Origin of the sequence: Vibrio profundi (genome assembly GCF_005281835.1) — a bacterium.
GTDB classification, from domain to species: domain Bacteria; phylum Pseudomonadota; class Gammaproteobacteria; order Enterobacterales; family Vibrionaceae; genus Vibrio; species Vibrio profundi.
This window is the reverse complement of record NZ_RZIS01000017.1, coordinates 1-56,939: the sequence shown is the minus strand read 5'-3', so window position 1 is coordinate 56,939 and position 56,939 is coordinate 1. Positions and strand designations below refer to the sequence as shown.

55 protein-coding genes, 2 tRNA genes and 1 riboswitch are annotated in these 56,939 nt (G+C 44.1%); of the genes, 17 read left to right on the top strand and 40 right to left on the bottom strand.

The window, feature by feature from the left end; genetic code table 11:
- Window positions 1–585: 585 nt before the first annotated feature.
- Complete coding sequence (locus tag ELZ11_RS23230; RefSeq protein WP_137359762.1) at window positions 586–1,038, top strand: RNA recognition motif domain-containing protein; 453 nt, start codon at window positions 586–588, stop codon at window positions 1,036–1,038.
- On the opposite strand, the gene murI is transcribed toward ELZ11_RS23230, so the two are convergent.
- From murI to ELZ11_RS23215, 3 genes are all read right to left on the bottom strand, one after another.
- On the bottom strand, window positions 1,001–1,801 hold the full coding sequence (murI, locus tag ELZ11_RS23225; protein WP_137359761.1) for a glutamate racemase: 801 nt from the start codon (window positions 1,799–1,801) through the stop codon (window positions 1,001–1,003). The genes ELZ11_RS23230 and murI overlap by 38 nt on opposite strands.
- Before the next feature lie 70 nt (window positions 1,802–1,871).
- Window positions 1,872–2,537, bottom strand: coding sequence for an adenine nucleotide alpha hydrolase (locus ELZ11_RS23220; RefSeq protein WP_137359760.1), 666 nt, complete (start codon window positions 2,535–2,537; stop codon window positions 1,872–1,874).
- Between the two features lie 44 nt (window positions 2,538–2,581).
- Window positions 2,582–4,507: a TonB-dependent receptor gene (locus tag ELZ11_RS23215; protein ID WP_137359759.1), complete on the bottom strand. Its 1,926-nt coding sequence runs from the start codon at window positions 4,505–4,507 to the stop codon at window positions 2,582–2,584.
- 41 nt (window positions 4,508–4,548) lie between these two features.
- Window positions 4,549–4,754, bottom strand: a riboswitch (cobalamin riboswitch).
- 154 nt (window positions 4,755–4,908) lie between these two features.
- Here ELZ11_RS23215 and trmA point away from each other — a divergent pair.
- Entirely contained in the window at window positions 4,909–6,018 is a 1,110-nt protein-coding gene (gene trmA / locus ELZ11_RS23210; RefSeq protein ID WP_137359758.1) for a tRNA (uridine(54)-C5)-methyltransferase TrmA, read from the top strand.
- Between the two features lie 65 nt (window positions 6,019–6,083).
- Here trmA and ELZ11_RS23205 read toward each other — a convergent pair whose 3' ends face one another.
- Window positions 6,084–6,455 (bottom strand): YijD family membrane protein, encoded by a 372-nt coding sequence (locus tag ELZ11_RS23205; protein ID WP_137359757.1) that lies wholly within the window; start codon window positions 6,453–6,455, stop codon window positions 6,084–6,086.
- Window positions 6,455–7,096 carry an HTH-type transcriptional repressor FabR gene (gene fabR, locus ELZ11_RS23200; protein ID WP_137359756.1) on the bottom strand — a complete coding sequence of 214 codons (642 nt, stop codon included), beginning with the start codon at window positions 7,094–7,096 and terminating at the stop codon, window positions 6,455–6,457. Before fabR ends, ELZ11_RS23205 begins: the two co-directional genes overlap by 1 nt.
- Before the next feature lie 310 nt (window positions 7,097–7,406).
- Between fabR and sthA the strand changes: the two genes are divergently transcribed.
- The gene (gene sthA / locus ELZ11_RS23195) at window positions 7,407–8,807 is read left to right on the top strand and encodes a Si-specific NAD(P)(+) transhydrogenase (RefSeq protein WP_137359755.1); all 1,401 of its coding nucleotides are present in this window, start codon (window positions 7,407–7,409) and stop codon (window positions 8,805–8,807) included.
- A 76-nt stretch (window positions 8,808–8,883) separates the two neighbouring features.
- Here the strand turns inward: sthA and dinF are convergent, their stop codons facing one another.
- The 4 genes from dinF to ELZ11_RS23175 form a co-directional block, all read right to left on the bottom strand.
- The gene (gene dinF, locus ELZ11_RS23190) at window positions 8,884–10,188 is read right to left on the bottom strand and encodes an MATE family efflux transporter DinF (RefSeq protein ID WP_137359763.1); all 1,305 of its coding nucleotides are present in this window, start codon (window positions 10,186–10,188) and stop codon (window positions 8,884–8,886) included.
- A gap of 104 nt (window positions 10,189–10,292) precedes the next feature.
- Entirely contained in the window at window positions 10,293–11,141 is an 849-nt protein-coding gene (locus tag ELZ11_RS23185) for a class I SAM-dependent methyltransferase (protein WP_137359754.1), read from the bottom strand.
- 94 nt (window positions 11,142–11,235) lie between these two features.
- Window positions 11,236–11,856: a transcriptional repressor LexA gene (lexA, locus tag ELZ11_RS23180; protein WP_137359753.1), complete on the bottom strand. Its 621-nt coding sequence runs from the start codon at window positions 11,854–11,856 to the stop codon at window positions 11,236–11,238.
- Between the two features lie 95 nt (window positions 11,857–11,951).
- Window positions 11,952–12,314 (bottom strand): diacylglycerol kinase, encoded by a 363-nt coding sequence (locus ELZ11_RS23175; protein ID WP_137359752.1) that lies wholly within the window; start codon window positions 12,312–12,314, stop codon window positions 11,952–11,954.
- 220 nt (window positions 12,315–12,534) lie between these two features.
- Between ELZ11_RS23175 and plsB the strand changes: the two genes are divergently transcribed.
- Window positions 12,535–14,958, top strand: a complete 2,424-nt coding sequence (gene plsB / locus ELZ11_RS23170; protein ID WP_137359751.1) for a glycerol-3-phosphate 1-O-acyltransferase PlsB — start codon at window positions 12,535–12,537, stop codon at window positions 14,956–14,958.
- A gap of 67 nt (window positions 14,959–15,025) precedes the next feature.
- Here plsB and ubiA read toward each other — a convergent pair whose 3' ends face one another.
- A complete protein-coding gene (gene ubiA / locus ELZ11_RS23165; protein WP_137359750.1) occupies window positions 15,026–15,880 on the bottom strand; it encodes a 4-hydroxybenzoate octaprenyltransferase in 855 nt (284 codons plus the stop codon).
- On the bottom strand, window positions 15,881–16,420 hold the full coding sequence (locus ELZ11_RS23160; RefSeq protein ID WP_167494742.1) for a chorismate lyase: 540 nt from the start codon (window positions 16,418–16,420) through the stop codon (window positions 15,881–15,883).
- 161 nt (window positions 16,421–16,581) lie between these two features.
- Here ELZ11_RS23160 and ELZ11_RS23155 point away from each other — a divergent pair, with 161 nt between their 5' ends.
- Window positions 16,582–16,992 (top strand): flagellar basal body-associated protein FliL, encoded by a 411-nt coding sequence (locus tag ELZ11_RS23155; RefSeq protein ID WP_137359748.1) that lies wholly within the window; start codon window positions 16,582–16,584, stop codon window positions 16,990–16,992.
- 74 nt (window positions 16,993–17,066) lie between these two features.
- Here the strand turns inward: ELZ11_RS23155 and glpG are convergent, their stop codons facing one another.
- The 6 genes from glpG to ftsY all read right to left on the bottom strand — a co-directional run bounded on the left by glpG (window position 17,067) and on the right by ftsY (window position 22,565).
- Window positions 17,067–17,903 carry a rhomboid family intramembrane serine protease GlpG gene (gene glpG / locus ELZ11_RS23150; RefSeq protein ID WP_137359747.1) on the bottom strand — a complete coding sequence of 279 codons (837 nt, stop codon included), beginning with the start codon at window positions 17,901–17,903 and terminating at the stop codon, window positions 17,067–17,069.
- 8 nt (window positions 17,904–17,911) lie between these two features.
- Window positions 17,912–18,232 (bottom strand): thiosulfate sulfurtransferase GlpE, encoded by a 321-nt coding sequence (gene glpE, locus ELZ11_RS23145; protein WP_137359746.1) that lies wholly within the window; start codon window positions 18,230–18,232, stop codon window positions 17,912–17,914.
- A gap of 407 nt (window positions 18,233–18,639) precedes the next feature.
- A complete protein-coding gene (gene rpoH, locus ELZ11_RS23140; RefSeq protein WP_137359745.1) occupies window positions 18,640–19,497 on the bottom strand; it encodes an RNA polymerase sigma factor RpoH in 858 nt (285 codons plus the stop codon).
- Window positions 19,498–19,674: 177 nt separating this feature from the next.
- Window positions 19,675–20,643: a permease-like cell division protein FtsX gene (gene ftsX / locus ELZ11_RS23135; RefSeq protein WP_137359744.1), complete on the bottom strand. Its 969-nt coding sequence runs from the start codon at window positions 20,641–20,643 to the stop codon at window positions 19,675–19,677.
- Complete coding sequence (gene ftsE, locus ELZ11_RS23130) at window positions 20,633–21,307, bottom strand: cell division ATP-binding protein FtsE (protein ID WP_137359743.1); 675 nt, start codon at window positions 21,305–21,307, stop codon at window positions 20,633–20,635. Before ftsE ends, ftsX begins: the two co-directional genes overlap by 11 nt.
- A gap of 64 nt (window positions 21,308–21,371) precedes the next feature.
- Window positions 21,372–22,565: a signal recognition particle-docking protein FtsY gene (gene ftsY, locus ELZ11_RS23125; protein WP_137359742.1), complete on the bottom strand. Its 1,194-nt coding sequence runs from the start codon at window positions 22,563–22,565 to the stop codon at window positions 21,372–21,374.
- Between the two features lie 214 nt (window positions 22,566–22,779).
- Here ftsY and rsmD point away from each other — a divergent pair, with 214 nt between their 5' ends.
- Window positions 22,780–23,379: a 16S rRNA (guanine(966)-N(2))-methyltransferase RsmD gene (gene rsmD / locus ELZ11_RS23120; protein WP_137359741.1), complete on the top strand. Its 600-nt coding sequence runs from the start codon at window positions 22,780–22,782 to the stop codon at window positions 23,377–23,379.
- Window positions 23,376–23,642, top strand: a complete 267-nt coding sequence (locus ELZ11_RS23115) for a DUF1145 domain-containing protein (protein WP_137359740.1) — start codon at window positions 23,376–23,378, stop codon at window positions 23,640–23,642. Before rsmD ends, ELZ11_RS23115 begins: the two co-directional genes overlap by 4 nt.
- A gap of 64 nt (window positions 23,643–23,706) precedes the next feature.
- Here ELZ11_RS23115 and ELZ11_RS23110 read toward each other — a convergent pair whose 3' ends face one another.
- From ELZ11_RS23110 to ELZ11_RS23090, 4 genes are all read right to left on the bottom strand, one after another.
- Window positions 23,707–24,291: a YhgN family NAAT transporter gene (locus ELZ11_RS23110; RefSeq protein WP_137359739.1), complete on the bottom strand. Its 585-nt coding sequence runs from the start codon at window positions 24,289–24,291 to the stop codon at window positions 23,707–23,709.
- Between the two features lie 84 nt (window positions 24,292–24,375).
- Window positions 24,376–24,612 (bottom strand): YecH family metal-binding protein, encoded by a 237-nt coding sequence (locus ELZ11_RS23105; protein ID WP_137359738.1) that lies wholly within the window; start codon window positions 24,610–24,612, stop codon window positions 24,376–24,378.
- A 78-nt stretch (window positions 24,613–24,690) separates the two neighbouring features.
- Window positions 24,691–25,311, bottom strand: a complete 621-nt coding sequence (locus ELZ11_RS23100; protein ID WP_137359737.1) for a lysoplasmalogenase — start codon at window positions 25,309–25,311, stop codon at window positions 24,691–24,693.
- A 927-nt stretch (window positions 25,312–26,238) separates the two neighbouring features.
- The gene (locus tag ELZ11_RS23090) at window positions 26,239–26,613 is read right to left on the bottom strand and encodes a DUF4145 domain-containing protein (RefSeq protein ID WP_137359736.1); all 375 of its coding nucleotides are present in this window, start codon (window positions 26,611–26,613) and stop codon (window positions 26,239–26,241) included.
- 243 nt (window positions 26,614–26,856) lie between these two features.
- Here ELZ11_RS23090 and ELZ11_RS23085 point away from each other — a divergent pair, with 243 nt between their 5' ends.
- Window positions 26,857–27,186: a DUF2500 domain-containing protein gene (locus ELZ11_RS23085; protein ID WP_137359735.1), complete on the top strand. Its 330-nt coding sequence runs from the start codon at window positions 26,857–26,859 to the stop codon at window positions 27,184–27,186.
- Window positions 27,187–27,202: 16 nt separating this feature from the next.
- On the opposite strand, the gene ELZ11_RS23080 is transcribed toward ELZ11_RS23085, so the two are convergent.
- The 7 genes from ELZ11_RS23080 to rhtB all read right to left on the bottom strand — a co-directional run bounded on the left by ELZ11_RS23080 (window position 27,203) and on the right by rhtB (window position 33,471).
- Window positions 27,203–28,216: an acyltransferase gene (locus ELZ11_RS23080; protein ID WP_137359734.1), complete on the bottom strand. Its 1,014-nt coding sequence runs from the start codon at window positions 28,214–28,216 to the stop codon at window positions 27,203–27,205.
- Between the two features lie 106 nt (window positions 28,217–28,322).
- Window positions 28,323–29,543 carry an organoarsenical effux MFS transporter ArsJ gene (gene arsJ, locus ELZ11_RS23075; protein ID WP_137359733.1) on the bottom strand — a complete coding sequence of 407 codons (1,221 nt, stop codon included), beginning with the start codon at window positions 29,541–29,543 and terminating at the stop codon, window positions 28,323–28,325.
- Between the two features lie 81 nt (window positions 29,544–29,624).
- Window positions 29,625–30,128 carry a cyclin-dependent kinase inhibitor 3 family protein gene (locus ELZ11_RS23070; protein ID WP_137359732.1) on the bottom strand — a complete coding sequence of 168 codons (504 nt, stop codon included), beginning with the start codon at window positions 30,126–30,128 and terminating at the stop codon, window positions 29,625–29,627.
- A 10-nt stretch (window positions 30,129–30,138) separates the two neighbouring features.
- Window positions 30,139–31,140: an ArsJ-associated glyceraldehyde-3-phosphate dehydrogenase gene (locus ELZ11_RS23065; protein WP_137359731.1), complete on the bottom strand. Its 1,002-nt coding sequence runs from the start codon at window positions 31,138–31,140 to the stop codon at window positions 30,139–30,141.
- 18 nt (window positions 31,141–31,158) lie between these two features.
- Window positions 31,159–31,500 (bottom strand): metalloregulator ArsR/SmtB family transcription factor, encoded by a 342-nt coding sequence (locus ELZ11_RS23060; protein WP_137359730.1) that lies wholly within the window; start codon window positions 31,498–31,500, stop codon window positions 31,159–31,161.
- Between the two features lie 96 nt (window positions 31,501–31,596).
- On the bottom strand, window positions 31,597–32,817 hold the full coding sequence (locus ELZ11_RS23055) for an EAL and HDOD domain-containing protein (protein ID WP_137359729.1): 1,221 nt from the start codon (window positions 32,815–32,817) through the stop codon (window positions 31,597–31,599).
- A 36-nt stretch (window positions 32,818–32,853) separates the two neighbouring features.
- Window positions 32,854–33,471 carry a homoserine/homoserine lactone efflux protein gene (gene rhtB, locus ELZ11_RS23050; protein WP_137359728.1) on the bottom strand — a complete coding sequence of 206 codons (618 nt, stop codon included), beginning with the start codon at window positions 33,469–33,471 and terminating at the stop codon, window positions 32,854–32,856.
- Window positions 33,472–33,556: 85 nt separating this feature from the next.
- Here rhtB and ELZ11_RS23045 point away from each other — a divergent pair, with 85 nt between their 5' ends.
- Window positions 33,557–34,552: an alpha/beta fold hydrolase gene (locus ELZ11_RS23045; RefSeq protein ID WP_137359727.1), complete on the top strand. Its 996-nt coding sequence runs from the start codon at window positions 33,557–33,559 to the stop codon at window positions 34,550–34,552.
- 91 nt (window positions 34,553–34,643) lie between these two features.
- Window positions 34,644–35,474 carry a Cof-type HAD-IIB family hydrolase gene (locus tag ELZ11_RS23040; RefSeq protein WP_137359726.1) on the top strand — a complete coding sequence of 277 codons (831 nt, stop codon included), beginning with the start codon at window positions 34,644–34,646 and terminating at the stop codon, window positions 35,472–35,474.
- Between the two features lie 57 nt (window positions 35,475–35,531).
- Here the strand turns inward: ELZ11_RS23040 and ELZ11_RS23035 are convergent, their stop codons facing one another.
- Window positions 35,532–35,990, bottom strand: coding sequence for an EVE domain-containing protein (locus tag ELZ11_RS23035; RefSeq protein ID WP_137359725.1), 459 nt, complete (start codon window positions 35,988–35,990; stop codon window positions 35,532–35,534).
- 39 nt (window positions 35,991–36,029) lie between these two features.
- On the opposite strand from ELZ11_RS23035, the gene ELZ11_RS23030 reads away from it, so the two are divergent.
- Together ELZ11_RS23030 and ELZ11_RS23025 are read left to right on the top strand one after the other, a co-directional pair.
- Window positions 36,030–37,577, top strand: coding sequence for a COG3650 family protein (locus ELZ11_RS23030; RefSeq protein WP_137359724.1), 1,548 nt, complete (start codon window positions 36,030–36,032; stop codon window positions 37,575–37,577).
- On the top strand, window positions 37,578–38,183 hold the full coding sequence (locus tag ELZ11_RS23025; protein ID WP_137359723.1) for a tRNA-uridine aminocarboxypropyltransferase: 606 nt from the start codon (window positions 37,578–37,580) through the stop codon (window positions 38,181–38,183).
- 123 nt (window positions 38,184–38,306) lie between these two features.
- On the opposite strand, the gene ELZ11_RS23020 is transcribed toward ELZ11_RS23025, so the two are convergent.
- The 8 genes from ELZ11_RS23020 to lptM form a co-directional block, all read right to left on the bottom strand.
- Complete coding sequence (locus ELZ11_RS23020; protein WP_137359722.1) at window positions 38,307–40,790, bottom strand: bifunctional diguanylate cyclase/phosphodiesterase; 2,484 nt, start codon at window positions 40,788–40,790, stop codon at window positions 38,307–38,309.
- Window positions 40,791–40,925: 135 nt separating this feature from the next.
- The gene (locus ELZ11_RS23015) at window positions 40,926–43,418 is read right to left on the bottom strand and encodes a bifunctional diguanylate cyclase/phosphodiesterase (protein WP_137359721.1); all 2,493 of its coding nucleotides are present in this window, start codon (window positions 43,416–43,418) and stop codon (window positions 40,926–40,928) included.
- 142 nt (window positions 43,419–43,560) lie between these two features.
- Entirely contained in the window at window positions 43,561–44,277 is a 717-nt protein-coding gene (gene yigB, locus ELZ11_RS23010) for a 5-amino-6-(5-phospho-D-ribitylamino)uracil phosphatase YigB (RefSeq protein ID WP_137359720.1), read from the bottom strand.
- Window positions 44,278–44,285: 8 nt separating this feature from the next.
- Window positions 44,286–45,221 (bottom strand): tyrosine recombinase XerC, encoded by a 936-nt coding sequence (xerC, locus tag ELZ11_RS23005; protein WP_137359719.1) that lies wholly within the window; start codon window positions 45,219–45,221, stop codon window positions 44,286–44,288.
- Complete coding sequence (locus tag ELZ11_RS23000; protein ID WP_137359718.1) at window positions 45,187–45,891, bottom strand: DUF484 family protein; 705 nt, start codon at window positions 45,889–45,891, stop codon at window positions 45,187–45,189. The genes xerC and ELZ11_RS23000 overlap by 35 nt, the downstream gene beginning before the upstream one ends.
- Before the next feature lie 28 nt (window positions 45,892–45,919).
- Window positions 45,920–46,750, bottom strand: a complete 831-nt coding sequence (dapF, locus tag ELZ11_RS22995; protein WP_137359717.1) for a diaminopimelate epimerase — start codon at window positions 46,748–46,750, stop codon at window positions 45,920–45,922.
- 11 nt (window positions 46,751–46,761) lie between these two features.
- The gene (gene lysA / locus ELZ11_RS22990; protein WP_137359716.1) at window positions 46,762–48,015 is read right to left on the bottom strand and encodes a diaminopimelate decarboxylase; all 1,254 of its coding nucleotides are present in this window, start codon (window positions 48,013–48,015) and stop codon (window positions 46,762–46,764) included.
- Between the two features lie 47 nt (window positions 48,016–48,062).
- On the bottom strand, window positions 48,063–48,179 hold the full coding sequence (gene lptM, locus ELZ11_RS24135; RefSeq protein WP_425275718.1) for an LPS translocon maturation chaperone LptM: 117 nt from the start codon (window positions 48,177–48,179) through the stop codon (window positions 48,063–48,065).
- 75 nt (window positions 48,180–48,254) lie between these two features.
- Between lptM and cyaY the strand changes: the two genes are divergently transcribed.
- Window positions 48,255–48,569, top strand: a complete 315-nt coding sequence (gene cyaY / locus ELZ11_RS22980) for an iron donor protein CyaY (protein WP_137359714.1) — start codon at window positions 48,255–48,257, stop codon at window positions 48,567–48,569.
- 71 nt (window positions 48,570–48,640) lie between these two features.
- On the opposite strand, the gene ELZ11_RS22975 is transcribed toward cyaY, so the two are convergent.
- Window positions 48,641–51,169 (bottom strand): class I adenylate cyclase, encoded by a 2,529-nt coding sequence (locus ELZ11_RS22975; RefSeq protein WP_137359713.1) that lies wholly within the window; start codon window positions 51,167–51,169, stop codon window positions 48,641–48,643.
- Between the two features lie 346 nt (window positions 51,170–51,515).
- Between ELZ11_RS22975 and hemC the strand changes: the two genes are divergently transcribed.
- Genes hemC through ELZ11_RS22955 form a run of 4 tightly spaced genes read left to right on the top strand, consistent with a single transcriptional unit; the run spans window position 51,516 to window position 55,580 of the window.
- The gene (hemC, locus tag ELZ11_RS22970) at window positions 51,516–52,454 is read left to right on the top strand and encodes a hydroxymethylbilane synthase (RefSeq protein ID WP_137359712.1); all 939 of its coding nucleotides are present in this window, start codon (window positions 51,516–51,518) and stop codon (window positions 52,452–52,454) included.
- 2 nt (window positions 52,455–52,456) lie between these two features.
- The gene (locus ELZ11_RS22965; protein WP_137359711.1) at window positions 52,457–53,185 is read left to right on the top strand and encodes a uroporphyrinogen-III synthase; all 729 of its coding nucleotides are present in this window, start codon (window positions 52,457–52,459) and stop codon (window positions 53,183–53,185) included.
- Window positions 53,186–53,202: 17 nt separating this feature from the next.
- A complete protein-coding gene (locus tag ELZ11_RS22960) occupies window positions 53,203–54,399 on the top strand; it encodes a uroporphyrinogen-III C-methyltransferase (protein ID WP_137359710.1) in 1,197 nt (398 codons plus the stop codon).
- Window positions 54,399–55,580, top strand: coding sequence for a heme biosynthesis protein HemY (locus ELZ11_RS22955; protein WP_137359709.1), 1,182 nt, complete (start codon window positions 54,399–54,401; stop codon window positions 55,578–55,580). Before ELZ11_RS22960 ends, ELZ11_RS22955 begins: the two co-directional genes overlap by 1 nt.
- A 1,099-nt stretch (window positions 55,581–56,679) precedes the next feature.
- Here ELZ11_RS22955 and ELZ11_RS22950 read toward each other — a convergent pair.
- Both ELZ11_RS22950 and ELZ11_RS22945 read right to left on the bottom strand, forming a co-directional pair.
- Window positions 56,680–56,756, bottom strand: a tRNA-Trp gene (locus ELZ11_RS22950).
- Between the two features lie 62 nt (window positions 56,757–56,818).
- A tRNA-Asp gene (locus ELZ11_RS22945) sits at window positions 56,819–56,895 on the bottom strand.
- Between the last annotated feature and the right edge of the window lie 44 nt (window positions 56,896–56,939).

Sequence of the window (56,939 nt, the reverse complement as noted above, 5' to 3'; positions counted from 1 at the left end):
TAAGATTTTGTCGGCTCAATGAATACTGACTTCAAAACTACTAATGTAATTCTAAAGCTTATTATCGTTCCAACAGAACGATAATGAATTGACTGTGCCAAGACCGAAGTCTTGATTGGTCACTCAGCTCATTGAAACCAAAGTGATTCCTAAGAATCAATTTTTGATATTCATCAACGAGTGCCCACACAGATTGATAGGTTTAAATTGTTAAAGAGCTTCTAGCGTTTTGTGATTTACTTCTCACTCGCTAGGGGTGCGTACTATACTCGCACCGTTTTGAGAGTCAAGCGTTGTTTTCAACTTCTTTTCTCTCTACCGATTTGACTGTGTGACTTTCGTCTCACTCCGTGTCGGTGAGGCGGCATTATAGAGAGATCAGACCTAAGCGCAAGAGCTTTTTTGAAATAAGTTTTTGTTCGCTTAAAATGCCATCAAATCGGCATTTTTCGAATAAAAACTAAACATTTGAAACATATCACAGCAATATGTTGGAAAATTGCAAACCATAAACGTAAGATTCATGTGTCTATTTTGTTAATGGTAGATGCGTCTATTTCGTTTATTAATATGTAGTATTCAAATATGAACTCTAAAAAATCGATGTTACTAATCGTCGCAGTAGCTGTATTGGGCGGCATAGTATTCTCACAGGTGGAAATATCACCTGCTATTACCTTTATTATCGGTGTCTTGGCTTCCGCTTTTATCGCAAACCTTTCAAGCACTAATACAAAGACAGATTCTGAACCTAAAGCTTCAACTAAAACGCTTTATGTTGGCAACTTACCTTATAAAGCAAATGAGTCACACGTACGTGAGTTGTTCTCTGAACATGGTGAAGTGTTTGCTGTACGTTTAATGAAAGATAAACGCACAGGGAAAAGAAGAGGATTTGGTTTTGTTGTTATGGCGAGCGATGATGTTCAAACTGCTATATCAGCACTGAATGATAAAGACTACATGCAGCGTACTTTAAAAGTCCGTGTTGCTAATGATCCTAAACACCCTGAATCGGATGAATCTGGACAGGCGTAAAACCTAATTGCTTCAAGCTATGATTTAGTGCGCTTTCTTTATTAGGAAGCGCACTACAAAAAATCTGACACTTCCCTTCCTTTCTATTCTTTCCTTCTATTGGCAGTAAATATTCAACGCGATTAGCAATCGCTAAGCCTGAATCCACCAAAGACACCTCACATCCTAATACTTGCTGGATTTCTGCTTTGATCAACGGAAAGTGCGTACACCCCAAAACAGCCACATCGACATTACCAATCAATGGCGACAATATTTCTTCAAGCTCAGATAAACAGATCGCTTCACCACGTAGTTTATCTTCGGCCATATCCACCAGCCGGGTTGAACCTAACAGTTCGACGTTTTTGTCACTGGAAAAGTTTTTAATGAGCTCATGAGTATATTCACGTGTCACTGTCGCAGGTGTTGCGATCAAACCCACCGCCTTATTCGCAAGAATAGACGCGGGCTTTATTGCTGGGACAACACCAACGATAGGAATGGAATGCTGCTGACGAAGAACAGGTAAGACAATTGTACTGGCTGTATTACAAGCGATTACGACCAAATCGATTCGATGGGCCTCAATGAAATCAGCAACAATCATAGAGACGCGCGTTATCAACGTATCTTGTTTCAACTCCCCGTAAGGGTAAGCCTCATTATCGAACACGTAGGTATAGTCAAAATGTGGGAGTCGTTTCTTGATTTCCTGAAAGACGGATAAGCCGCCAACCCCTGAATCAAATACTAAGACATGTTTTTTTTGACTATCTAACACTATGAATACCCATTATCTAAAACAAAGCAATCATACTCCCTCATTTACCATTCGCCAACGCTTGTCCAATTTACGCAATTACAGCACTATATCGTTGATGGGTAAATCGTTCGCCAGTTTCAATGGCAGTACGCTCAATTGAAAGCTTTCCTCTAAAAGAGGGGGCCGAAGTGACTAGGGTATGAAACTCCCCATCCTCTCCACATGGATCTACACCTTCTGGCAAGCGATCAAGCATGTCATAAGAGTAAAGCTCACCGCAAAAACTTGAAGGTAACTGCTGCCTATCCACAGTTACCAAAATCGTCTCGATACCTCGGCTCAAAATTTCGTGAGCCAATTGCTGGCTGTTTTCCCCTAACAGTGGAAAAACACACTCCCACCCTGCTGGTTCTATGTAGCTTCTTCGGTAATCCGCTATCCCGTTACAAAACATATCACCGAACGCTACAGCATCGATATTGAGTCCTGAAGTTTGCAATGCTTTTACGATGGTCGATTGATAAACATCGTTTGATGGAAAAACTTCTGGGAGCTCTATAGTGATTAGCGGTAAGCCAATCAACTCCGCTTGCATTTTGACAACCTTTAAGGGGGTTACCTGAAATGGCACTTCATCACCTACGTAAGTGGTATAAAGCCCCACCACTTCATAATCCTTACTTTCAAGTAAACGTTCTAAGGTTAACGTAGAGTCTTTGCCTGAAGACCAGCTTATAATAACGTTCTTTTTCATCGATAAACCTGATAATAAAAAACCGCCCGAAGGCGGTTTAGTGTCTAGAATTCGTAGTTAGCCGTTAGGTAATAAGCCCGCTCATTGCCCGAGTACCAGCCATTATAGAAAACATAGCTTGCATACTTTTCATTAAATAGATTTTCAGTACGCAACGTTAACGTTAAATCATCATAATTATAGTTAACAGCCAAGTTTACTAACCAATAAGCATCTAGTTTATCTAAACTATTAGCATTATCGCCATCTTGATACTTCTCTCCGGTATAAACTGCATCTGAATATAAACCGATGTTGTCTGTTATCGAATAATCTAGAGCTACTTTACCAGTATGATTAGCAACCCATGCAACGTCTTTTCCATCATTCACTCCTTCAGTAAACTCAGCATCGACGTAGCTATATTCAGCACTAATCAATAGATCATCGAACACGTAATAATCACCCGATAGAGTCATACCATTACGTGTCGACGCATCCGCATTCGCATTACGCCCCATCCCTGAACTAGGATCGGTGACATATACAATTTCGTCTTCTAACTTCAGATTAAAAAAGTCGGCACGAACAGAGAATATGTCATCATTCCAATGCCAGCCGAACTCATTTGACACACCTGTTTGAGGTTTTAAACCAACAACGCCAGGAAAGGTATAAGACTGTTCAGATACTTTCGCGAATCTGAAGTTACTTTCAGTACGGATATAGACTCGAGAATTATTAGTGATTCGATAGTTAGCAGATAACTCATATGCTGTTGCATCGTCTTTCAGATCTTGGCCATCAGGGTATTGGGTCATATCTGTAACATGATCATCCACTTTTGCATATCGACCACCAACATTAACAGTTAAGTCGCTTGTTATCGGATGGCTGTAACGAGTATAAACATTCACTGACTTCTGTTCATTATCTCTATCAGTCCAAGGGCTCGCATAGTCGTAATGACTTTTCAACAAATCTAAACCAACAATAAAGTTACTAAAACCACTTTCAGTTTCAAAAGCACCTTCAAATTGCCCAGCATAAAAGAGCTGTCCACTTTCTGTTTTCTTATCCGTACCATATGCCAACCCATGACCGCTCATATCATCAAACATCAGCTCATTTTTGAATGTCCAAATTTGATTTAACTCTTGGTCATACCCCAACCTTACTGTTCTCGTAATTTCATGGTTGAAGTCATCAGGATAGGATGTATTGGCTTGCGAAGGATCTTGCTTAAACTGCTCTTCAGTCAGACTGCCTGCGTATTGCCTTTCTGTATCATAGTAACCCACTTCCAAAAACAGTTTTTTAGTCGTGTCTTTATATTCAAGCAACCCCAAAATAGAGCCATTTTTACTCTCATTATGATCTCGGAAGTTATCTGAGTTATTTTGAGTCGCTGAAAAGCGATAACTCACTTCATCAGTTGCAAGTCCAGAAGTGCTTACACTGAGAGCTTTAGTATTGAAACTACCGTATGTCGCACTAACTGAGGTTGCAGTATCTGAAGGAGATCGCGTCACGATATTAATAACACCACCTACCGCTTGATCACCATATAATACACCTGCACTTCCTGATAATACCTCAATGCTTTCAATATCTTGTAGCTGAATAAAATTCAGATTTGGGGCAACTAAATCTTGGGAATTTAAGCGACGCCCATCTAGAAGTATTAGCGTGTTGCTTGACGCCTGTTCACCACTAAATCCACGTAAGGAAAAAGCAGCACCACTATTTGAGTCCGATACTTGAATACCTGCGCGTCCTCGCAATAGTGACTCAAGTGAATTAGCGCCGCTATTCTCAATTTCATCACGGTCGATCACGACAATATTTGAAGGGATATCAGATATCGTATTAACGTTATCACTGCGAGCAATAACCACCATAGTTTCATCAGCGGATGCTTCTTGGGCGTGTAAATAAGAGACAGGGGTAAGCAGCGATGCAACAGCGATCGCTAAAAGGGATTTGTTCATGTTGTGATCCTAAATCGCGTAAATTCCTTACCAAGCCATACTGTATGGCTCAGCTGCTGGCAGGTATTCGGACTCAAGAGCACAACCTTATGGCTACCTTATATTCGACTTCCCATCCAATACTATGAACAGTGTCTTCTGAATACTCGTTCTCTTTTACCGCTGCGCGTCAGTTCTGGATTCACACCAGATTCCCTATTCAGCCATCTATACATCTAAAATGGCACCAGCTTGGCGAGGATAGTATTAAGCTATTGATACTTTGTCTAGTTAAAGATTGGTATAAGCTATAGTTTTTAGTGCGTGATTTAATCGGATTACACGACAGCACTGGACAAGCGCTTAGGATTGAATAAAATCTGCGCTCTTGATTTGAACGCATGACAGCAAAAGGCATAACCATGGCGACTCTAGATGTAAACCCACAACGCTACCAAGAGCAACTTTCCGAAAAGACGGCCCGTCTAACGGAGATGTTTGCACAATACAATGTGCCTGAACTGGAAGTATACGAATCTCCTGAGCAGAACTACCGCATGCGCGCTGAATTTCGTGTATGGCATGAAGGTGACGACATGTACTACGTGATGTTCAATCAAGAAACCAAAGAAAAGTATCGCGTTGATCAATTCCCTGCTGCAAGCCGTTTGATTAATGACTTAATGCCTTTATTGACTGAGTCGATGAAGAACAACCCATCGCTACGCCACAAGTTGTTCCAAGTCGATTTCTTATCAACATTAAGCGGCGAGATCTTGGTGTCTCTTCTTTACCATCGTCAACTAGACGAAGAATGGATTGAAAACGCTAAAGCGCTTAAACAGCAGCTCAACGATGAAGGCTTCAATCTGAACATCATTGGCCGTGCTCGTAAGATGAAGATCGTTCTCGACCAAGATTACGTTATTGAAAAGCTCAACGTAAATGGTGATAGCTACATCTACCAACAGGTTGAGAATAGCTTTACGCAGCCAAACGGTAAGGTAGCTGAAAAAATGTTGGAGTGGGCCGTTGACTGCACTCAGGATAGCCAAGGTGATCTATTAGAGCTTTACTGTGGTAACGGTAACTTCTCATTAGCACTGGCTCAAAACTTCGAGCGCGTTCTTGCGACTGAGCTAGCGAAACCATCAGTTGAATCAGCGCAATACAACATTGCAGCCAACAACATTGAAAACGTACAGATCATTCGTATGTCTGCGGAGGATTTTACAGAAGCAATGGAAGGCAAGCGTGAGTTCCGCCGATTGAAGCAAGCGAATATCGATCTGAAGAGCTACAACTGCAATACTATTTTTGTCGATCCGCCTCGTTCAGGCATGGATGAAGACACTTGTAAAATGGTCCAAGGCTACGAGCGTATTATGTATATCTCTTGTAACCCAGAAACCTTAAAAGAGAACTTAGATATTCTGAGCGAAACCCACAAAGTAACACGCTTTGCATTGTTCGATCAGTTCCCTTACACGCACCATATGGAAGCGGGTGTTTTCTTAGAAAGAAAAGCGTAAGTACTCTTTGTGATAGATACAAAAAAACGAGCCAATTGGCTCGTTTTTTTATTTGTACATTGGGCTTAAGCTGTCTTGCCAATAAAGCCTAACTTCTTACCTACCCACGCGAGCAGTAACATTGCGACGATAATCGCAAAGAAGTTTGAGCCAGCATCTGGATGCTGTGCTTTCACAAACGCTGAGTGGCCAAATGCCCCCACGAAGAAACACGCTAAACCAACCAGTGGAATATCTTCAGATACTGGGTTGTTTAAGTATTCTTGGTAAAGCGCCTGCACTGAAAGAACCAGTGCAATCAATGGGAAGATAGAAAAAGAGACTTCACTCATTGTTACCCATGACAACAGTGCATCACCACATACACCTGCAATCAGTGCCAGTACTAACGTTTTTCTTTCTGAGCCACGGTTCAATGTATTATTTTCATTCGACATTATTCAATCCCGCCTTTTAATCGGTTACGTTCACGTTCTTTGCGATACCAATAAGCCCCTTTGGCCATCATTCGCAATTGCATGATCAGCCGCTCTGCAAGTTCATCTCGCTCACGACGATCTAAATCTAATGCTTCTGCCCCTGAGTTAAATACCAACGTGACTGATGCTTCCGCTTGGGTAAACGCTTCTTCGCGTGTCATCCCTGTCGTGATTAAGTATTCAGCCAGTTCGGCAGAAAAGTGCTGTATTTCTCGAACAACCGCGGTACGAAATTCAAATGACGTACCGGAGCGCTCTCTTAATAACAGTCTAAATACGTTTGGGCTGCTTTCAATGAACTCCATGAAGGTTTCAACGGAGGTACGAATCACACTGCCTTCTTTGACAATGCGCTGCCGAGCTTGTCTCATTAGTTGACGCAGCAACAAACCGCCCTCGTCAACCATGGTCAAACCGAGCTCATCCATATCTTTGAAGTGTCGATAGAAAGAAGTCGGTGCAATACCGGCTTCGCGGGCAACTTCTCTTAAGCTTAAATTCGAAAAACTGCGGTCTGCACTGAGTTGGCTAAATGCCGCATCAATCAAACTTCGACGTGTTTTTTCTTTCTGCTGTGCGCGAATTCCCATCGGTTTCATACTTGTTCATTTCTTCTTTTGGTACAGCCTAAAAAGGTGCGTTTAAGTCTGTTTTAAATATAACGCGAATCTCTCGCTTATATAAGACATTCCAACGCCCTCTTTGTTCACGCCACGCAGTAAATACGTTCAGGGCTGCAATTTCAATCACCTGTCTGTAAATTGGAGACATATAGCATACCAAATACTTATTTTGCGCAATTCTGCGTGATCCCATCCACTCTATAGTGTGCTTATGATGTACCGACCTTTAGAATCAGTTAAAATCTCGCTAAAGCAATGTTAAACAAATATAACAAGGAAGATGACTATGCCACATTCTAATCACTTTGATGTGATCGTAATTGGTAGTGGCCCCGGAGGTGAAGGGGCAGCGATGGGATTAACCAAAGCCGGATTGAATGTCGCCATTATTGAAAAAGAAGCCAGCGTAGGTGGCGGTTGTACTCACTGGGGTACCATTCCATCAAAAGCACTTCGCCACGCAGTTAGCCGCATCATCGAATTCAATAATAACCCTCTCTTCTGTAACAACAACACTAGCCTACACTCCACGTTCTCAAATATTCTTGGCCACGCAAAATCAGTGATCGATAAACAGACTCGACTGCGCCAAGGCTTTTATGACCGTAACTCATGTACGCTTATTTTCGGTACCGCTCAATTCACAGACACCCACACAGTTTCAGTGATGCAAAGTGACGGCACTGAAGAAATCTACACCGCCGACAAGTTTGTTATTGCAACTGGTTCACGTCCTTACCAGCCAGATAACGTCGATTTCTTGCATGAACGTATCTATGACAGCGACTCCATCTTATCGCTAAAACACGACCCGCAGCACATCATCATCTACGGTGCTGGGGTAATCGGTTGTGAGTATGCATCGATCTTCCGTGGCTTAGGCGTTAAAACAGATCTGATTAATACGCGAGACCGCCTACTGTCCTTCTTAGATAACGAAACATCAGATGCACTTTCTTATCACTTCTGGAACAGTGGCGTTGTTATCCGTAACGATGAAACTTTCGAGAAGATTGAAGGCACCGATGATGGCGTGGTGATTCACTTAGAGTCGGGTAAAAAGATGAAAGCCGACTGCATTCTTTATGCGAATGGCCGTACAGGTAACACTGACAAGCTAAACCTTGATGCAGTGGGGCTTAACGCCGATTCTCGCGGACAGGTTGCTGTAAATACCAACTACCAAACCTCAGTAGAGCACGTTTATGCGGTAGGAGACGTAATTGGTTACCCTAGTCTAGCAAGTGCGGCCTATGACCAAGGACGTTTCGTTGCTCAAGCGATTGTTCACGGTAAAGCGGAAGGCTACTTAATTGAAGATATCCCGACAGGGATTTACACCATTCCAGAAATCAGCTCTGTCGGTAAAACAGAACAAGAATTAACGGCAGCAAAAGTGCCCTATGAGGTAGGTCGAGCATCTTTCAAACACTTAGCTCGAGCACAAATTGCTGGCAAAGATATCGGTAGCCTTAAAATCCTTTTCCATCGTGAAACCAAGGAAATTTTAGGTATCCATGTGTTTGGTGAACGTGCCGCTGAAATCATTCACATCGGCCAAGCGATCATGGAACAGAAAGGTGAAGCCAATACCATCGAATATTTCGTCAATACCACCTTCAACTACCCAACCATGGCAGAAGCCTACCGCGTTGCCGCACTGAATGGACTTAACCGTTTATTCTAAACATCGTTGAGGTGAACTCGATACAAAAACAGCAAGCTACTACGCTTGCTGTTTTTATTTGCACGGTATCTGCCCGCTACGCTAGGAATTCGCCTTTTCGCCACTGAGAAATAAACACCACTCCTAAACCAATACCTCTCATCGCCATAAAACTCAACATTGCCAGCCATAGCGCATGATTTTCCAAGCTCATCGACAGATAAAAAATCACGAAGAATGAACAGGTCGCGACAAACATGCTATTACGCATGTCTTTACCTTTGGTTGCTCCAACAAAAATTCCATCCAATAAAAAGCACCACATAGAAACCAGCGGCATTGCCACCAGCCAAGGCATGTAGACCGAAGCTTGCTGCTGCACCGACGGGATAGAAGTGATCATCTGGATCAAATTCGATCCAAAAATATAGAAAACGGCAGTGAGCAAAAGGCAAATAATCAAACTCCAGAAAAACGTCCCAATCAATGACTGGTTCAACTCTTGCCTATCTTTAGCACCAATGGCCTTACCGACCATCGCTTCCATTGCATACGCAAAACCATCCATTCCATAAGAAATAATCATCAAGAAGCTCATCAATACCGCATTCGCGGCAACCACTTCATCACCAAAGCTCGCTCCTTGGAAAGTCATGAAGGTAAAAGTAGCCTGTAAGCATAGGGAACGGAGAAATATGTCTCGATTGAGCTTAACGAAACGAGTTAAGCCATGAGTGGTTTGCTTTAACAGTGACAAAGGAGAAGGTAGGTTTTTCTTCACCCAAATGCGCCAAACACAAACCAAACCGAAACTCATTCCTGTGTAATCAGCGATCACCGATGCCAGCGCTGCCCCTTCTACCTGCCAACCCAAGCCAATCACGAATACGACATCTAACACGATATTCATGATATTGGTGATGATCACCATCCACATTGGCGCTTTCGCGTTTTGGGTACCCAGCAGCCAGCCTAAAATGACGAAGTTAGCGAGCGATGCTGGCGCACTCCATGCTCGAATAGAAAAGTACTGTTCTCCGTATTTTTTAACTTGGTCACTAGCGTCACTTAACGCAAAAATGCTGTCAGCGACCACACCGTGCAACAGTAAAAAGACCACTGCAAAGCCAAACGCCATCGCAATCCCTTGTACAAAAACTAAGCCAAGCTGCTTATGGTTTTCAGCCCCATAAGATTGAGCAGCAAGGCCTGTCGTCGACATGCGTAAAAAACCTAACAGCCAAAAGGTCACACTGATCATCGTGCTACCTAGTGCTACGCCACCTAAATACCACGCATGTTCTAAATGGCCAATTACCGCCGCATCAACTAAGCCCAATAACGGAACAGTAATGTTGGATAACACCATAGGGATAGCAAGCAACAGCACTTTTTTGTGCATTGCTTGATTAGATAAGGTTTGAAGAATTGATTGGCTCACAGACACCTCTTTAGTCGAGGCGACAGTTTAACCTAGGGAAAATAACTCCACTACCACTTCACTCATTACCATTTTATTTGGACGAGCTGAGGTGTTAAGCGTCTTTTGAACTGAGACAGTTTACAGAGCCAGCGCTGCCAAAGCTTCCAGCGGCTGCATTGCTGATCTAACGGAGAGAAAGATTTGACCCACTGCGCCCACGGTAACCAATTCAAAATACTTTCCGAAGGCGAAGCCAATCCATGTTGGTATTCACCTGAACCCAACTTTTGGCCAACATATGTCGCACTCTTATCTCCGGCGAGCACCAAACACGCTTCTGCATGAACGAAATGACGACTGAGGTTTTGTATAAAGTGCGCAACCTGCTGTTCAGTGCAATCCAATAGAGCATGTTCACATACGATCATCACAGGCGCTTGCTCAGGGATATGCAAAGAATCGAGCCAATCGATGTCTTCGACCGAGCCACACTGAAGCTGGTAGCGTTCATTCTTATGGAAAAGTCTCTGACGCCATAAAAGGTTCTCGGTGACATCCAATTCAACCCAGTGACAGCGTCCATTATCAATGCGATAAAAACGCGTATCCAGGCCTGCGCCAACATTAATGATCCAAGCATCAGGATGTAATGAAAGGAACAAGCGAATTTGCGAGTCGCACAGTTGAGTCAAAGTGGCATGAAGTAATTGTTGCTGGTCGACATCACCAGACAAGCATTCCGGAGCAAGTTTACAGCGGGTGCACGCTTGTGCAGCGATGGGATCGTACACCAAACCATTATCAACTAAGCTTTCACGGCTACGGAACCAGAGAGGCTGTACCAAGTTGGCAGGAACCTGGAATTCTTGCTGAGCTTTATGAGAATTGGCTCGTGGTTGTTGATTGGATTGAGTTCGGCGGGGCATCATCATCTTCCTTATGTCACCATAGGAAAGATGATAATGAATATCAATTACAACTTCAAGTTATTGAGAATGAATATCAATCACTAGTTTAGTGTGGACATTACATCCAGTCAGTATTGCGAATGATACCAACAGCAATACCTTCAATCGCAAGATGTTGTGATTGCAGGTCAACTTGAATTGGTGAAAACTCTTCATTTTCAGCATGAAGCAGAACCGTCGCACCTTTGCGCTCTAGCCTTTTCACCGTTACATCGTCGTCTACGCGAGCAACAACCACTTGGCCGTCTCTTACGTCTTGCGTTTTATGTACCGCGAGCAAGTCGCCATCCATAATCCCGATGTCTTTCATACTTTCGCCATTAACGCGCAGTAAAAAGTCAGCCTGAGGCTTAAACATTCCAGGATCCACTTGATAGTGAGCTTCCACGTGCTCTTGAGCTAAGATAGGTTCACCTGCAGCGACCTGACCAATTAATGGTAAGCCTTCTTCATCGTTTGCCGCATCTTCAAGTAAGATACGAATACCGCGAGATGCACCCGGTATGATTTCAATCGCTTCTTTACGAGCAAGCGCTTTTAAGTGTTCTTCTGCAGCATTTGCAGATCGGAAACCCAATTCACGAGCGATTTCTGCGCGAGTCGGTGGCATTCCTGATTCATCAATCTTACGCTTAATAAGATCAAAGACCTGTTGCTGGCGGGGCGTTAACGGCTTCATGTGTCACCTGTCTTTTTATACAGTTAACTGTGAGTATATCCAGTAATAGGACAAAAGCAAAGCAATTGGTTGTTTTTTAATTCATTTTGCCTTGTCTATAGAAAGAGAACTTCCAACCACACATAACCAGCCAGCAACATACATACGAACACCGCCGCTGAACCCGTATCTTTCGCCACTCCTGCCAGTTCATGGCGCTCACTACCGATTCGGTCAACAACGGCTTCGATTGCGGTATTGATGAGCTCCACCACCATGATCAAAACAATCGCAGCAATCATCAATATGCGCTCCACTTGGCTCACATCCAAATAGAAAGCCAACGGGATCAATACCGCCGCCAGACATAACTCCTGACGAAATGCCGCTTCGTTTTTAAACGCGGCGGTCAGCCCTTGCCATGAAAAGCCCGCTGCCTTATATAGCCGTTTGAATCCGGTGTTTGGTTTTTTTGTCATTTTTCACCCTATACTCAATCAGTCGATGAATGCTTCATTAGAAACTTAACTCTAATATGACTAAATCCATTAAAAGGTTAGACCAGTTTCTGGTATTCTTGCATCGCTTAAAATTTACGCCTAGGCCTATCTCTATTTTATATCTGGGTTTTCCCTGTGATCGTGGGAAATAGAGATACGCTTGAGCCCATTGAAATTACTATTGAGGCTGTGAACCTTTATGTCTTCTGGACAAGCTTTTTCACGTTCATTACTAAAACTTCCGTTATCTGTATTGGTAAAAGGAACAGCGATTCCTTCTAACCCAATTGAAGATCATAGTATTGATATCAACAAACCGATTGTCTATGCACTCCCGTTTCGCTCAAGTGTGGATTTACTCACACTGCAGAAACACGCATTAGAACTAGGCCTGCCTGATCCTCTCAGCCCATTGGAAATCAATGGCAGCCAATTTCAACGTTACGTGTTCATTTCCTCTCGACCAACTTTGGTGCAAGACGACCAACACGTTCCTAGCTCTTCGATTGCCGTCTTTACCGATCTGCTGCAATTGCACAATCAAGATTCAGAATTAGACGTACAAATAATTCCTGCAACCGTTTTATGGGGTCGTCAGCCAGGTAAAGAATCGAATCAAAAGCCTTATCTACAGCCAATGAACGGTTTGCAAAAAGCTCAAGCCGTGTTCGTTTCAGGCCGTGACTGCCTAGTACGGTTTAGCCCGGTGGTATCACTTCGCTACATGGCTGATTCACATGGCACCGATAGCTCAATCGCTCATAAGTTAGCGCGCGTGGCTCGCATTCACTTTTCTCGTCAAAAGCTAGCAGCATCAGGCCCTAGCCTACCAAGTCGCCAAGCTCTATTTGATCGCCTATTGAAATCGGAAGCGATCAAAAAAGCGATTGAAGATGAAGCAAAAGCGAAAGACATTTCGATAGAGAAAGCCAACAAAGAAGCGCAAGCGATCATGGATGAAATCGCGGCAGATTTCTCTTACTCGCTGATTAAACGTGGTGAGAAAATATTAGGTTGGCTATGGAATAAACTGTACCAAGGCCTACATATTAACAACGCGTCTACCGTTCGACGCCTAGCGCAAGACGGCCATGAAATCGTGTATGTGCCTTGCCACCGCAGCCACATGGACTACTTACTCCTGTCATATGTGCTTTACCATGAAGGTATGGTACCTCCGCACATCGCAGCAGGTATTAACCTAAACTTCTTCCCAGCGGGACCTATCTTCCGTCGTGGAGGCGCTTTCTTTATTCGCCGCAGTTTCAAAGGCAATAAGCTCTACTCCACTATTTTTAGAGAGTACCTTGCTGAGCTATTTGCCAAAGGTTATTCGGTAGAGTACTTCAGTGAAGGCGGCCGCTCTCGTACTGGCCGTTTACTGCAAGCCAAAACCGGCATGCTCGCCATGACCATTCAAGCCATGTTGCGCGGCTTAAACCGCCCAGTAACATTGGTGCCAGTGTACATTGGCTATGAGCACGTTATGGAAGTGAGCACTTACGCTAAAGAACTACGTGGCCAGCGTAAAGAGAAAGAAAACGCAGGCCTGGTGATTCGCACCATTCGTAAGCTTCGTAACTTTGGACAAGGCTATGTGAACTTTGGTGAGCCTATTCCACTGAACCAATACCTCAATGAACACGCACCTGAGTGGACACAAGATATTGACCCAATGGGTACCACTAAACCGCAATGGATGAACCCTGTGGTGAATGAACTTGCGACGAAGATGATGACTCACATTAATGATGCTGCTGCAACCAACGCGCTGACGTTATGTGCGACAGCATTATTGGCTTCTCGCCAACGCGCTTTGTCTCGTGATTCACTGGTGTCACTAATTGAGAGCTACCTGTCGATTCTTAAGAATGTTCCTTACTCTGAAACGTCAACCGTACCTCAAGACAGCGCTGAAGAATTAGTGAAGCACGCAGAAGCGCTAGATAAGTTCATCATTGAATCCGACACAATGGGAGACATTATTTCTCTCGACCGCCACCAATCGATTCTGATGACGTACTACCGTAACAATATTATCCATTTATTTGCGCTACCTTCTTTAGTGGCACAGATGTTAGTACGTAATCGTGAGCTGACACTAGAGCAAATCCAGAAGTACGTCGCGACCATTTACCCATTCCTGAAAACGGAGCTTTTCCTAAGCTACCAAGAAGATGAGTTAAATAATGTGGTTGAAAAGATCATTGCAGAGCTCACTGCTCAAGAAATGATTGTGACAGAAGGCGAAGTGATTTCGATGAACCAATCGAACAGCCAAGCACTGATGCTCCTCGGCCGCACCATTTCTGAAACGCTGCAACGCTATTCGATTGCCCTGAACTTGTTAGCGGAAAACCCAGAGCTAGATAAGAGTGAATTGGAAAAGAAAAGCCAAGATATTGCTCAGCGTTTAGGCCGACTACATGGCATCAACGCCCCTGAGTTCTTCGATAAAGGCGTATTCTCAGCATTATTCAGCACGCTAAAACAGCAAGAATATTTGGATAACGATGGTAATTGTGATTTGGAAAAAACCCAGCAATTTGCCAACATGCTGTATTCAATGCTTTACCCTGAAGTGCGCTTAACCATTCAAGAAAGTATCCATCAAGCGGATTAAGTTTGGTGATTGACCGATAGCAAAAAGGCATCCATTAGGATGCCTTTTTATTTCACTCTATATGTCGTTACCAGAATGCGACAAGTAAGCCTGCGGTAATCGCCATTCCAACATAATTATTGTTAAGGAAGGCTTGGAAACATAAGTCTCTATCTCGGTGGCGAATCAGATGCTGCTGGTAAACAAACAAACTACCTACGATGAGTAAGCCCCAATAAAAGCTATCGCCAAGCTGATACTCCATCCCGAGTACAATTAGCATCGCTAAGGTGATTAACTGCAGCACACCAATAATCAATTTATCAAAACGACCAAATAGAATCGCAGTCGACTTAATGCCGATTTTTAAATCATCATCACGATCGACCATTGCATACTGAGTATCGTAAGCAACCGTCCACAGAGCATTAATCGCAAAGATAAACCATACGATAGTCGGAAGCTCATTAGTCTGAGCGGCCCAAGCCATAGGAATCGCCCAGCTAAACGCTAGCCCTAAGAACAACTGAGGAAGATGAGTAAAGCGCTTCATGAAAGGGTAAATAAACGCTAACGCCATTCCAGCGAAAGACAGCTTAATCGTTAAGGGGTTCATGGTAAGAACCAACAGGAACGACACCACACCCAATACCAAAAACAGCACAATCGCTTCTTTGCTCGTCACGGCACCAGATGGAAGAGGACGTTGTTTGGTTCGCTTTACATGTCCATCAACCTTTCTATCGGCAAAATCGTTAATGACGCAGCCCGCGGCACGCATCAAAATCACACCCAAAATAAAGACAACGAGAACATTAAGATCCGGCATTCCTTCAGCAGCCACGACCAATGCCCATAATGTTGGCCACAATAATAACAGTGTCCCAATTGGGCGGTCCATCCGCATGAGTTGCCAATAAGCTTTTGCTTTAGCCGCAGACATTTACACTCTCTCCTTAGAGTAAATTGGCGATGTAGATAAAAACAGTTCAGCGACCAGCATCGGCTTGTGATTCATCCATAAACGAGAACGACGAGCCAGCAACAAACCATGCTCGGTTTCCGCCCAGCCCACTTGCAATGCATCGCGCTTTACATTGTTTGCACTAAAGACGGTCAGCCCAAGCGGGATCTCACCTTGCTGAGACAAATCATAGTGTTGGTCTTGTAGCGTTTCACGTGGGATCAAAGTACGCCCGACTACCCACGGTTGGTTATCTCCTTGGAGAACAACTTCACGTAATAAGCAATCAAATGAGGAAAGTAACGCTTTCTCATCGTTTTTCAGGCTTTCTTGTTCTACAGTCTGATTATGTAACAGCTCAACAGATAAGTGTTGGCAGCATTCACCTAGACGACGAGACAAAGAACCTTGCTCCAATAGCCACTGCTTCGCAGACTCACTTGGAAAGGTAAAATTTTCGGTGTTTTGCCAATCTACATTCATTAATGAATTAAGATAAAGCGATATTGACTGATTCATACTAGTATTCAATAAGTGGCTTTACACGTACAATAAAGCTTCAACTTTCGGTCCTACTTAACCGCAAGTCATGTTATATCTGTAATTAGATTTAGACCGTTCATTGTATCAAGACAAACGCGTTTCGAATATCGCGATTAAACTAAAGAAAAGTCAAAAATATGCACAAACGTTATGTAGCCCAAGTATTTCTAGCGATTAGCCTTCTTTTTTCGCTACCAAGTTTTGCTGAAGAAGAAAACGCAGCCCCTCAGTTGGCTTACTTTACTCTAGAGCCAGATCTGACAACTAACTTTTTCACGAAAGGGAAAAAGCTCGGCTACATTCAGGTGCGTATCGATATCATGGTTGCTAATAGTGTGGATTTAGCGGTCATTGAACTACACCAACCACTGATTCGTGATGCGGTTATCGAACTCTTAGGAAAACAGAATGAAGACACCATCAAGTCACTTTCTGGACGTGAAGATTTACGCAAAACCTTGGTCGATCATTTGAATCAAATCCTGCTACCAGAAACCGGTAAAACCATCATTGCTGATTTACTGTTTACCAAATACCTTTATCAATAAAGCAGTACAAAATTCCTAATAAAAAAGCGGTCCACTTGGCCGCTTTTTTCAATCTTGATTTGCCACTATCCAGTTTATGAACGCGAGTTGAACTTAGCTGAATCCAGCAGCGCTAATGCCACACCTGACACCAACCCAGCCAAATGCGCGGTGTTAGCGATCGCCATAAAGGGCTGAACGTAACCTAATACGAGCCACACTAACATAAAGCCAACGATAGGCTTTTGGATCGACAATCCTAACTGAGGCGATTTGCTGCCAATGACCCACAAATAGCCAACTAAGGCGTATACCACACCAGACAAGCCACCAAAGTTCGCCCCTTCAATCCAATACTGACCAGCACCAGATAAAGCTGAAGATACGACGAAGATTTGCAGTAACTTGACCCCACCTAAGCGCTTTTCAATATCACCGCCCAATTGCCACCACCACAGAATATTGAAGGCAATGTGCATAGCAGAAAAATGCAACACGGCATGGCTGAGCCAACGCCATAATTGCCACTGTTGACCATCTACAGCAGGAAAATGTAATGCAGCGAAAATCGCTTGCCCGAATCCAACTTGTTGTAACAGAAAGATCACCACACATATCAGCATTAACCCTAACGTCACAGGGCCAGCTTTGGCTTTCAGCATCGATAAAAAGCTTGGAGTCTGATAACTAAAGTGGTTTTGGCGCGTTTCCGCCATCTCCCAAGACGCAGCTTGGTATCGTGGGTGTAACGGCTCAGCTAAGAAACGTTTCAGCTCCGCTTCTACATCGACTTGATTCTGGCTGTCCGTTAACCACAAAGCAAACTGCCCAGCACCTTCAGGTGTCATCTGAACATTGATCTGACGTGACGCCATGTAATCGATGAATGCTTGCCCTAGCCTCGGGTTGTCTAACGAAATCAGCCGAATCATAATCTTTCCTATCCAGTAATAACCGGTAACGAAGCGCGATGCCATGCTTCGAAGCCGCCATCGACACTGTATACTTCTTCAAAACCTTGATTCACCAAATATTGTGCCGCACCTTGGCTACTGATGCCATGGTAACACATCACCAATACTGGCTGTTCAAATTCAACTTCATCCATAAAGGACACCATAGTGTCATTCGTTAGGTGATACGCCGACTCTGGATGCGCGACCGCAAATGACTGCGGGTCACGGATATCGACTAATCTCGCATTTTTTTGTTCGATTAAGGCTTGAGCACCTTGAACATCAATGTGTTTAAACTGGTCCATTACTTTCTCATTTTATCGCTATTGTCATTTGCTGCCATTGTAACCTATCCCAAGACCAACAATCACATCCAGTTACTAAGGTTATCCACCAGCGATCACTTTTGCACCATTTGTGGATAAGTTTGTGGATTGCGTGAATAAAGTGCTTTATGAATTATTGATCCACTACATATAGTAATGATCCTGATCTAACTGTGGGTTAATGGAAAAGTATCCCCATAGTAAAAAAGCTCTGATAGCCTTGCTGCACCCTGCTTTTAGACAACTGGTGAATAAATACCTCACAGAGTTACCCACAGGGAAACGTGTTATTTTGCGATCGCTTTTCGGTTGTTTTCGATCCAAATAAAAAAAGCCGAGATCTCTCGATCTCGGCTTTTCCAATTCTAATTCAATTTTAAGGAGTGTTAGAACTCACCTACCGCTGCTTTGAGCTTTTTCATAGCATTCTTTTCTAACTGTCGAACACGCTCAGCAGAAATGCCGTATGTCTCCGCTAGCTCTTGCAGCGTCGCTTTTTGGTCATCTAACCAACGAGAGCGAACAATGTGCTGGCTACGTTCATCTAGGCTCTTCAATGCTAACCCTAAACGGTTGTTAGTATGAGACTCCCAGTTAGACGCTTCGACTGTTTCAGCTACATCAGATGCTTTGTCTTCTAAGTAGTAAACAGGAGCGGTATACGCTGAACCAGACTCATCATCGTCCATAGGTGCTTCGAACGTCGCATCTTGTGCCGCTAAACGCGATTCCATTTCTCGTACTTCTGAAGGTTCAACCCCCAACTCACGAGCTACAGTTTCAACTTCACCGTTATTAAACCAACCTAAACGCTTTTTAGACTTACGTAGGTTAAAGAAAAGTTTGCGCTGTGCTTTCGTTGTCGCGATCTTAACGATGCGCCAGTTACGCAGTACGTACTCGTGAATCTCAGCTTTAATCCAGTGTACTGCGAAAGACACTAGCCTTACGCCCACTTCAGGGTTAAAACGTTTCACAGCTTTCATCAGGCCGATATTACCTTCCTGAACTAAATCTGCCATTGGTAAGCCGTAGCCAGAGTAACCTCTTGCTACATGAACAACGAATCGAAGGTGTGAAAGGATCAAGCCTTTCGCTGCATCGATCTCACCTTTGTAGTGTAATCGCTCTGCTAGCCCACGTTCCTCTTCAGGCGTCAGCATTGGGTAGCTGTTCGCTGAGCGGATATAGCTGTCTAAACTATCTTGTGTGACTAAAGCCATTTGATACGCTTGGTTTGCCATTCATTTCCTCATCAATCTCTGATCTGGAGTAATACTTGTATTAAAACCCGTCAATCTTGAACCTAAAATGAACAAGTTTCAAGAAGGGGGAAGTAATTATGCATAATCATTTCGTCTATACAAGGTAAAGACTGGATTACATCTGTCTATTTGTGCCGTAAATATGACCGCATTCAACTAAACAGGTTCAATTTCTTTTAAATGACGCTGTGCCGACAAGCGAGCCGCAACACTTCCCAGTAAAGTACCAAGGATCAAAAGCAGTAACGACTCATCCCAACTTAAGCCAATTAGGCGAAAATGGCTGTCATACAGCTGAGCCAAATCTTCTACCGCGCTGTTAAGCAAAACCGTAATCAGCGCCGTCAGTACCCAAGCACTGATACCACCAATAACACCAAACCACATACCTGAGTACAAATAAGGACGAAGAATATAGCTGTCCGTTGCACCAATCAGTTTCATGGTTTGGATTTCGTCTTTATGCGCGAGCACGTTAAACCTCAACGTGTTGCCGATAATCAAGAAAACCGCACCTAGCATGAGTAAAGTCAGTGTAATCACGATCACGCTGGCTAGGGCTTTAATCGCATCGAGTCGCGCTAACCAATCTTCATCCAGGCGAACATCGGTCACTTCTTCTTCTTTCTTTATATCCGCAGCGATATTTTTGATTAGCTGGTTATCTTCGATACTTGGCGTAATAATCAGAACGCCCGGTAATGCATAGTCATCAAGCAGCGATAGAGCTTGGTCAAACCCAGAATACTGGCTTAGATCTTCCAAACCCTGTTGCGGTGAAATGTATTCTACAACCGCTACTTGCTCCCAACTCTCAATCTGGTCTTTCAATACCATTACACGTGAGTCGGGGGTACTTTCTTTTACATAAGCGCTAATTTGAGATGGGCTCGCCACATCCTGAGCAATCTCAGTAATGTTCTTGCCTAACAGATAAAGGCTGGCTGGCATCGCTAGTGCCATCGAAATAACGGCGAGCGTTAAAATATTGCCCAGTGGGCGCAGCCACAATTCAGCAAAAGATGCTTTGGCTTGCTTAAGATGAACAGTGAAGAAGCCATCCGTATTTGGTCGCTTGGTATCGCGCGCTTGCTTCACTTTTTTATTGCGTTTATTAACGGCCATAATCTTCAACCTCACTTAAAAAGCCTTGGTTGAGCTCTAAATGACGATATTGTGGGCGAGTATTCACTAACCCCAAATCATGCGTTGCTAATAAGATAGTTACGCCAGCACGATTAAATTCTTCAAATAAGCGAAGCACGCGGTTAGATAACTCAGGGTCTAAGTTACCGGTTGGCTCATCAGCCAATAACAGCGTTGGTCGATTAACCACAGCTCGGGCAATCCCAACACGTTGCTGTTCACCACCAGATAATTGGCTTGGCAAGCAACGGGCTTTATCTAATAAACCGGTTTTATCGAGTGCCGCGCTCACGCGTCGTTTGATTTCATTTTCAGAAATCGATTCTATACGCATAGGCAGCGCAACATTGTCGAATATCGAACGGTCCATGAGTAAACGATGATCTTGAAAGACAATACCGATGTTACGTCGCAGAAACGGAATGTCTTTCGCTGGAATACGCGTGATATCGTGATCGTTGAAGCGGATTTTCCCGTCCGTTGGGCGTTCAATCGCACAGATCAATTTCAACAAGGTACTTTTCCCTGCGCCTGAATGTCCGCCTAAAAAAGCCATCTCTCCACGACGGAGATGAAAGTCCACTTTTTGTAATGCCTGGCGTCCACCTCGATAGGCTTTGCTGACTTGCTGAAATTTAATCACCGAAAAATCCTCTTACCGATAACTTTTATCACGCTAATTCACAGTCGATATCTCTCAGATATCGTTACTCTTCGCGGCTAAACAATGCTTCGATGAAATCTTGCGATTCAAATGGGCGTAGATCGTCAATACCTTCACCCACACCAATGAAGCGAATTGGGATTTGGAACTGATCGGCAATCGAGAAGATCACACCACCTTTCGCAGTACCATCCAGCTTCGTTAAAGTAATACCAGTTACCGGAGCAACTTCACTAAACAATTTGGCTTGGCTAATGGCATTTTGGCCAGTGCCTGCATCCAAAGTCAGCATAATTTCGTGTGGCGCTGAATCGTCGATCTTCTTCATTACGCGAACGATCTTACGAAGCTCTTCCATCAAGTTGCTCTTGTTCTGCAAGCGACCAGCAGTATCGGCAATCACCACATCGACACCACGCGCTTTCGCCGCTTCAATTGCATCGTAAATCACTGACGCACTATCCGCACCTGTGTGCTGAGCAATAACCGGAACATCATTGCGCTTACCCCAAACTTGAAGCTGCTCAACAGCTGCAGCACGGAAAGTATCGCCTGCCGCTAGCATGACTTTCTTACCTTGCCCTTGGAATTGTTTCGCAAGTTTACCGATAGTAGTGGTTTTACCCACACCATTTACACCTACCATCAAAATGACATAAGGCGTTTTTGTGGTGTCGACTTCTAACGGTTGCTCAACTTGGCTTAAAATTTCCGCCATTTCTTCTTTTAGTAAGCCGTAAAGTGCTTCACCATCTTTCAGATCTTGGCGTGATGCTTTGTCGGTTAGGTTTTCGATGATTTTCACTGTGGTATTCATACCCACATCGGCAATCAATAACTGTTCTTCTAACTCTTCGAACAGGTCATCATCGATTTTTTTTCCTTTGAATAAACCAAAGAAACCAGCACCGATATTGGCTTTCGTGCGGCTTAAGCTGCGCTTCAAGCGAGTAAAGAAGCTTTCAGTCGGCTTTTCTTGGACTTCTTCTACGGCTGGTTCTTCGATTTGTGCAACTTGTTCTGCTTCTGCTTCTGCTTCTGCTTCTGCTAGTACAGGCTGTTCGATTTCCTCTGCCTGTTCAACCACTTCTGACTCAGCTTGAACATCAGATTCAATGATCTCTTGTTCTACTTCAGGTTGCTGCTCTTGCTTTGCTTCATTCTGAGTTTGTGTGCTTTGTTCTTCTTCACCAAAGCCAAGCCACGATAATAATCCGCGCTTCTTTTTTTCCGCCATCAGAGGGGTTTCCTAAATCTACTTATTAACTGTATCGACTCAATGCAATTCCACTCTTTACTGGTAGCATAAAGCGAATAGCAAAGAAAAATGACAAAGCAGTGAAAACTTTACGTTTAGCTTGCTACACTTTGTCATTGCAAATTTATTTAATACTCGAACCAAATTAAATTGGGCTCGGTATAGTATCACTTTATTAGCGGTCAAAAAATCTATGGTAAGACGTCGCCAGCAAAACACATCACAAAAAAAGCCATCCGGTGGCTTTGTTCGAATCATTAGTGGCTCATGGAGAGGCAGAAAACTGCCTGTACATGATCTAGAAGGTCTACGCCCTACAATAGATAGAGTAAAAGAAACCTTATTTAACTGGTTAGCTCAAGATATCCCAAACTCCACTTGCTTAGACGTATTTTCAGGCTCTGGCGGGCTTGGATTTGAAGCAGCATCGCGCCAAGCACAGATGGTGACTTTGTTAGAAATGAACCAAAAAGCGGCTAAGCAATTAGAAGCGAATGCCAAAGAGCTAAAAGCGGACAACATTAAGGTCGTCAATACCGATGCACTATCGTATTTGCGTCAACCCGGCACACCGTTTGACGTGGTGTTCATTGACCCACCATTTCGTAAAGGCTTGCTTGCAGAGACCGTCGTTCTACTTGAAAATAATGGCTGGCTAGCGGAAAACGCTATTATCTATATTGAAACCGAAAAAGAACTACAGCTTGAAGGTATGCCAGAAAACTGGGATTTGTACCGAGACAAAACAACAGGTCAATCGAGCTACCGACTATTTGAAAGGACTACTGAATGAAAATAATGCTGATGCTAGCAAAGGCGTCGATTGCCTTTGTGTGGTTTGTGTTGATCGTGAATATTTTCCATCCGTTCCCAGGAAACGCGGCGGTTGCACTTTACATCATGACAGCGTTCTTGCTGTTCATGCACGGTATTCAAATGCTAATTTTCATCGGTGCATTTGGCGATAAGATTTCAATGACCCGCTGGGAAAAGTGGTCGATCTTAATTTTTGGCATTTTCGCTCTTCTCGATATTCGCCGTAAATACATGATGTAGTAAACGATAACTACTAAAAAGGCCGCTCAGATGAGCGGCCTTTTTATTGCAGCATGGTATGCAATTACGCTAAGTAACCTTTCACGCCATCTAGGAACATCTGCGTCGACAGCATCACCAGCAACAAGCCCATCAAACGTTCAATGGCTTTCAGGCCGCGCTCTCCAAGGATTCTTAGGAAGAAACCATTAAACATTAAGATGAAGAAGGTCACGCCCCATGCCAGCAATACCGAAAGCGACAGTTCCACCATGTTATCTGGGTTTTGTGTCGAGAGTAGTATCAACGCTGCAATCACCGAAGGACCCGCAATCATTGGGATCGCCATTGGAACAATAAAAGGTTCCTCGCCCGCAGCTAATCCAGTAATACTGCCTGCGCTTGGGAAAATCATCTTAATCGCAATGATGAACAGGATAATACCACCAGAAATACTGAGCGTTTCTGGCTGAACATGTAGGAAGTTCAGAATGCTTTGCCCTGCAAACAAGAACAATAGCAGAATGATCAGAGCAAAAATCAGCTCACGAATTAGGACAATTCGACGACGTTTAGGATCTATATGTTTAAGAATGGAAAGTACAATTGGCAAGTTACCAAGTGGATCCATGATAAGAAACAGCATGGTCGCTGCGGATAAAATTTCCATGAAGAGGTCTCGAAAAGCTTGAATGCGCGGAGTATAGCAGCCTCATTCTCGCTTTTCGAATTAAGACAAACGTTTCTTAAAAATTTAGTGGCTACAAACGCGTGCTCTGTTGGTCATGATTTTTTCGCCATCCTGAACCACTTTCTCCATTTTGAAGAAAAACGTTAATAGCGAGTCTAAATCTAAGTTGTTCAGCTTACAGGTATGAAATCGCGCGTCAGCACCGTATTCGTTTGCTAGCTCAGATTCTAACTCATGACGAGTCATTGGCTTTTCGCTTAATAAGTTAAGAACATTATGCGCATGAATTTCGGTTGTCATAAACATCTCCCAATAAAGTTAGAAATAGGGAGAATAGCGACTTCAAAAAGAAAGGTTTTGATGCAAAGCAGATTTTAATCAAATCACTACCGAGGCAACAATCAGCGCATGCGCCACAAAGTAGCTGCCCGTCACCCACATGTAAGCACGTTGAATCGGTTTCCGATAACTGTTTAGTGCGCTCGCCAGTGCAGATAGCGATAGTACAATACAGCCCGTTAGACCCACTGCACTGCTCAGTGTCGGTTCAACCAACCACACTTCTCCCGCCGCCCATGTCAGTTGGATAAGCATAATCCCCATGATTACAACTGGGAAAACAACCTTATCGAGTTGCGGTAACAACAAAAAGAAGGCAACGACACTAGCGGCAAGCAACAACGCAAATAACCACCATACAAGTTCCCCGGATAGCTGTAGCCAAAATGCTTTGCTGTACAGTAACTGAGCCAGTAAGAAACACGTGAAATAGAGTGAACGTTTTTTGGATAAAGTATGAAGGGAATCGGCAATAGCTGAAATAAACAAGCCACCAGCAACCCAATAGCTGAGTTCTTGATTCGGAGCTTGAGTCAGAATAATGGCTGCAAGAAGCGCAAAAGTGAAAACCTTGTAGAGAAGAGACTGTGTTTTATGTCCATGCTTCGTTCCTGATATCGCACCGATACCAGATAATGAAACAGCCACCCAACTCCACATACACACACCTTATTACGACAAATCGCCGCCAGTCTAGGCCGACTCACGATGATGTAAAGCAGCAATAATGGAAAGTTCGATCTTGATTACGATTCCATCAAAAACACTCACTTTGGCCGATTTAGGTGCAACTTATTCGCGCCATTACAATTCAAGCCCACCACACGGACTTCTGTCTCTGTAAACCCCAAAAGCAAACGGTTGCCATGCTTAGCTATATAAAATCACCACTTTCATGTGCCAATAGTTCTAAAGCCAATGACATAAACTAAAGTTCACACGGACAAATAAAAACACAAAATAGATATAAAACAATAACTTAATAAAACAATATCGCGTTTAGCTTTCAAATTTCAATATGAGATCATCAAACTGGCCACTGCTGAACTTAATATGATTCCGCTAAAGATACACCAGCTCATAAGTGAGAATAACTATCAAATAGATGTAATGGGGATCATCAAAACAAAAAAAAGAACACCCACACCATATAACTAAACAATAGTAGCTATTAATACATTTTAACATCTATTAACAATATCAATTACACCATAAAAACACACAAAAACAATTACTTAAACATCGCAGAGAGCAAAACAAAAGCACAACGAACATTATTACCGCACATCAAAAAAAGCAATAAAGTCCAAACAAAAACCCATAATCATGAAAGTTTACTGTCAGTTTTAAGCACTTCAAAAGTAATTCTTGATCTAAGCCAATAAGTAGTGCTATTCTTAATCACATAGAGAGCATCAACCAATTTAAGGAGCAGTGTTATGATTTCTTCCTCGCAAAAACAAGGACTTGTAATGATCGCAGTAGTTGTTGGCCTAATGACACTGCCGATGATGTACTAAGCAAGTTTGAATTTATAAATAAAAAGGGACGCATTAGCGTCCCTTTTTAGTGTCCGATTACAAATAGTTATGGAATCGATATGTGTTTGGTTAATACATCCCAATATGCATAGTAAAACCCCGCTGCTGCTAAGGTAATCACAGTCATTAGAAGAATGGCAGCTCGCCATATAAAGCGCCCGCTTCTTGGAGTGAGCTCTTTTTCACAATCATCACACACCAATAGAAACTCTTTCTGATCTTCTAACTGGTAATCTTCTTCGTGAACAATTTTATTGCGAATGGTCGCGATGTAACGAAGCTTAGCAATCACATCATGTGGCAGGCGTTCTTCACAACTGGTGATCAGTTGATGTAAACCTTTCCCTTCGGCGTGATATTGCAGCCTCAATAACTTTTCTATTCGTCGCGTTCTTGTCACGACCTTTTCAATATCTGACATCGCAGCCCTCCTACTATGCCTAATTATTTTAGTAGAGCTTTACCCTATTCTTCTATTTCGCATTCTTGATTTGAGTGTTCACAAGATAATTTGTTTCACCACACCATACTAAGCGCTTGATAAACGTGAAGTAAGTCGAAAAAAATCAAACGCTCACCATTAACTTCACGAATAACGGCTTTTCAACACAATGCTTGGCAGCGTGTCACATTAGAATACCAAGAGTTCATCTTTGGAGGTTGTATGCCTAGCTCATTATTTTTCGCAATTCTGGTCCTCACTTTAGTGGCCGGCTGGGTCTTTATTGGCTTTTACCGTAAGCACATGCAAGGCGAGAACGCACCTGAACAAAAAGTGGATGTAACTGTCCTTGATAAACAGTCGATCGACCTACCCGACGCTCAACCTGGTCAAGAAGACCAAGAGTATTGGATTTACGTTCAACGTGGACGTATTGGCCCTAAACGTGAATTCCAAGTCGGCATTCACTACTTTCATGCACTCAATCCTGGCGACAAAGGGACACTCACTTACCAAGGCGACAAATTTCTGCACTTTGCTTTGAAGCGATAAACGTCGCTTCTCTTCCCTACGGTAACAACCAACGCGTTTTTTCTGATTTAGACAACATCCAACTCATCCACAATGCGCCACTCCCACTGATCACTATCCACAGTGGGATCACCCAAGCAGGGTGACCTTGATGCCAACCAAACTCTTTCATTGGCCATAAGAAAATCGGATGCAGCAAATAAATGCCCAAACTGTGCTGACTAATGAAGCCGATCACCTTATTTGCTTGCTGGGAAAGACTCTCTCCATAATATCGGCACACCATGAAAATCATGCTCGCGGCCACTACTGTATTCAATGTCTTGTAAGATAGCCAACGACCTACCGTGTACTGTTCAGCCGTGACGCTAGCTTCCACAACCATGTAAACCGTGGTAGCTAATGCCGTAACACCAAGTAAAACACTCACTGTCAACGCGAGCTTATTCAGTGGGACTTTCTTATACAAGATGTAGCCCAGGGGTAAATAACCGGTGTATAGCCACAATTCATGGCTCCACGGACCATCAATACCTAACAGGAACAAGAGTGTGGTGAATAACCAAATACAGGTAAACGCATAGACTCCGCCATCACCCGTTTTTCTGACCATGATTTGAAGAAAAGGAATAACGAAATACAACGGGATGAAATAATAGAAAAAGCCAAGGTGGTAGTAAGTGTATTGATGATAGCTTTCCAGCAAGACTTGCCAGCTTGTTTCACCGTTGAATCCAGACAAAGACCAGCCTGAAAGGTAGGTATAAAACAAAGACCACACCACAAACGGCACTAACACTTTACCTAAGCGACGTTTTACATAGTATTTAGCATCAAATGGCCGTTGATCGCTAAGCATCAGAGCACCAGTGATCAATATAAAGACAGGTACCGCCCAACGGCTGATGCTATTGATACCAACGGCCGTAAACCACTGGTCAAAAGGGATCGAGTTCAGCTCATGGCGATAAGGCGCTAATACATGAATGGCAATCACGGCAACCGCAGCAACACACCTTGCTAGATCGAAAAATAATACCCGTTGCTTCATGTAACCACCTGATTAATTTCTAATCTTCACACTATAGCAACAAAAAAGCTGACCGGTATTAATACCAAGTCAGCTTAGTGTCAAAGCTAAACATACTTCAAAAAACTTATGCGGTCGTCGCTTGAGGCACCTTAGGTAACTTCAGTGAAATGACGGTTGTCAAAGCCAAGAAAGCAAACGACACCCACAAGCAAGCGGCGAGTCCCGCGACTTGGAATATCCACCCAGACAAAATCGTCCCTATCAAACGACCCATGGCGTTCGCCATATAGTAGAAGCCAACGTCCAGAGACACGCCATCACCCTTGGCATAACTAACAATCAAATAAGAATGTAGGGATGAGTTGACCGCGAAAATAGCCCCAAACACCATTAACCCGCCGATGATGACAATCTCAGGCTGCCAACCAATTTGCACTGCATATGCGATTCCGGCTGTCACAATAGCCAATGCTCCCGCCCACACCAAAGCGGCATGACCATCCGGCACTTTCCCCTGAGCCTTACCAGTAATTTTGGGCGCAATCCCTTGAACAAAGCCATACGCGATCGTCCACGCTGCCAAAAATCCGCCAACCCATGCATGCTCCCAGCCGAAAACACTGCCAAGGTAAATAGGTAACGCAATTACAAACCACACGTCACGAGCACCAAACAAAAACATACGCGCTGCCGACAAAATATTGATCGACTCAGATTTCGAAAAGATATGTTTAAACTTCGGCTTAGTTTTCGCTTTGCCCATATCCGCTTCAAGGCTCAAGACACTGCCAATGAAGACCAGCGTAAGCACTGCTGCCATCGCTAATACTGCAAACTTAAACCCTATCGTTGACAACAGTAAGCCACCAATAAAGAAACCCGCCCCTTTCAGTGCATTTTTAGATCCTGTAAGAATCGCGATCCATTTATACAACGCGCCTTGTTGTTCATCAGGGACTAGAGTTTTGATTGAACTTTTGGCGCTCATTTTATTGAGGTCTTTAGCAATGCCAGACAAAGCTTGCGCAGCCATTACCCAAGGAATGGTTAACATTGCACCCGGTACAGCTAACATACTAAGCGCGATGATTTGCATCCCTAAACCAAGGTTCATTGTTTTGTTCAACCCTAGGCGAGCTCCCAGCCAGCCTCCAATAAGGTTGGTCACGACCCCAAAGAATTCGTAGAACAAAAATAGAGACGCGATCTCTAGTGTGCTGTAGCCAAGATCATGAAAATACAACACCACCAGCATTCGAAGCGCACCGTCTGTGATGGTGAAGTTCCAATAATTGAATGTCACCAACATGTATTGGCGAACACTTTTACTTAAGTTAGAAAACATAATCATTACTCTACGATTGAAACAAAAAGAGCTTTTGGTCTATAGGGTTCCAAAAGCTCTTTTACTCAACATCGGCCAGTTTTACGACTGAGCCACTTGCTGAATGTATTCAACTTGAACCGATTTGGTAAACGCGCCAGGACGAAGTGCTTGGACGTCTTTTACGATTTTTTCCAATGGCCAATTTTTTTCAAGGAGAAGGTGCGCGGCGAGTAACCCTGTACGGCCAGAACCGCCCATACAATGCATCGCGACTTTACCGCCGTTATCCACTACTGCATGTAGTGCAGAGCTCGCGGCTTGCCATTTCCCAGCAAAGTCGCTCCCCGGAGCGCGGTCGTCTTCAATCTCAATCTGGAACCATTGCATACCGAGAGCTTGAGTTTTTTCGCCCAATGCAGACACGGATTTACTTGCTAGTTCCGTATCGTCTAGCGCAGTCACAATCGCTTCTACGCCTTGCGCTTTAAGCTGAGCCAAAGATGCATCCAAATCCGCTTCTTTAGTGCCAGGGCATGGCGTTAACACTAATGCGCCAGCATCCAAATCCAGTTGCCATGTTGGGTGAGTAAGAGTCTGTGTCATCGTATTATCCTTAAGCTAATCCAACAGTACGTACAAGCTCGGCAGTACGAGTGGCATAACCCATTTCATTATCGTACCAAGCGTAGATCTTCACCATGCGAGAGCCAACAACCATCGTCGATTGCGCATCGACAATTGTCGAACGCTGATCGCCACGATAATCAATCGACACCAATGGACGCGCTTCAAAGCCAAGAATCCCTTGCAGTTCGTTTTCTGATGCTTCTTTTAGTAGTGCATTCACTTCTTCTGCTGTGGTATCACGCTTCACATCAAAGATGATGTCGGTCAGCGAAGCGTTCGCTAATGGAACACGAACCGCGTGACCATTAATCTTGTCTTTTAACTCAGGAAAGATTTCAACGATGGCTTTTGCTGAACCGGTTGTCGTCGGGATTAAGCTCATGCCGCATGCACGCGCACGACGTAAATCTTTATGAGGCGCATCTAAAATCGTTTGAGTGTTGGTCAAATCGTGAATTGTAGTAAAAGAAGATTGCTCAATTCCTAGCTTCTCATGAATAACTTTTACAACCGGGGCAATACAGTTTGTGGTGCAAGACGCCGCGGTGACAATTTTATGGATTGCCGGGTCAAAGATATTGTCGTTAACACCAACAACGATGTTTGCGATCCCTTCTTCTTTCACCGGAGCAGATACCACAACACGTTTCACGCCTTGCTCTAGGTATTTATTGAGAAACTCGCTCTTACGATGTACGCCTGTCGCTTCAATCACCACATCACATTCAGACCAATCAACCGCATCGATGTCTCGCTCTTGCGTAGTGTTAATGCGCTGCTCACCAATGATGATGTCGCTACCGTCATGGGATACACCGTGTTTCCACGTCCCTTGTACAGAATCGAACTCCAGTAGGTGGGCCAATGTCTCTGTATTGCCTGCCACATCATTGATGAGTACAAATTCTAGCTCTGGCCAATCAAAGGCTGCACGTAATGCTAAACGTCCAATACGACCAAATCCGTTAATGCCTACTTTTACTGTCATAATTCAATCTCTAATTAGTTATTGGCAACACACAGGTCGGTTGGTCATTTCGGCCAATCGTTCCATGTCTGCTAGGTATTCCGTTTTCAAACAATTGGATGCCACTAAATCGTCAATTAATTTATTCATCCAACCTGGAAGATCATCAGCTAAGCGATAAAACACCCACTGACCTTGTCGAACATCCACCACAATGCCAGCAGCTCGCAATTGGGCTAAGTGACGTGATATTTTTGGCTGACTTTCTTGCAACGCTTGCGTGAGTTCTCCCACGGACAAACATTCTTGACGCACGATCAACATGACGCATCGCACTCGCGTTTCATCGGAAAGTAATTTAAAAAATTGATGTGGTAGCATTTAACATACTCATATATGGATATGCGTATATGCTAAAATAAAAAAAGCACACGTCAATACGTGTGCTTCATCTGTCATAAAACTTTCATAAATGATTTATGGAGCGCTGCCCATGCTTTGGCTCCAGCGTTGCGCTTCAATCAATTCGTAACGCACATCTTCAACTCGTAAACCCAATTGATGACAGCGAGTCTCGATCCCCTGCCAGTCGGCGAGTTCAAAACTTTCTTCTAATGCCAGCAGGATTCCATATGGCCCTTCACGACGGAGCAACGCGACTTTGATCATCTTAGACAAAGGCAATTGTTCAACTAGAGAGTCGAGTGAAAGATCGAGTAAAGCATCCAAAATAGAGAACAAACCAATCATAAACGCTTGTTCTGAATGACTTTTAAAAGGATGGTAGCGCGACATTAATTGGCAAAACTGAGCTCGCTGCAACGATAAGTTATATAGCTCTTTCGGCTTTTTATCGGAGACATACGATGCCACCGCCAATGACACAAACATTTTGAGCTTGTCTTGCCCTAGATACACTAAGGCTTGACGAAAAGACGAGATGGTCACTTCTAACCGTGGAGACATGCTATTCACAAAACGCAGCAGCTTATAAGACAGCGCGACATCTTTCGCGACCACATCTTCAATACGCTTAAAATCGACATCGGGCTTACAAACCTCTTGAAAGAGCTCCATGGCGATGACTTGTTCTGGGCTGATGTATTTGGTTTTGACGATTTCAGGTTTGCTAAAAAAGTACCCTTGGAAGAACTTAAAACCCGCTTCCTTAGCCTGCTCGAACTCTGCTTCTGTTTCGACGCGTTCAGCTAAAAACTGGTATTTCTTACCTTGGTGCCGCTTCACCAACTCGCAAGCGGGCTCTAAACCCATTTGCATGATATCCAGCTTTACAATATGCACGTACTGAAGGAATCGTTCCCATTCCGGGGTAAAGGTAAAATCGTCTAATGCGATCATGTAGCCTTGCTGGTAAAGGTCTCGCACCGCTTCCAACAGTTCATCAGTTGGCTGACACGTTTCCAACACTTCCACCACCACTTTATCTTTTGGCAAGCTTAACGGTAAGCGGCGAATAAGACTTGGGTAAGGAAAGTTAATAAAACAGCGAGAAGATGGGATCGAAGGGTTAGTTCCGATCGCCAAAAAATTTTCAACAATAAGCCGGTACGTTGCTCGATTGGAATCGATGTGTGCTGGATAGGCATTGCTCTCCCCATCCCGGAAAAGCAATTCATAGCCCAAGGTGTGCTTTTTCCGGTTGAAGATAGGTTGACGAGCAACGTATGTGGTAGTCATGAATGCAGGACTCTATTTTATAAATTATATTTTTTATTAAGCTTTGGCTGCTGCCAATAAGGCACCACACCCCATGAACATTCCACCAAATACTTTATTAATTTTACCCATGACTTTGTCTGAGCGAATATAACGACCCATTTGCGAAGCCAATGAGGTGTACCCTAACATAACGATACCATCAATAATGACTGTGGTAATCCCCAGAACCAAAAGTTGTGGCAATTGTGGCTGCGTTGGATCTAAAAACTGTGGGAACAAGGCCACCAAAAAGACAATTGACTTAGGATTCGTTAAATTTATAAGCACTGCATTGCGCATTAACGACCAACTCGATAGTCCTTCTCCGCTTTGCTGAGCAACTAAACTCGAGCGATCGCGCCACTTCTGAATGCCTAGCCAAACCAGGTAAACCACACCTACCCATTTTATGATGGTAAACGCGAGCGCTGATTGAGCAACTAACGCCCCTATCCCGGCGCCAACTAATGCGATATGAAAAATAAGACCAATTTGCAGCCCTGCTATCGACGCTAACGACTTTCGAGTTCCATAACTCAAACCATTACTGATCGAATTCACTGTGCCCGATCCCGGCGCCAAACTAAATACAATCGCAGTCACGACATACGCTAACCAAACATGAGTATCCATTGCAATTCCTTGCTAGTTCTTTAATCTAACGATCATTAATCGGTTTTAAGCTCTAACCAGTTTCGTACTTTTAGGTAGTCCAAACATGGCTAATTCTAGCTCCATCAATCTCACTTATACGCAAGAGCCCAATTTCGAGCAAGCGATAAAGCACTCAATTGCCGAGCTCTGGCAACAGAGAGATGAAGGGTATATTACATCATCCGGTAAAAAGAAGTTATTCTGGTGTAAGCTCACCCATCCAAGCCATACTAAGTCAGTCATGGTGGTCAACGGTCGCATTGAATCTTGCTGGAAATACCAAGAGTTATTCTACGACCTGTATCAACAAGGGTACGACGTGTATTCCTATGATCACCAAGGTCAGGGAATGTCTGAGCGCCTGGTCAAGGACTCCGATATCGGCCATGTGAACGAATTTGATGATTACGTTCAGGACATGGCGCAAATGGTAAAACATTTTCAATTCTCGGCTTCAAAGCCTTGTTTCCTGCTTGCTCATTCAATGGGCGGCACCATCGCGACTCGCTATTTACAAACTCACCCTGAGCATCCGTTCAAGAAAGTCGCACTCAGTGCGCCTATGTACGGGGTGAATGTCGAATGGTACCTAGAGCCCATCGCGCCTGTACTTAGTCAAATTCTGACTGCGATTTATCCAAAACCAACGTATGCGCCCGGACAGCAAGCCTATTTCCCGAAGCCATTTGAAGATAACCCACTGAGCCAAAGCCAAGTACGTTATGAATGGTTCAGAAAGCTCTACGAAGACAGCCCTAAGCTCAAAGTTGGTGGAGCCAGTACACAATGGGTATGGCAAGGGCTTATCGCGGCTAAGCAATGCATCTTGCTGACTCGCCAAATCAAAATTCCCTTATTACTCGTTCAAGCGGGTGGAGATCGGATTGTAAGCAATCAAGCGCAAGTCCGTTTTATTAAGAAACTTGCGAAAACCAATCCACACTGTTTGTTTGAAAGCGTTGAAGGCGCTCAACATGAAGTGTTATTCGAAAAAGACCAATACAGGAACCAAAGCCTAGACGCTATTTTCCACTTCTTCGATAAAGAGGAAAAAAACTAGAGTAGCTTTACCCTCTTTTACTCACACGATTTCGCATACAATTTGTTCGTCCATTTGAGGCAACGTTTAGACATCACGCAATGAGGGCTACATGACCAAATCAGCATTAAACAAAGATACTATTAAAATTGTCGCATCCGATCTTGACGGTACGCTACTGGCGCCAAACCACCAGCTCAGTGCATTTACCAGACAGACTCTGACTGAGCTTCATCAACAAGGTTTTACATTTATCTTTGCTACTGGTCGCCACCATGTAGACGTCGCTGGCATCCGTGAGTTGACTGGTATCCCGGCTTACATGATCACCTCTAATGGGGCTCGTGTGCATGATCAAAACGACAAGTTAATGTACGCAAAAAATGTACCTTCAACGCTGGTCCAAGACGTCATCGATGTACTTAAGCAAGATCCCGAAATTTTTGTGCACCTGTACCAAGATGATTTATGGCTGCTAGATAAAGAAGACAAAGTGCTGAAAGATTTCCACAAAGAGTCTGGCTTCACCTACAACGTATTCAACATCGACCAAGCTCCGACCGAAGGCATTGCTAAGATCTTCTTCACGCACCCCAACATGGACCATGAGCATTTGGTTCAGTTTGAAGACAAATTGAATGAGAAGTTTGGTGACAAGTTGAATGTCGCTTTCTCAACGCCGTGGTGCCTGGAAGTGATGGCCGCTGAAGTGTCTAAAGGCGACGCACTCCAAGCCGTCGCGCAAGCTGAAGGGCTAACATTAGAAAACTGCATCGCGTTTGGCGATGGGATGAACGATGTAGAAATGCTGGAAATGGCTGGCAAAGGGTTAGTCATGGGCACTTCTCATGAAAAAGTCATGAAGGCGCTGCCAAACAATGAAGTTATCGGCAGTAACGCCGATGACGCTGTAGCTCACTACTTACAACAGCACCTACTCTAACCTACATGTAATACGTCATCAGGCTAACTTGATGCCTGATGACATTATATGGAAACCCTATAGTTTTTCTTTCCTTAAGATCGCTTCCCACTCCAGCTCTGAAACTGGCATGATCGACAACCGATTACCGCGTTTCACCAACGGCATGTTTTCCAATTCGGGCATGGCCTTCATGGTCGCTAACGGAATAATACGCTCAGTCTTCCGCACAAACTCGACATCCACCATGATCCAACGCGGATTATCCGGATCCGCTTTAGGGTCGAAATAGTCACTTTCAGGGTCAAACTGAAAATGGTCGGGGTACGCTTCTCGAGTCACTTTAGCAATCCCAGCGACACCAACCTTCTTGCATGAAGAGTGATAAATCATCACTAAATCCCCAACTTTCACTTCATCACGCATCATGTTTCTAGCTTGATAGTTGCGTACTCCCTCCCAACAAGAGGTGTTTTGTGTCCGCAGTGTGTTAATTGAGAAAGTGTCAGGTTCAGTTTTAAATAACCAATATGCCATAATAAATCCAAATTACGTTGTCTCCGAGGAAGATATAGCATGAAGGCACTTAAAAACCCAGTCACTTGGCTGGCACTTCTCGCTCTACAAGGCTGTACCAATACCGAATCGTTACCACCCCAACAAGATGCAACACCGGTCGCAAGCCTAGATCAGCCAAAAAGCATCCAACCCCAGACTTTCGTTGTTCGTGGGCAAGCTGTTGTAGGACACGAGACGCGAACTTTCACACCGTGCGGTAGCCAACAACAATTCTGGCTCGATATGCCTTCAGAGATCACTCAACAAGCACTGCAGTTATCACGCAAGCCTTATGAACCTATGTATGGTGAGTTCATTGGTTACTTAGCAGAGCCAAGCCAAACGGGTTACAACGCCGATTACGCCGCGCGATTTATTGTTAAACAGGTCAACCTACTGACAGCAGAAAACCCGAATCGCTGCGCTCAACCTGTCCGCTCGACTCGTGCTTTTGGCACCGAACCGTTTTGGTCAGCCAGTTTTCAAAAAGACCAAGTTGAGTTCTCGAAAATGGGCGAAGATAAACGCCTCTTCAGCATAGAGAAAAGCCAAACTAGTAGTAGTGAACGTAGCTACCAGTTCAGTGATGGCGAACTCAAACTTGAGCAACAAGCTTGCAGCGACAACATGAGTGATTCTCTGTATGGTTGGCAAGCACACTTTACTCAAGGCGAAGCTGAGTACCAAGGCTGTGCAACACTCGCCAACCAAGACCCAACCATAGAGTGGTCAGGGCTGTACTTTGCCCAATCGACTGAAAATGTAGGATTCTCCGTCGAGCTATCACTTAATGCAGACCACAGCGCGACCACCACTTACCGCTACCAAAGTGAAGACTTGCCTACCGTTGAGAAAGGCTTTTGGCAGCAACTGAATAACGATCAAATACAAGTCGTGATGACCCGCCACCAGCAACAATACTTAGTGTCGGAGCGTATTTTTACTCGTGACGGTTATCAACTAACCGCTGATAAAGAGAAAGTGGGGAATGTCGTCTACCCAATTGCTAATGGTGGCCTGACATTATTCAAAGCAAAAAACGACCAAGCAAACCACTCCCAGCGAGAGCCCACTACTCACAACGTTAAATTAACCGCTCAGCAAGTCGCTTCTAGTGATCAATTTGATCAGAAAGTAGATGACGCAATTCGCCACTACTTCGATATTCATCAGACTTCGCCTGACGATACTCAATATCGTTGGCTAACCTATGACTTAAACGGTGATGGAAACGATGAGCTACTTGCCCAACTAGACTGGTGCGGAACCGGCGGTTGTACACTGCTGATATTTGAAAACCATCAAAACCAATGGCGGTTCAATAGCCGAATTACCCAAGTAAAAGGCAGCATTACCCTCGGGAATAAGCAACAACATGGCTGGCAAGATCTACTATTCAATATCAGCGGTGGTGGCGCTGTACCAGCTCAACACAAGCTATCGTACGATGGAGTCAGCTATCCGCTCAATCCAAGCGTCGCGCCGCTGGCACAACAACAAGACAACAGCCAAGTCGCATTATTTAGCGATGGTGTTTCACCACGCCAAAGCGGAGTGCGCCTGTAAATGTCTCATGCAACGCCTTGTCCTCAATGTGGCTTTCAGTTCCAGTGTATTTGCGACCATATCCCCTGCATTGATAGCAAAGTGGAAATAGCCTTACTGACTAACAGTAATGAACTGACTCGCGATACCAATACTGGAAAGTTGTTAACCCAGACACTGACAGAATGTCGCGTATATGAGTGGCAGCGAACGGCACCACCACAAGCGCTGCTGGATAAAATTGCCCAGCCAAACACTCAGGCTTATGTGGTTTATCCGAGTGAAGATAGCCTCTCTATTGCGGAAGCCATGCATCATTCAGAGACACAGAATACGCGTCACCCGCTATTTATTATCTTAGATGGCACATGGCAAGAGGCGAAAAAAATGCTCAATAAAAGCCCGTGGTTACAAGCATTACCCAGCGTTAAGTTACACACTGAGCAGCCTTCCGAGTATCAGTTAAGGCGTAATCAAGACTTAGGACATTTGTGTACCTGTGAAGTGGGCAGCCTACTGCTTCAAGAAGCTGGCCAGTTCGCTCAATCAAAACAGCTCGATGAATACTTCCTCCATTACATGCAAGTATTTAAAGCTGATAAGAGTGGGCATGCGCTAGCCAAATGAGCTGGATGAGCCAATTCAATCGGCTCATTTAGGCGGAACCTATGGGCAATATTAAATGGTTTCACGTGAAACTAATGGTTTGAAATATCGAGATTTACCTCGATGCTCGCTCGTCTTTTCGAGCTAGAAAATACGTTGCGGTTGGCCGAAGTAGTAACCTTGCAAATAGTCGACCCCCATATCTTCAGCTATCTGACAAATTTCTTGGTTATGGACAAACTCAGCAACGGTTTTGGCATTGAGGATCTGGCATAAGCTAACTAGCTGTTGGGCAATCTTTCTTTGTTTTACATCTTGGTCGATATTTTTAATCAGGCTGCCATCAAGCTTAATCACTTGTGGTTCAAGCTTAATGATTTCATCGATATTTGAATAACCCGATCCAAAGTCATCAACAACGATACTCACACCTAACTCTCTAAAGTGGTTACACACTTCAATCATGCGGCCATAGTCTTTGATTTGCTCTGTTTCGAGAACTTCCAACCCAATCCGTTGAGGGTGACTGATTTTCTTTATCGAAGCTTCGAGATGCTGCAGGGTTTTCTCATTAATTAAATCTTGAGGAGACAAATTTATCGAGAACGAATCTGTGGTTTGACTCATGTAGTCAAACGTACGCGAAATCATCTGGCGGCTTAAACGCGTGTAGAGGTGTGTGCCTTCTATGATAGGGAGGAATTTTCCTGGCGGGATAATCATCCCGTCCTCTTCAATACGAACTAAACACTCTAAGCTTTCCACTTCATGTGAGCCTGCTGCTACGATCGGTTGTGCACACGCAACGACATTTTGGTGTAGTACCGCTCGGCTAACGCACGACAGCCAACCCAATTGCTCTTGTCGATTTTGATCCAGCTTCTTCAGAGTACGGGCATTCGCTAGGTGTTTATTATGGCTAACAGCGTAGCGACGCGCTTCTATGGATTTCAGTAACAAGTCATCAATCGATTCATTCGGGAAATCGCAACGACTGACTAAACCACCACACACAGATACTGAAAGGTAATCGATATCTGGCAAACCTAGCGGTTCAAAGTTTACATGTTCAATTTGATCAGCAAATTGCGAGAACAACTGGTGAATGTAAGCATCACTTGCAGAAGTCTTAAAGACTATCGCCCACTCCCCCACGCCAATGCTATATAGCTGGCAACCTTCGATAAAATGGTTCAACAAGATGACTTGAAAATACTCGCTTAAATCCTTGAGCAACTTGTCGCCAACAGGATAGCCATATTTCTCATTAATCTGACCGAAGTTGGTCACTTTTAAAGTCAGCAAGTGGCTCGCCGAACTCATCTTTACAAGCTTTTCACGTAAGACACTGCGATTGGGTAAGCCTGTACGGCGATCGATACGATAACTGGCCGTCAAGTCATTAGCCTGCTGCTGGATCTTGTTGACCATACTTTGATTGACGTCATCCACATCTAACAGAGCATTTCGAATCAGAGAAAACAACGGCGTGATGGTATTAATTTTAGGGCGAGCTAACTGCGGGGTATTGGCCGTTACTTCACCTTCCCTAAGGGCAAGATACGTAAGGCTATGGTGTAAAATTCGCTGCTGACCATTATCAAAGTACAGCTCTCCCATACAGTAAACACCATAGCAATTGGCGAGCTCTTGAATGATCTCTACTTCTTGATTGTCTTCAATGAAATCAATACGCGAAGTACAGTTATAGACAAAGAAGTGCTCCGGTGCCGAAGGCGCCATTTGCTGCATGCCTAACCGCAGTTGCTCCAGTGTTAATGAAGGATGGTCATAGCAAAACCGGACTTCATCACCAGTGTTAAAGCGACCGTTGAACTCGATCGAACTTTCGCCATGCAGTATCAAAGGTAAGAAAATGTTTTGCTCTTTGGGTTCCCCTACCATCAATGGGAAGTTTGGCAACTGCTCCATAGGCACATTGCCACCATCGGCTAAGTAGCGATCGTAGACTTCTTTTACTGGTGTATTATCAAGAGAATGGATGGTGTGCCCATCAGCCGAAGTGACTCGGAAGGTTTTACCAATGGGATTCCATTCGGTGTAATGCCCAGTCCAAACCGATAACTCATCACTAATAAGACTCACTGCCACACAGGCATTTTCGACACATTGGCCATTTAACATGACCCAACGTCCGTGGTCGGTTATGGTCGATGCGCCACCTGCAATCGGAATATCAAACTCTGACTGATTAAACGCCGAGAACAAATCGACTTTGTCGACACTCATTCGGTCTGCAAAACAGATAATAGATTGCGTCGCCTCTGAGCAATCCAGTTGACGATATAGCTCAACGCTGTCTTGTGTAAGATCTTGCGAGTAATGCACGATAGCGGAAGAAAGCGATACAGATTGGAATTGAGTGATGACTAGATATAAGCCTTGATGCTTAATTTCACCTTGGCAGATAAAATGATTCGCACTACTGCCAATGACTACTGCATAAGGAAAATGTGATTGAATTGCATGGCTAGCTCGTTCCACTTGCTGAGTCGAATACGAAGAAAACAGCTGAATAAGTAACCGTTCATGAGCATGAAAAGCAACCTTATTTAACTCTATTTCGAGCTGGTCGAAATCTTGTATCAATATGGAAAGAGACTGCATATTCGCATTAATTGCTAGGGCTAATGGTAATATATATTGCTCGCAATTTATCCACTTTGCACGGATAAGCCTTTCGGATTTACAAAATATGTGAGCTCATCGCGAGCCAATATGCAGCCAATTCAGTATCAGCTATTAGTACAAGCGTGTTGGCTTACCTAAGTGGTAGCCTTGCAGGTAATCCACGCCCATCTGTTCAACAATACTGCACACTTCTTGGTTATGAACAAATTCAGCGATAGTTTTAGCGTTAAACACCTGACACAGCTGCACTAACTGAGACGCGATCTTACGCTGCTTAAGGTCTTGATCCACATTACGGATCAAGCTGCCATCAAGCTTAATGATCTGTGGTTCCAGCTTAATGATTTCATCAATGTTGGAATAACCCGAACCAAAGTCATCCACAATGATGCGAGCGCCCAATGAACGAAAGTGGTTACACACTTCTATCATGCGCCCGTAATCTTTAATTTGCTCAGACTCAAGTACTTCTAAGCCAAGCCGGCTTGGGTCATTCAACTTACTTATCGAAGACTCTAAGATTTCTAAAGTGCGATCGCTCAGCAGATCTTGTGGCGATAAGTTAATTGAAAAAGCACCTTGTTTATCCGCCATGTAGTCCAAGGTATTCTTAATCATATGGCGACTAAGGCGCGTATATAAGTGCGTGTCTTCAATAATAGGTAAGAACTGCCCCGGTGAAATAATCGAGCCATCCTCCTCCAAGATACGCACTAAACACTCTTGTGATACCAACTCATGGGTATGAGAAGCCACGATCGGCTGACTATAAGCAATGATTTTTTGATCCAAAATCGCTCGGCTGACGCAACTGAGCCAACCTAGTTGTTCTTTGCGGTCTTCTTCACTCACTTGAATGTCTTTCGCATTGGTAATGTGAGTGTTATTTCTCACCCCATAGCGACGCGCTTCAATGGCTTTAAGCAACAAGTCATCACCGCTGTCATCCATGAAGTCACAGCGGCTGGCTAGCCCGCCACATAGGGAAACCGACAGGTAATCCACATCTGATAGCCCATACGGCTCAAAATTAATGTGCTCAATGGCATCAGCAAAACGGACAAACTGCTGCTTAATAAATTCGCTGTCAGTGCTGGCGGTAAAAATGATCGCCCACTCGCCCACGCCAATACTGTATAAACCAATCGAGGCATGGCTGCCTAAACGCATGTCTAAACGTCCTTGGAAATGAGTCGACAAATCCATTAGCAGTTGATCACCTACCTGATAACCGTATTTCTCATTGACCTGATTAAAATTGGTTAGCTTTAAAGTTAATAGGTGCTCACGAGCATTAATTTTGGTCAGACGCTCTTTCAGCGCAATACGGTTGGGTAACCCAGTACGGGTATCGTAGCGGTAACTGTCCGTCAGTTTTTGCGCCTGTTTATGCAGCTTATGCTCCATTTCCGCATTCATGGTATCTAAGTCGACGATCGCATTGCGTACTAAGTTTAACAGCGGTGAAACGGTCAATTCGGTATTGAGTTGTAAGCGATTGAACTCAGGCAGCTCATGCGACTCTCGAAGCGCTAAATAGGTCAAGCTGTGGTGCAAGATCTCTTGTTTATTGCCTTGAAGAGATAACTCCCCCATGCAATACACCCCAGCGGTATTGGTGACACCTTCAAAAGGTTTAAGCTCAGTGCTGCCATCGAGAAAATCCAAACGCGACGCACAGTTATAAATCATGACTGACTCAGGCTGGCGCATCGTCAATAGTTCAGCACCATGACGAACTTTTTCAACGGTTAACGATGGGTGGCTGTAGCAAAATTGCGTTTCTTCCCCCACCTGCCACTCTTTATCAAATTCAATACTGCCATCAGGCAGGATATTGAGCGCTGTCGACACCCCTTTCTTGATGCCCGACTCACGATACAGCGGGAAGTTTTTAAGCTGTTCGAAAGGTAAGTCCTGTCCATCCGCTAAGTAATGTTTGAAGACTTCATAAGCCGGAGTGTTATTCAGCGAATATAGGCGTTTACCTACTGCATGCGTCACGCGGTGCTTCATCCCAATAGGGTTCCACTCCGAGTACGCACCCGTCCATACTTTCAAATTAGGATTATGTAATGCAACCGCCACGCACGCTTGCTCATAGGTGTTTTCATTGAGCATCACCCAACAACCGTGTTTGTTGGACTTACATAAGCCGCCAGCGACAGGTAGCAGGTTAGCCAAGTGGTCAAAGGCTGAATAAATTGGGTAATCACGCCCATCCACTTGAGCGCTAAAACTAATCACCGCTTTACTGTCTTGGGTTAGGCAAAGTGCATCCACCAGCGCATGGCTATCTAATTCTGGTTGATGACTGAATTCTTGAGCCGCAGCCGTGATCTCACTTTCGCAAAACTCGCTGATCACCACTAAGGTTCCAGAGGCTTCCAATTGGTTATCACGAATAAGATGAGTGGCGCTTTGACCGATAACGGTAACATTGGGGAGGTTTACAAGCAGGAGATGAGCAAAGCGCTGCGCTATTTCAGCTGGCTGAGTCGAAAACAACTGGACTAAATAGTTGTGGTCACGATTCCAATCACGTGCAGTCAATTGAGACGCGAGAAGTTCTTCAGTATGAGCCAAAAATGTGGAGGTTTGCATGCTTAACCTTGTATAACAGAATTACTGACGCTCCGGCTTCCACACTTTTGTTATTTTATGCTTTCAAGTGGGTAAGCCAAAAGAATGTTACTAACTAACATTCCCTTTAACTGTACCAATTCATATCTCCAAATGCGACTTATTACAATAAATGTAACAACTCCGGTAATCGGTGAATTTCAATATCCGGAACCGTTGTCGCTTTAGCATGTTGCTGCAAGTTCAATTTTCCATCATTAAACCAACATGCTTGAAAACCATTGCGCTTAGCCCCTTGTACATCAGTGACTAAATGATCGCCGACATGCAAAATAGCATCGCCCGGTAACCCTAATTGTTGCTTAGCTTTCAAGAACATATCAGGGTATGGCTTAGCTCTACCATCAGGCCCTGCTTTCAAGATTGATTGAAAGTAACAAGCTAAACCGATACGGTGCGGATCGACATTACCATTGGTAATCGCAATTAAGGGCATTGCCAGACTCAACTGTTCTAGCACTTGGTGAGTTTCTTGAGGGATGTCGATTTGATTTCTCAAAACGAGTACTTGTCCAATACCGTCATCAGCGGCTTGTTGTGCTTGAATCTCGCTATAACCCAATTGCATCAGACCGTGCTTGATCTGAGTATGGCGCCACAGTGTGACATCATGTTTGAGGAATGGCTGCTGCTCTAAAACTTGTTGTTTCACCTGTTGCCAAGAATCAAAGCTCATCGATGCCGATATAGGGTGAGCCCGATGAAACCATTTAACCATTTCACGTTCAACGCGAGCGATCACCGGCCAGTTATCGTAAAGCGTATCATCCAAATCGAAAGTCATGGCTTTGATTGGTTGCGGGCTACGGTAAAACTTCATAAAGGATTCTACTCTTTGTCGGATTTCTTACGCGCTCTAGGGTGAGCTTGGTCGTAAGCTTGCGCTAAATGTTGAAAATCTAAATGGGTATACACTTGAGTTGTTGAAATATTCTCGTGTCCCATTAACTCTTGCACGGCACGCAGATTTTGGCTGGACTCCAACATATGAGTCGCAAATGAGTGTCGGAGTTTGTGCGGGCTGATATGACTCGCGACCGCCTGCTTCTTTCCCCACTCTTCCATGCGTTTTTGCACACTGCGATGAGAAATGCGCGTGCCAAGTTTAGAGACAAACAGTGCTACTTCGTCTGGGTGCGCTAGGCTGCTGCGTACTTTAAGCCATTTAGCGACCCATTCTTCAGCTTGACCAGAAAATGGTGCTTTACGCTCCTTGTCCCCTTTACCAATCACTCGAATTTCACCTTGGCTTGCACTAATGTCCTTCACATTGATGCCCACCAGCTCTGCCAATCGCAAGCCAGCGCCATACATGACTTCCATCATTGCGCGATCACGCACAGAAAGTGGATCATCTTCGTTCACTTCGAGTAATTGACCGACTTCATCAACATCAAGGTTTTTGGGTAAAGGTCTTTGCTTACGTGGTGCTGATACGCCTTTGGCTGGGTTAGCACTCATGACGCCACGCAACACTAAAAAGTCAAAGAAGCTACGTAGCGAAGATAAACGTGTCGCAATGCTGCTGGCTTTCATGCCATCACGCATGCCTTTACTCGCCAACTGACGAACCCAAGCTGCGTCCACTTGCCCCCAGTCTTTCAACCCGAGAGACACTAAGTGACTTGCCATGGTTTCAAGCTGTTGACGGTAATTTCTTTGCGTATGAAGACTTAGCCCCTTTTCGCTTCGTAAATATTCATAGAAGCGCTCAAGAGGCTTTTGTAAGCTAGCCGGAAGTGGAGTATTGGGTGCTGGATTCATTTGAGCTCTGCCAAGGTAAAGAATTTGCCAAGTGCGCTACCACAAGAGCCAAATGACGTAAAAACAAAGTATCCATGTACGGTTGAAAATGACCGCCATCTTCACTTGAAAACGCCAACAAGCCTAAAGTGGATTGCTTCACTAACGGCATCACTACATAAGAGCCTAGCTCCGGGCTGTTGCCTTCGCCAAATAAACTCTCACGATCGACTTTACGTAATCGTCCCAAATACGCGTCTTTACCATTCAAATGATTAGTCGAAAAACGCTGCAGGCTTTCTTTATCTAACGAGTAACAACCTGAATTTTGGGAAAGTACCTTAACAAAAGCACGTAGACCTAAATCTTTCGCTTTCACTTCTACTGCCTTCACAACTTGCAAGAAATCATCACATTGTAAGATCTGATCTTGAAGCTCCATAAATTCGTAAAAGGTTTTATCGTTATTGGCCGCTAACGACATCAAGCTGGTAATTTCTTCTTCTAGCTCTTCAATACGTTGACGTTGGCGCTTCAATTGCACCTCCACCAACGACACTGCGCCTTGCTCTTGGTTATTAATCGATAAACGATCAACAAGTTCACTACGCTGCTGGAAGAAATCGGGATTATCACGCAAATACTCAGCAACAACTTCTGCGGTAAGGGCATCTGCTTCTACGTACGACAAAACCATTCCTTTCTGTTTTTCATTAATACTAACAAGACAATTGACCATCGAAGACGTGCGTTGCTGGGCCAGTCATGAATAGCGGTTTTCCAGGACCTTGCCAGCTAATGCTTAAATCACCACCAGGCAAGCTCACCTTAACGTTTTCCGCCAGCAAACCTTGTAGAATGCCAACCGCAACCGCGCCACAGGCGCCGCTACCACAAGCTTGAGTTTCACCCGCACCACGTTCATATACGCGCAAGCGAACTTCATCACGGCTAACAACCTGCATAAACCCAGCATTCACGCGCTCAGGGAAACGCTCATGAGACTCTAACAGCGGCCCAAGCGTGTCTACGTCCGCAGTGTCTACGTCGTCAACGACCGTTACTACATGCGGATTCCCCATGCTTACTGCACCACAGAACAAGGTGTGCTCATCAGTACGCAAGATGTACGTTTTTTCAGACTGCTTAGCCTTGAATGGAATCTTACTTGGCTCGAATTCCGGTACACCCATGTTGACCGTGATTTGGTCGTTGTCTTCAATCTTCAGTACCATTTTGCCTTTTTTCGTACTGACATTGATGCTGTATTTGTTTGTAAGACCTTTCATTCTTACAAAGCGAGCAAAACAACGAGCGCCGTTCCCACATTGTTCAACTTCGCTGCCGTCGGCATTGAAAATACGATAGTGGAAATCGGTTTCGGGATCGTAAGGGGCTTCAACCACTAATAACTGGTCAAAGCCTACGCCTGTATGTCGATCCGCCAAGCGGCGGATCAAATCAGGGGAAAAGAATATGTTTTGAGTAATGCAGTCCACAACCATGAAATCATTACCCAAACCATGCATTTTAGAAAAGTGGAAATGCATAACGCTTCAAATTACTCCGGAAGAATGTTTTCAAGTTCCCACAAGCTCGATAGCTCTTCGCGCTGGCGAACCAAATGAGTTTTGTTGCCATCGACCATCACTTCCGCCGCTCGTGAGCGAGAGTTGTAGTTGGATGACATCGCGAAGCCATAAGCACCAGCAGAACGAACCGCAAGCAAATCACCCTGCTCAAGAACTAGGTCACGATCTTTACCGAGGAAATCACCCGTTTCACAAATTGGGCCCACTAAGTCGTAAGTCACGGCTTCACCCTGACGAGGATTCACAGGCACGATGTCTTGCCACGCTTGATATAGCGCTGGGCGCATTAAGTCATTCATTGCTGCATCAATGATAGCGAAATTCTTATGCTCAGTCGGCTTGAGGAACTCAACTTTCGTCAATAGTACACCAGCGTTCGCAGCAATCGCTCGGCCAGGTTCGAAAATAAGCTCTAGATCAGAGTGATTCTCTAAGCGTGCAAGTAGAGCCTTCGCGTAGTCTGATGGCTGAGGAGGCAATTCATCACGATATACAACGCCTAAGCCGCCACCAACATCAAGGTGAGAAATATTCACACCGTCCGCTTTAAGCTGATCGATCAACGCAAGTAAACGATCGGTCGCATCAATAAACGGTTCAATGTCCGTTAGCTGAGAGCCGATATGGCAATCAATACCTTGAACGTTTAAGTTCTCTAAGCTTTGCGCGAATTTGTACACCGCAGGTGCACGGTCAAACGCAATACCAAATTTATTATCACGTAAACCAGTAGAAATATAAGGGTGAGTTTTTGCATCAACATCTGGGTTAATACGCAGAGAAATTGGCGCTTTGACTCCAAGCTCACCCGCTACCTTGTTCAGGCGCTCTAATTCAGGCTCAGATTCAACATTGAAACACTTAATCTTCAGCTCCAATGCGCGTTTCATTTCCGCTTCTGTTTTGCCGACACCAGAAAATACAACCTTCGATGCTTCACCGCCTGCCGCGATCACGCGCTCTAACTCACCGCCAGATACGATATCAAAGCCAGATCCCAAACGAGCCAGTGTATTTAGGACACCTAAGTTTGAGTTCGCTTTAACAGCGTAACAGACAAGATGCGGGTGTTCGCCTACAGAAGAATCAAATGCGTTCCAATGGCGCTCTAAGGTTGCACGAGAATACACGTACAATGGTGTGCCGTATTGCTCTGCTAGTTGTGAAAGTGCGACGTCCTCAGCCCAAAGCTGGCCATCATCCTGATAGTTGAAGTAATCCAAAATTCTTTTCCCTTATAAAAAACGATTGCTACTACGTTTCTATTCAATTATTGCGATTGTTCACTTTGTTGTGGTTCGTCTGGCATGTACAAAGGACCGGTTTGACCACAACCAGAAAGACCGATAACGGACAGCATAAACAGAGCGGTAATTAATTTTTTCATTTTGCATATCGTGATTATTAACTCAATGCCCCCTATAATCGCACCACACTCAGGAAAAGCAATAGGATAGAAAGGATGAACGATACTGAATTTCATCAACTGGTCGATACACAGATGCAAAACATCGAAGAAGCTATCGATGATTCAGAAGCAGATATCGATTATGAAGTGACGGGCAACGTCATGACACTTGAATTTGAAGACCGCAGTCAGATCATCATTAACCGCCAAGAACCTATGCATGAGATTTGGTTGGCATCAAAATCCGGTGGCTTCCACTTCAAGCTGGTTGATGGAAAGTGGACATGCTCTAAGACAGGCGTTGAACTGTTCACTATGGTAAAAGATGAGTGTGTAAAGCACGCGGGTGAAGAGATTGACTGGGTATAAGCCCCATTTTTATTTCTGCCAAAACTAAAAAAGGAGTGATGCAATCACTCCTTTTTGTTTTTAAACTGGCACTAAATATTGGCGACTTTTGAAGCCTTTGAACACGGCGAGCTGTCGTTGCGATAAGGGATCACGTAAGAGTCCCCCTCTTCAGGGTGCACAATTTGATAATACTGAGGCAAGTTAAAGTTAATCAACTGCGACGCCACTTGGTTATCGTCTTTCACTGAAGTGTAAAAAGTATTTACACTGGCGATCATTTCATCTTTCACGCCATTGTATTGGTGGTAAACCTCAACTTGATTCGACTCATCCAGCACATAGATATTGAAGCCCTTATCGGTATCTTCGAAGAAGAATTGGATTAAGCCTTCACTCGCAAAGCCATCGACCACTTCCGGCAATTGATACTCTTGCTCTTTATCTAGCATCAATAACGGTGAGCCTTTGAGCTTATTACTCGAAATGCTGCGGTAGAAATCCACCGAGTTTTCCAGTTTCTGAACCGAGACGCCACGGCGCTCGAAGAACAAACCATACATTTGGTTGGCTAACCGCATCGCTTTAAAGCGACGACGTTTTTCTTGCTCAATCGGTTTCAAGCGTAGCTCAATGCACTCGGCTAATAACTGATACACCATATTACGCATGACACCGCGTAAATTCTTGCTGTAGCAGAAGACATCCACCGACTCCGGCGGAATTGCATCTTGGTGCATTTTACCTAGCACTGTCTTCAACGCATCCAGCATCGCGGTATCACCTTGGAAATGCAGAGTACGCACTTCATGCCACGAATTTCTATACACCAAATCAACGCTACCGACTAAGCTTTTGCCTTCCTCACCAAAACTAAAGATATCGATGTTCTTCAAATCAACTTTCAATGAGCGCGCACTCAAATCTGACGTTGGATCGCTTTCGAAGTTAATGAACATCGCCAATTGGCTTATTTCGCATGGGCTGGCAAGCGCTTGCATACTTGGACGGCGTTTACGCTGAGAGAAGGTGTTTCGTAAGTCACTCACCATTTGGTAAAACTTATCGATATCAATCTGTGCGTCACGTACCACTGAATGCAAACGAGTGGACTCCGTGATCAATCCATTAAAGAACGACCACGCCACCAATTTACTCAAATACTCATGATGCTCTAGAGCAGGCTGCCCCAAAATGCGGTGAGCGATCAACGGCTGTTTATACAAGTACCATCCGGCTTGATTCGCACGACCTTTACGTACTTCGATAAAACTTAAATCCGCTTCATGCAAATCGGGAGAAATTTGAGGGTTAAGCAAGGTAACTTTGCCCGGTAAGACTTCAAACGCCGCATACAGCTTACGAGCCAAGATACTGATATCTTGCGGGCTAATTGCAGAGGTAATGTCGTTACGGCGAGCAAATTGAATAAGATTTCGGTAGCTCAACATCAATGCATCAAGCAACGCATGGTGAACGACTTTGACTTGTTCTACTTTCCAATTACGACGGTTATCTAGCTCAGCGATAGTCGCTTGATCCCAATTCCAAGTTTGAATCATCTCGCTAAGCGCTTTACGACGCCATGCTACCGAGCCAATACCCGGTTCGCGAGACAACTTTTCATGAGTCTTCAGGTAGAAACAACGACGAACCAAGTCTAAACGAGTCGTATCGTTAATACGTTCAAGGTAACGCGTTACTTTCTCAAGCATTAAGTAGTAAGCATCCATCCCATACAAATCAGGTTCATCAGCGAAGAAGCGTCGTTTGGTATCGATACTCAATAACTGAGTATTCGGGTACTCCCACGAATACGCTTCTAATAAAATCGCTTTCAACACGGATTTATATGGCGAGTCGATACTCTTGTACAGCTGCCATAAATTAGAGCCGAAATATTCTTCCGCTGGGATTCGATTCAATTTACCGAAATCAATCCACTGCGAGCAATCGACATAGCCTTTACTGCACAAGTCATGAACGTACTCGTCGTAGCATTCTTCCATTTCTGGCGGAATGATTTGCCATAACAAGCGTTGACCAGCTAGACGAACCGCACTGCGATAAAACTCATCCAACAGCAATAGATGCTGCGATGAGCCGCAGTTATCACCAGTCATCTCTTCAGAATGGTTAGAACGAAAGCGCTCTCTGTCCATCAAAAAGAAGTTTGCTTCCACACCTTGGGTTTGCGCCCAATCAGTGATCAACAAACATTTATTGGTGAGGCTTTCTCTCTCTTCTCGACCCATTTCAGGCGATACACACACCCAAATATCCAAATCGCTCGACGTGCTTTGGCCGATAGAAGAGGTACTGCCCATGGTATACAAACCTAGGATAGCTGGCTCTTTGGCTGACTCTAACGGTTGACCTAAGGTCAATTGAGTATCATCGACAAATTGCTTTTGGAATGCATTTAGCGAGAAGCTATGAATTCCAAAAGGAACTTGTTGGTCATAAAAACCAGGAATTGCTGGATGATTGAAGTGCAGAAGAGTAGGAATTAGATGGAATACACGCTGACTTTGTAAATCCATCAGCGCAAGTGCACGTTCGACGCGCTGCTGATTTAGATTATCCAATCGCTGAATCAAAGTCTGAATGTAAGCCTGCAAGGGGGTATCCTTGGTTTGAGAGTAAATGCACTTTTTTGTTTAGTTACTATTCGAAAGCAACAACAAAACGTGATCAATTTAACACTTTTAATCTTATGGGTAAAGGAAATGCGCCTGATCCCACTTGAACTTCGAACCATTAAGCATTGAAGAACACGCTAGCCTAGTGTCCTCTTTATTTCTCATTTCTAATAATAGCCCATCTTTTAAATGAGATACCAATCACACTATTTTGGTGAACTTATGCAAATCCTATATTCAGTAATCTAACTCATGATCAAACAGTAAGAATTTCCCACTCACAGTGGTAGGATTAGCCCATTAAAGAATTAGTACCGGAACCCTCATGACAAACTCAGCACCTATCCGTATTGCCACTAGAAAAAGCCCTCTTGCCCTATGGCAAGCTTACTTTGTAAGGGATGCACTTCAAGCTGCACACCCAGGTTTAGAAGTCGAACTAGTGACGATGGTAACCAAAGGCGACATCATCCTTGATACTCCTTTGGCGAAAGTTGGCGGTAAAGGTTTATTCGTAAAAGAACTTGAAGTTGCAATGCTTGAAGGCCGTGCTGATCTTGCTGTGCATTCAATGAAAGATGTACCAGTCGACTTCCCTGAAGGCTTAGGGCTAGTCACCATCTGTGAGCGTGAAGACCCACGTGACGCTTTTGTCTCGAATACTTACAGTAATATCGATGAACTGCCGCAAGGTGCAATTGTAGGTACCTGTAGCCTTCGTCGCCAATGCCAATTAAAAGAATATCGCCCAGATCTCGTGATCAAAGAACTGCGTGGCAACGTTGGTACTCGTTTAGGTAAGCTAGATGATGGTCAATACGATGCCATCATTTTGGCCGCTGCAGGCCTTAAACGTTTAGAGCTAGAAGAACGTATTCGTAGCTTTATCGAACCTGAGCAATCATTACCGGCCGTTGGCCAAGGTGCAGTGGGTATTGAATGTCGACTAGACGATGAACGCCTTATTAAATTACTAGAACCATTAAATGATAAAGACACCGCTGATCGTGTGCTATGTGAGCGTGCGATGAACCTTACCCTGGAAGGTGGTTGCCAAGTACCAATCGGTAGTTACTCGCTATTGGAAGGCGATGACATTTGGCTACGTGCTTTAGTCGGCGAGCCCGATGGTTCTAAGATCGTACGTGGCGAAATTCGTGGTTCTCGCCAAGACGCTGAAAAATTAGGAGTCACGCTCGCAAATCAACTTCTTGATGATGGCGCGAAAGAAATCTTAACCAAACTTTACGCTGACCACGATTAATCATGGCAGTGTTGGTAACTCGGCCCGGAAGTGAAGGGCTCACGCTTTGCCAACAATTAGCGGATGCTGGAATTCCTTCTATCCATCATCCGCTCATTCGCATTGTTGAAAACCAACAAGCATCTGAGCTTTCCACTAAGCTAACAAATAGCGATATCGTCATCGCTGTCAGTCAACATGCTGTATCTTCCGCTCAAACCATACTCCTTCAACAACATGCCAATTGGCCTCAAGATGTTATTTACCTTGGCGTTGGTCAAAAAACCGCGCACAAATTAAGCAAAGCAACCCAACAAATCGTAAACTATCCCGACACGAGTGATAGCGAACATTTGCTGCAACTTAATGAGCTCCAAGATATTTCCGGCAAAACCATTACAATTCTGCGCGGTAATGGCGGAAGAGAACTGATCCGAGACTCATTAATATCACAAGGTGCTAAGGTCGATTACTGTGAAACCTACCACCGAGAGTTCATTGCAATATCAAGTCTAGATACGTTTCAGCATTGGAAAGACAACGACATTACTCAAGTCGTTATCACGAGTCAGGGGCAATTGGAATTTCTAACCTCTTCAACCCCGCCAGAATATTTACCTTGGCTTCAACAACAACAATTATTTGTACCTAGCCAACGTATTGCTGCCCGAGCGCTCCAATTAGGCTTTTCTCATGTCGAGAACACTGTGAGCGCGAGTAACCAAATATTAGTGGCTTCTCTCCAGCCATAAAAACACAGGACATAAGCATGACAAGCAAAAATAATAACGAGCATACTGACCCTGAAAAAAAACCAGAGACATTGGAAAATGATCCGAAAGTAGAAACTGTCGAACCAAGTAGCGAACAGCCTGAGCCTGAAGAGCTACCTAAACTGAAGGCAGAAAAAGAGCCGGTAGAGTTTGAAGAGAAGCAAGGCAAACGCGGGGTAAAACTGGGCGCTATTGCTATCGCCATCTCAATCATTTTTAGTGGTGGGTTAGCTTTCCAAGCGCAGCAGAACAGTGCTAAGCAACAAGCCCAAATTGATGCACTGCAAGCTCAGCTACAACAGTCTCAGTCTGCAATGAGCCAAGAAATACAGTCTGTGAAACAAGACACTATTCAAAAAGCGACAATAGCCGCAGAGAAAGCACAGGTTGTCTTATCTCAACAGCAAAAGAGCATTGAAAGCCTGCAACTTGCTGTTGCAGATGTAAAAGGTCGTAGGCCAAATGATTGGTTACTAGCTGAAGCCGATTACCTCGTCAAACTCGCAGGTCGCAAACTCTTCTTAGAGCACGATGCCGTTAGCGCGACCAAATTGATGGAAAGTGCCGATCAACGTATTGCAGCTCTAAATGACCCGAGCCTAGTCCCACTGCGCCAAGCAATGGCCAATGACATCACGACACTTCGCACTATCCCAATTATCGATCGCGATGGATTGGTGCTTCGACTAACCAGCCTGCAACAACAAGTCGATAAGTTACCGCTCGCAAACGCAATCCTACCGGATGCACCAGAAGTCGAAAAAGAAGTTGTATCCCAAGATATTTATGACTGGCAAAGTAACTTAATGACTTCGTTGAAAGACTTCTCAGAAAGTTTTATTACCTTCCGTACTCGTGATGGCAATGTAATCCCACTGTTATCGCCACAACAACACTTTTACTTAAAAGAGAACATTAAAGGTAAACTGGAAACCGCGATTAAAGCGGTATACGTCGAGCAAGGTGAGATCTATAGCACCGCGCTAACAGTGGCAAATGAATGGTCGAGTACATTCTTTAATCAGGATGACAATGCCGTTAAAGAATTCAACAAAACGCTAGCAGAGCTTGAAAAACAAAACGTTTCTGTGGAATACCCAGTGAAACTTGGAACACAAAATGTTTTGTCGGATGTGATCCGCGAACGCCTTCGCCGTGAAGTCACTACTATGACGCCGATGGAGGATAAATAATGTTTCGTTGGATTTTTCTCTTTGTAGTATTGGGAGCAGGCCTATTTGCAGGCACCCAGTTTTCTGGCCAACAAGGCTATGTACTTATTTCAGTTGCGAATAAAACCATTGAAATGAGTGTAACCACATTGGTTATCTTCATTGTCGCAATGCTTGCTGCTCTTTTTGGGCTCGAGTTCCTAATCAAGAAAGCTTTAAGAGCCAGTTCAACGACATGGAACTGGTTTAGCGTTCGAAAACTGAAACGTTCACGCCGCTTTACTAACGAAGGCATCATCAAGTTACTTGAAGGTGACTGGAAGGCAGCAGAGAAGAAAGTGACTCGATGGGCTAATCATCACGACATGCCCCTTCTTTGCTATTTAGTAGCTTCAGAAGCCGCGCAAGGACAAGGTAACTCAGAAAAACGTGATCATTACCTTGAGCTTGCGAGTAAGCTAGATGACTCAACATTAGCTGTTGAGTTAACTCGTGCAAAACAACAGGTGCGAGAAGGTAAATTCGAAAATGCGTTTAATACTTTGTCAGGACTAAAGTCATCTTATCCGAATAACACTATTGTGCTCGATCTGCTTAAAACGACTTATGTCGAGCTTAAGTTATGGCAGCCGTTACTCGATCTTCTTCCAAAGTTGACTAAAGCCAAGCAAATCGATGAAACCGAAAAAGCATCGCTTACTCAGAAAGCACAATGTGGACTGTTAGCCGAAGTCGCTCAGCAGCAAGGCAGTGAAGGGTTAATCTCTCATTGGGACAAACTAGCCAAGAAAAACAAACAAGACTCTCACCTCATAGTATGTTTCGTTAAGCAGTTAATCGCACGTAAAGCAGACTCAGAAGCCTACACCGTGATTAAAGAGAGTATGAAGAAACATGCCACACCAGAACTCTACGCTTTATTACCAGAGATGAACTTAGCAGATAGCCACCCGGTTATCGTTATGCTGCAAACATCGCTGAAGAAAGATGAAAACAACGCCGAGGCACACAGTGCTCTTGCTCAGTTCTATTTACGTGAGAGCAAGTGGTCAGAGGCTCAATACCATTTAGAGAAAGCCTTAGAGCTTAGAGCAAGCGTTTCTGACTATGGCTACCTATCTGACGCTTTAGAGAAGCAAAACCTCACTAAAGCTGCTCATGAAGTTTCTAGAAAAGCACTAACATTAGTAAAAACGGCATAAATAATTAACAGCCTAACAACACAAAGCCGATGCAATGCATCGGCTTTTTTGTGCCAATTTAGTAACTGAAACTAACGTCCAGAGTGACATATCGATAATAAAATAGCGAATGAAGCTACATGCTTTGATGACTCAACGTAGAATCAATACAAATCGATACTCAAACGCCCTCCACTCAAGAAATAGAAAGCTCTCTTTATCATCCACTGAAATAACCTAAAGTGCATAGACCTAGCCACATCAAATTTTCTAACTTAGTTTCTTAGCATTCTTCCTTGTAACCAACACTTAATTGTTTCTAAGTCGACGTATTAATACCTTCCCACAACTAATGCTCCCCTGTCATAAACACAAGCAATAAATATGTCTAACAACAAAGTTAACTGCTGCCCCTTCAAACTCTAAATTCTATCTAGTACTACAATCAGTTATACACATTTATTGAACCCTCTATGCGCAGACGCTAATAGAGCTCTTACATCCCACCCTGAACTGCTTTCAGATTCATACTCCATTAAGCCAAAACATATTCAGTATCTTGCTGCTCCATGTCTTGCGCTAAGCGTTAAATATGGGCATCGAAATTTTAGGAACGAGTTATCAAGATCAGAAATTCCTTAAGATAAGAAGAAAGTGAATATGTCGGACTTGTTTTATTGAAGCAGAATAGATTGGTGAGTACCTATTTTGAATAACCAACTCTAAGAAGTGACAGATCTGCACTAATACTATATAAGAAAAAGCCTGAGAATAGAGTTTTAGACGGCAAGAATCTAATTTGAGTTTTTTACCCTCAAATTGCGATTAGAAGAGCTTGGAGCTTTTTAAAATCAGAGAAGCTTTTACCAATGAATACACCATCGTAAGCTTCAAAATGGACTAAATTGAGGCATGCGATAGGGCCTTATAAACATGTGGAAGTACTACGTATAAAGTTTGTTCTGTGGCAGGAATGATAAGGGCTCCAGTATTTCTGCTAGAGCCTTGAATATGGCAAGTCGGAATGATTTTACTAGACAGAAAATTCAGCTCCCAACGTGGCTTTTCAGAAGCTACAAATGCAAAAAAGCCCCAGTCTTTCGACTGAGGCTTCGGTATATGGCAGGGGTGGAGAGATTCGAACTCCCAACACGCGGATTTGGAATCCGCTGCTCTGCCAATTGGAGCTACACCCCTGTAGTACCTTTCGGTATCTAAATTTGCAAAAACCTCGCATAAAGCGAGGCTAGCAAAATAAGTGGCGGAGTGGACGGGACTCGAACCCGCGACCCCCGGCGTGACAGGCCGGTATTCTAACCAACTGAACTACCACTCCGCAGTGGACTACTTGTCATCATAGGCAAGTCGTTCATAATTTAA

Bases quoted from the DNA above. Each gene is read 5' to 3' on its own strand.
- lexA (WP_137359753.1), bottom strand. From the start codon at position 11,856: ATGAAGCCGTTAACGCCCCGCCAGCAACAGGTCTTTGATCTTATTAAG.
- ftsY (WP_137359742.1), bottom strand. From the start codon at position 22,565: ATGGCGGAAAAAAAGAAGCGCGGATTATTATCGTGGCTTGGCTTTGGT.
- rsmD (WP_137359741.1), top strand. From the start codon at position 22,780: ATGGTAAGACGTCGCCAGCAAAACACATCACAAAAAAAGCCATCCGGT.
- ELZ11_RS22955 (WP_137359709.1), top strand. From the start codon at position 54,399: ATGTTTCGTTGGATTTTTCTCTTTGTAGTATTGGGAGCAGGCCTATTT.
- ELZ11_RS23100 (WP_137359737.1), bottom strand. From the start codon at position 25,311: ATGTGGAGTTGGGTGGCTGTTTCATTATCTGGTATCGGTGCGATATCA.
- ftsX (WP_137359744.1), bottom strand. From the start codon at position 20,643: ATGGCCGTTAATAAACGCAATAAAAAAGTGAAGCAAGCGCGCGATACC.
- ELZ11_RS23230 (WP_137359762.1), top strand. From the start codon at position 586: ATGAACTCTAAAAAATCGATGTTACTAATCGTCGCAGTAGCTGTATTG.
- ELZ11_RS22960 (WP_137359710.1), top strand. From the start codon at position 53,203: ATGACAAGCAAAAATAATAACGAGCATACTGACCCTGAAAAAAAACCA.
- ELZ11_RS23085 (WP_137359735.1), top strand. From the start codon at position 26,857: ATGCCTAGCTCATTATTTTTCGCAATTCTGGTCCTCACTTTAGTGGCC.
- ELZ11_RS23080 (WP_137359734.1), bottom strand. From the start codon at position 28,216: ATGAAGCAACGGGTATTATTTTTCGATCTAGCAAGGTGTGTTGCTGCG.
- ELZ11_RS23015 (WP_137359721.1), bottom strand. From the start codon at position 43,418: ATGCAAACCTCCACATTTTTGGCTCATACTGAAGAACTTCTCGCGTCT.
- sthA (WP_137359755.1), top strand. From the start codon at position 7,407: ATGCCACATTCTAATCACTTTGATGTGATCGTAATTGGTAGTGGCCCC.
- fabR (WP_137359756.1), bottom strand. From the start codon at position 7,096: ATGAAACCGATGGGAATTCGCGCACAGCAGAAAGAAAAAACACGTCGA.
- ELZ11_RS23160 (WP_167494742.1), bottom strand. From the start codon at position 16,420: ATGAATCAGTCAATATCGCTTTATCTTAATTCATTAATGAATGTAGAT.
- ELZ11_RS23035 (WP_137359725.1), bottom strand. From the start codon at position 35,990: ATGGCATATTGGTTATTTAAAACTGAACCTGACACTTTCTCAATTAAC.
- glpE (WP_137359746.1), bottom strand. From the start codon at position 18,232: ATGGACCAGTTTAAACACATTGATGTTCAAGGTGCTCAAGCCTTAATC.
- ubiA (WP_137359750.1), bottom strand. From the start codon at position 15,880: ATGTCTGCGGCTAAAGCAAAAGCTTATTGGCAACTCATGCGGATGGAC.
- ELZ11_RS23025 (WP_137359723.1), top strand. From the start codon at position 37,578: ATGTCTCATGCAACGCCTTGTCCTCAATGTGGCTTTCAGTTCCAGTGT.
- ELZ11_RS22965 (WP_137359711.1), top strand. From the start codon at position 52,457: ATGGCAGTGTTGGTAACTCGGCCCGGAAGTGAAGGGCTCACGCTTTGC.
- lptM (WP_425275718.1), bottom strand. From the start codon at position 48,179: ATGAAAAAATTAATTACCGCTCTGTTTATGCTGTCCGTTATCGGTCTT.
- ELZ11_RS23175 (WP_137359752.1), bottom strand. From the start codon at position 12,314: ATGACAAAAAAACCAAACACCGGATTCAAACGGCTATATAAGGCAGCG.
- ELZ11_RS23070 (WP_137359732.1), bottom strand. From the start codon at position 30,128: ATGACACAGACTCTTACTCACCCAACATGGCAACTGGATTTGGATGCT.
- dapF (WP_137359717.1), bottom strand. From the start codon at position 46,750: ATGCATTTCCACTTTTCTAAAATGCATGGTTTGGGTAATGATTTCATG.
- ELZ11_RS23030 (WP_137359724.1), top strand. From the start codon at position 36,030: ATGAAGGCACTTAAAAACCCAGTCACTTGGCTGGCACTTCTCGCTCTA.
- ELZ11_RS23115 (WP_137359740.1), top strand. From the start codon at position 23,376: ATGAAAATAATGCTGATGCTAGCAAAGGCGTCGATTGCCTTTGTGTGG.
- ELZ11_RS23105 (WP_137359738.1), bottom strand. From the start codon at position 24,612: ATGACAACCGAAATTCATGCGCATAATGTTCTTAACTTATTAAGCGAA.
- ELZ11_RS23065 (WP_137359731.1), bottom strand. From the start codon at position 31,140: ATGACAGTAAAAGTAGGCATTAACGGATTTGGTCGTATTGGACGTTTA.
- trmA (WP_137359758.1), top strand. From the start codon at position 4,909: ATGGCGACTCTAGATGTAAACCCACAACGCTACCAAGAGCAACTTTCC.
- xerC (WP_137359719.1), bottom strand. From the start codon at position 45,221: ATGAATCCAGCACCCAATACTCCACTTCCGGCTAGCTTACAAAAGCCT.
- arsJ (WP_137359733.1), bottom strand. From the start codon at position 29,543: ATGTTTTCTAACTTAAGTAAAAGTGTTCGCCAATACATGTTGGTGACA.
- rhtB (WP_137359728.1), bottom strand. From the start codon at position 33,471: ATGGATACTCATGTTTGGTTAGCGTATGTCGTGACTGCGATTGTATTT.
- ELZ11_RS23090 (WP_137359736.1), bottom strand. From the start codon at position 26,613: ATGTCAGATATTGAAAAGGTCGTGACAAGAACGCGACGAATAGAAAAG.
- ELZ11_RS23215 (WP_137359759.1), bottom strand. From the start codon at position 4,507: ATGAACAAATCCCTTTTAGCGATCGCTGTTGCATCGCTGCTTACCCCT.
- ELZ11_RS23205 (WP_137359757.1), bottom strand. From the start codon at position 6,455: ATGTCGAATGAAAATAATACATTGAACCGTGGCTCAGAAAGAAAAACG.
- ELZ11_RS23110 (WP_137359739.1), bottom strand. From the start codon at position 24,291: ATGGAAATTTTATCCGCAGCGACCATGCTGTTTCTTATCATGGATCCA.
- ELZ11_RS23060 (WP_137359730.1), bottom strand. From the start codon at position 31,500: ATGCTACCACATCAATTTTTTAAATTACTTTCCGATGAAACGCGAGTG.
- ELZ11_RS23155 (WP_137359748.1), top strand. From the start codon at position 16,582: ATGCACAAACGTTATGTAGCCCAAGTATTTCTAGCGATTAGCCTTCTT.
- ELZ11_RS23220 (WP_137359760.1), bottom strand. From the start codon at position 2,537: ATGAAAAAGAACGTTATTATAAGCTGGTCTTCAGGCAAAGACTCTACG.
- ELZ11_RS23040 (WP_137359726.1), top strand. From the start codon at position 34,644: ATGACCAAATCAGCATTAAACAAAGATACTATTAAAATTGTCGCATCC.
- glpG (WP_137359747.1), bottom strand. From the start codon at position 17,903: ATGATTCGGCTGATTTCGTTAGACAACCCGAGGCTAGGGCAAGCATTC.
- ELZ11_RS23020 (WP_137359722.1), bottom strand. From the start codon at position 40,790: ATGCAGTCTCTTTCCATATTGATACAAGATTTCGACCAGCTCGAAATA.
- ELZ11_RS23185 (WP_137359754.1), bottom strand. From the start codon at position 11,141: ATGATGATGCCCCGCCGAACTCAATCCAATCAACAACCACGAGCCAAT.
- ELZ11_RS23055 (WP_137359729.1), bottom strand. From the start codon at position 32,817: ATGACTACCACATACGTTGCTCGTCAACCTATCTTCAACCGGAAAAAG.
- rpoH (WP_137359745.1), bottom strand. From the start codon at position 19,497: ATGGCAAACCAAGCGTATCAAATGGCTTTAGTCACACAAGATAGTTTA.
- plsB (WP_137359751.1), top strand. From the start codon at position 12,535: ATGTCTTCTGGACAAGCTTTTTCACGTTCATTACTAAAACTTCCGTTA.
- cyaY (WP_137359714.1), top strand. From the start codon at position 48,255: ATGAACGATACTGAATTTCATCAACTGGTCGATACACAGATGCAAAAC.
- ELZ11_RS23045 (WP_137359727.1), top strand. From the start codon at position 33,557: ATGGCTAATTCTAGCTCCATCAATCTCACTTATACGCAAGAGCCCAAT.
- yigB (WP_137359720.1), bottom strand. From the start codon at position 44,277: ATGAAGTTTTACCGTAGCCCGCAACCAATCAAAGCCATGACTTTCGAT.
- dinF (WP_137359763.1), bottom strand. From the start codon at position 10,188: ATGCACAAAAAAGTGCTGTTGCTTGCTATCCCTATGGTGTTATCCAAC.
- hemC (WP_137359712.1), top strand. From the start codon at position 51,516: ATGACAAACTCAGCACCTATCCGTATTGCCACTAGAAAAAGCCCTCTT.